The following is a 45,968-nucleotide window of genomic DNA, read 5'->3' on the forward strand; positions in this document are numbered from 1 at the left end:
CGATGGTGGGCAGCCGCATTGGGGGAGCGTCTCACCGGGCACCTGGACCAGAGCTTGGCCGAGCACCGGTCCTACCGCCAGTCTTAAGTAGCCGCTGGGCGGGCGTTAGCTGGAGGCCGCCAGGCGCTGTCGTTGTTCGTGAACACTGTCTTCTGCGGATTGGCGGTGCCGTCGAGATTCGTGAATAACTGCCGTCAGAGATGACGGACAAGCCAGCAAGTCCTTGCCGGCGATACGGCGCACCGAGGCACCAGGAAAAGCATTACCGATCGGGCGGCCGGTCGCTACATCCCATACGCGCACAGTTTGTTCCGTGAACGGTATTAGGCCTTTGATCCCACCCGAGGTTGTTTCGCCAGCGTCCACTATCGCGTTCGCCTATCGACGGGGTGGGCCCTGAGGCCGTTTGCTCCTGGCGAGTGGATGCGGTTCGCCGGTGATCGTCATAAGTGCTTCGATGACATCGCCGCGGAGATGGGTAAGTACAGCTGTGTCTTCGTGGTACTGCCCGACGTAGACCCGCTCGACCGTCTCGCCGAACAGCTGCCGGATGTGGGCACGCACGGTCTCGGTGATCGAGTAGGTAGTGACCTCCAATTCCCTTGCCCAAGGCAGGTTCTCCCGGACGCGGTCCCACAGCCCGTCGTAGCGCCTGCGGGTGATCGGCCGCCCGTTGCGCTTGCGCAGCACGCGATATGTGATGTTCCCACCTCCCCGACGTACGGCATGCCTTCCCAGCCGGCCATGAGACGGGGAGAAACCGGATGCCAGTGAAACCCGCCGCCCCGCGTGCGTAGCCGCACCAGGCAGTTGTCCTGGTCGAGATCGTGGAGCGCGAGATCAATGACAGCTTGCCGGCCGCAAGCTGTTTGGATGTGCAGCATGACGATCAGTTCGTCCAACTCGGGGTCATCACCGGCGGTGGACGCAACGCGATGAACTTCCAGCAGCTGCTCGATGGTCAGAACGTCACCTTTGCCAGCACGCCGGGATGGAAGCTTCGCCGCCGACGCTGGATTACTGGAGGGATCGATGAGCTTGTCACGCTCGGCGTGCTTGTAGAGGCGCCGCAACGCCGACAGCAGATTCTCCGCAGCTGCATGTCCGCCACGCGAATTGGCGCGACCATGAGAACGAATCTGATGCGCATCCATCAGTTCTTCTATCTCCCTGGTGGTCGACTCGCGCAACTCCCGGTCACCCCACTCCTCACTAATCGCACGCGATGACGACTCATAGGTCGCCAACGTGGTCGGCGCGACCCTCGTGCGCAGCTGGTCGATGTACTCACGAAATCGAGGAGAACCAGCCGGTGAGCGGCCGAAATCGCCGGCGCGGCTGTCGAGCATCGGCGGTTGCCGATGAGCCGAAGGTTGTGTCGTCGGGACTTCGTCTAAACTCACAGCGCTCCTAACACGACGCGACGAACGGCGCCTGCAGAACGGCACTGCTCATCGGCTCGGCGACGATCGGGAAACCGACAGCGCCAGCGCCGAATACGCTGGACCGATTGATCGACCGCCCCAGCTCGAACCGGAAATACTTCACGGCTCGCAGCGACCATCACCACTGTCAGGTACACATCATCCGACGCTCGCCTGGCCACGGTCAAGATCTTGAAGAAACCCACCTTGATGACTCGTGCCCAGGTCATCGAGTGGTACTTGGCCCGGTTCGGACGCGTAGTCGAATCGAGCCGACGCAGGCCCGCGCCCGACCGCGACGACGGTCCCTCCGTGCTAGCCGACGCTGGCATCGTGAAGGTGTCCGGGCCTCTCAATGACACCACCGCGCGGCATTTTTGCCCCCGCTAACGTGTCCGGACCCCTGCCAAAGACCAAAAAATACACGGTTCCGTGGCAGATTTGCCACGGAACCGTGTCATTGAGTGTCCGGAGGGGGAACTGACCCACGTCCCCAACGTGGTGTACGCCGCCGACCTGCAACTTTGTTGATGCGGCGGGTTGTTGTCGGCGCGAAACTGTCGGTCGGAAGTCTTGGGCTGACCGGCATGGCTGCGTGGGGGTCAGGGGTTCGAGTCCCCTTAGCTCCACAGAAATAGCAGGTCAGGCCCAGTCAATGACTGGGCCTGACCTGTTTTTCCGGTCCTGTCCCCCCGAAAACCCCCCGTTTTGGTTGTGTGTTTGATGGATGCGGCGTGCGGACCGCCGTGGTTCCGATCCGCCGCGATGGGCGATGCGGCCCGCAGTCGACAGTGAGAGCCTGTCCGGGGGATCTTTTTTCGCCGTCCAGTGATTGTTTTCGGTCGCGGGATGGAATTTCTTGGGCGGGTCAAGTTCGCCGCACAGGCTTGCGGCGTCGCCCGCTGGTGACCATAGGTTACGCACCCCGACAGGTCGAACGCGCGAACAGTCCCGGCGTTGGTCCGTTGGCACGGGTGGTTGTGGCCTGGCAGCGCGATGGTCCAGTTCATACTGGTCTGCGGGGGTCTGTAAATCTGTCGAACAGCGCCGTGAAGAACTCGGTGAGTAACGGTTTCGCGGTTTCGGGGTCGGTCAGCTCGGCGCCACCGAAGCGGAAAACCTCGTAGCCGCGCATCCGCAGGTTCCTGTCGATTCGGGTGTTGCGTGCATAGACCTGCGGTGAGGCGTTGCCATCTTGGTCGGTGTAGTGGGTTTTACCGTCGACTTCGAGAACGACACGGTGCCCGCCAGGGTGCAGGAGCAGGAAGTCCATTCGTTGGTTGAGCAGCGCTTGCGCGCCGCGTTGGCGCACGGTCTGGTGGTCCCAGTGCAGCCATACTTCGGGTAGCAGCGCTGGGAGGTCCCATACACGCTGCCCGTGAATCTCGTGGTAGAGCCGGTACAGCAGGCGCTGTGGTGGTGAGGATTCGGGCAAGTATTGGCCTAGTCGCTGGTAGAGCTGGTTCTTTGCAGTGTCGCTGTCCATGGTTGGGTGTCGGTCGCACCACCAGCGGTGTAGATCACGCCAGCGCAAGCCGTCCGAGCCGATCGGTCGGTCGTAGATCAGGGCATCCGCGCCGTTGTCGACGATCTCGAGGCGGTTGTCGGGCACGCTGCTGAGTCGGATATCGGGCTTGAATTTGCCGCTGAAGACCAGCGTTTTCGGCGGCGTCGCCGCGACTCCCGTTGCTGATATGCGGAAGACTGGGTAGCCGGCATGAGTGCCGTCCTCGCGCAGTGCGAGGTGGTCTCTGCGTAGGTGGTTGTTAATCGTGTCGACCAGCCTGCGTTGCTTGGGTTCGTCGAGCACTATCTTTGGGGAGACTAGGTCTTCCAGGAAGGCCGCGAACCGTGGATTCGGGGCCTCGAACGCTTCGAGTTGGGTGAACAGGTCCGACACCGACCAGTCACCCGGGTTACGGAAGACATGGCGAATCACCTTCTCGCGCAGGGTTTGTCCGTCGATGAAAAGGCCATCGAATCGGTCGAGGTCCCACCACCGGCCGATCATGTCGAGGAACCGCTGGGTGTCAAGGCCGACTATTTCCTCGATATCGAGCGCCTCAGCCAACTCGCGGCGCGTGCGTTCGACGATCGTCGGACCGGATCCGGCCCAGAGCGTGTCCTGGATAGTGATGCCGTCGCTGTGCGTCACCATCGACTCGGCCATCATCTGTTCTGCGATCCGCGGAAGCTCGCTCGCTGGAATGGCTTTCATGACGGCGGTAACCCGTTCTCGTTTGGTGCCTTCGACGTCGTACCGGGTCAGCCCCAGTCGTTCGAATCGAGCGCTCAGCTCTTTATGAGTGTCGTGCGCGAAGGGTGCGTGCAGCAGGGTCCGCAGCTTCTCGAGTTCTTGATCGTCCATCGATCGAGATTGTCTCTGATGAGGCTGACACAGGCGCAGTAATTCCCGACGGTCCACCGCCACTGGATCGAAGGTCGCAGCTGCCTCGGCCTCGACGTGCTGGCACGACTCGAAGCCTCGCTGAACCCGCCGATGGACGGAAGGGCCCCTGCAGCACCGACCACCTGTCCGTCAGCGGTAACGCGGAGGTCACCTCGATACGCCGCACATATGAACTGACCGGAGCCCGGAAACCTTGCTGACATGCAGAAACCGCTGTCGCAGGTCGGTGCCTTCGGCAGGACACACAAAACATGGGCAACCGGAAAACGGCTGGTCATCGTGGATCAGTATCCAATCTGAAGGGATTGCGACAGCCCAGGCGGCTTGGTCTGTCCGTCCCATCCTTCGCAGCGTTCGGGCAGGCCAGACCGTGGTCGGCAGAGGGCCATCTTCAGCCCCCGTGACTTGAGGTAGCCTGCTGCAGGGGCTGTGTCGGGGCGGCTCATCGATATTGGTGCGAGTTCGCATTGCGAGGGGGCGTCGTGCATCTGCGGAAGGTCCGCGTGGAGGGTTTCCGGGCGGCCGCGACGTCGCCCGTGTTCGTAGAGTTCCCTGGTCGGTTCAGTCTGTTGGTGGGGTCGAACGGGGTCGGGAAGACCACGATCAACGACGCGATCTATTGGGCGCACGTCGAGCGGTTCCCGCAGCTTCAGCAGCCGGACGCGTCGATGCTTGGCCCAGCGCCTCGGAGAATCGATGTCGAGTATGCGATGGAGACCGACCCGGCTCAAGAGGGCGCGCTGGGTGAGGCGCGGCAGGCGATGGGGTTAGGTGCGCCAATGTGGCGGCGGACGCTGGAGCGGTCGTTGGGCCGGGTGCGGGCGGTTGGTATCGACTCCACTGTCGACGGTCACGAGCAGGTTCGGCTTGTGTACCTGCCCGCGTTGAGGAACCCGGTCGACCAGCTGTCGCGACGTGAGACCAGGGTGTTGCTGGAGCTGATGCGCGCCGAGCAGAAGCGCAACCCTGCTGGCGGGTCGCTCGCTCAGGTCCGTGCGCAGGCGGAGCGCCTGTTGAAGCAACTGACGACCCAGCAGTTGCTCATGGATGTGCAGGGGCGCATCGCGGAGAGCTTGAAGGACGTGACGACCGGCGTCCAGGAGCATTTTGCGTTCCTCGGTACTCAGCGTGCCGACGATTCGTATCTGGCTCGGGTTCTTGAATTGCTGCTGGCGACGACGGCGAGTGCGGACGGAGCTCGCCGTCTGGAGGCGGCGAGTCTGGGGTACGTGAATCTGCTTCATATCGCGGTCACGCTCGCCGGCATTCCGGATCCGTCGAAGGTGCTGGTCGGTCCGCCGTCGCCTGCTCCTGGCGCCCCGACCCGCGGACGAAATGTCAAAGCTGACGAGGAACAGTCAGCGCAGCAAGGCGCGCAGGAGCGGGAGCTGACCGAGGAGGAGGCAGCCGCTGCGGCACGGAAGCGCATCGCGGAGACCGATGAGTTGGCCGAGGAACAGCAGGACTCGTTTTGGCCGGATTTGTTCCACGCAACCGTCCTTATCGAGGAGCCTGAGGCGCACCTGCATCCACAGCTACAGCATGGGCTCATCAGATATCTGCGGGCGAGCACGGTAGAGCGTCCGGACCTTCAGGTCATCGTCTCGACGCATGCTGGCGAAATGGTTTCGGCATGCAAACCAAACGATCTGGTCATCGTGCGCCGTGACGCAGGCGGCGAGGTCGTCTCGCGGATGATTGCAAACATCCCCTGGGATCCCGCGATGGGTCGCAAGGTTCGCCGGATGACGGAGCTGCATCTGGACGCGAGCCGGTCGGGCGCGCTGTTCGCTGAGCGTGTGGTGCTGGTCGAGGGCGTCACGGAGGCAGCATTGTTGCGGTCGTTCGGGCGGGCGTGGGCTGCGGGCGACAACGGTAAGCGCGCGTTCATCGACGCGCTGGCGGTTGTGTACGTCGGCCACAGAGTCGGCGAGTGGCCGGTTCGCCTGTTGGCGGAGCCTGGGCACGAGTTGACCCGGCAGGTCGCTCTGCTGTGTGACACCGACGAGCGTGGTGACCCGCTGCCCGGTCCGAAGCCGCCGCCGTGGCACGCTCCGTTCGCAGGCTCTGCTCATGTGCGCGTGTTCTGGTCTGCGCCGACGCTCGAGCCGACGCTCGTTACGGGCAACGAGGCCCTTATCGAGGAAGCACTGAAGTTGTGCAACAAGGACCTCGGGGAGGCGCCGACGGCCAAAAACGTCGATGACTTCTTCCGCGTGGAGAACAACAAGCGTGCCAAAGGGGAATTCGCGTTCGAGCTGGCAGGCCAGGTCGAGGACAATCTGGACACGGCGGTCGTACCGGCGCAATTGGTCGAGCTGTTTGACTGGCTCTGGAACGACCACGCCCCAACCGCGACCGTATCCGCTACGGCGGTAGGCGGCACTGGCCCTGTTTCGGATGCGGTCGCACCTGGCGGCGGCGGGCAGCCCGAGTTCGCCGCCGTGGGTGCCGAGCGGGTCGACAACGACCTGCTGTTCTGATGGGTATACGGCTTGAGAACCCACAGGTACTCGCGGCTGCCGCGGACGATCCGCTCGTCAACATCTTGTCTGCACCGGGGTCGGGCAAGACGACCGTGGCCGCGGAGCGGTTCGGCTATCTGCACCACAAGGACCCGGGCGGCCGGCGCGGAGTAATTGGGCTGAGCTTCAACAGGACGGCGGTCGGGGAACTCCGAAGCCGGATTGCTGCCCGATGGGGACGCCCGGCGCTCGTCTTCCCGAACCTGGTGACCACCTTCGACGACTTCCACGTCCGGACGATGAAGCACCTGCTCCGCCTAGGGCTCCTGAAGTGGCCGAACGGTCATCACGAGGTGGACGTCATAGACGACTACTCCAGCAAATCCGGATACCAGTGGATCGCTGTCAAGGGCTGGCTTCGGATCGCGAGTTGCAAACTCGACGGGACTGTTTGGAGCGACAGCGTCCGCGCGAAAAGGTCGACCTACGGATTCGGACGGGCGGGGGATCATCGGACAGTCCTGGAGGCCGGCTGCATCAGTCACGACGACGTGAGACACATTCTGAATACAGTGCTGGGCTTGAACGGGGCCCAGGACGCTATCGATGACTGGATGGTAAAGAACTACCGCCACATTATTGTCGACGAGATCTACGACGCTGACGAGCTTGACCTCCACGTAGCCTCCCGAGCAGCCACGCTGGGCATCGGGGTAACCGTCGTTGGCGACCCATGGCAGGCACTGTACGACTGGCGCGGCGCCACCCCCGCGAAGGTCAAAAGCAATCTCCAGGACAAACACGAGTTCACGAATTTCCACCAGCCGAAGTCGTTCCGCTTCAAGTCCGAGCAGATGCGCGAGCTCACCGACCGACTCCGGCATGGCAAGCCAGTTGACCTACTGCCGATTGCCAGCGACGCGGTCGACATCGCACTTGCACGCCGCTGGGCTGAGTTGTGGAAAGTCGGCGACAACATCTTGCCGCTGGCATTCCGATCAGGATTCACCAGTGAAATCGACGCGGTCCTTTGCCTTCTGCTCGATATCGCGACCGGATCAGGGATCGGGTTGCCCGCATTCGGTAGGCAGAACGCCGTGATCCGCCTAGGCATGACCGACGAAGTCTTAGAGGATTTCCGCGATGTGATTCTCCGCCCGGCTTTGGAGGAGCTTGTCGGAGACGTCCCGGCAGACGCGGTCCTCGAAAGACTCCGGCTCCGGATGGAGGGGGCCGGACGGAGGCGGCCTCGCAGGGCAGCCGATGAGAGCGTCCGACACGGCGAACTCGATCTTCTCCGTGCGCGGCTGAAGCGCCGCGACCTTATCCCCGGACTGACAGTCCACCAGGCGAAGGGGCGCGAGTGGGACCGTGTCGGGGTTGCGCTGAACTCCGAGCAGGAGCGCATGCTCAATGAGGGTCTGCGTGAACTTGAGCCAGAACACTGTGTGCTCTACGTGGCTTTGACCAGAGCGAAATACACCTGCGGATCGTTGCGGAGTCCGCACGAGCTCGACCTGACCGGGGCGACTAGCTAGCCGGGCGTGCCGTTCTGGACAGCCGAGGCCGGTGCGTCCTCCCATGTGTGGAGTCAGACGCCGCGGGGATGGTTCATCGCCTTCCGGTGAACGACCGCATCGGATATTCCGGGCGAATGCCAGTGTGTGAGAGGGATGTTGACACGCGACATAAGGCTCCGACGGGTACGGCTGCACACCTGGGTGATGGCACTCACCGAACTTCAGTCTGCGCTATCAGGGTGAGCGCCGTCGCCCCGGGCAAAGCGGGCGCCCGAACCCGGAGGCATCTCGCGCAAGCGGAACGTGGAAACCCCGTCGGGGTCCAGCCGCCTCGGGCGGCGGGTCGGCCGACCGTGAGGCACGCTCAATTCTCCAACGCCCGAACAGGATGACACAGCAAGCAAGCATGAGCCACAATCCCCACAGGAAATGGGAGCAGTGGGTCGGTCATCAGGAAGGCGGTGGACCGCCAGTTCATTACCCAGCGTGGCAATTTGGGCCAGCTCCAAGTCCGCGTGTGGTGAAGGCTGCCATTGTCGGCACGCAGGCATCGATCGATGGGTCTCGAGCGTGGTTGGACAGTGCAGCCTCAGTATCGGGGCCATGCCCAACACTCACCTGACGCATCTGTATATCCCGTTCCCGGGATTCGACACCACGCTCGGATTCCGCTCGACCGTCAACTTCACGCCACGCCTGACCCGTGTCATCCCCAAAACGCCGACTCGACGGACTCGAAGGGCTGCATCCGAAACGGGCCGTGGCGCACGCGGTCGAGATCTACGACGCCGAACTACAGATGCTGCCGGTCGACGTGCCCGATGTTCTTTATGTCGCGAAGTTTGCGAGGTGCTTCCGGACTAGGGACCCTTCGCCCCGGTCCATTCGCACCACCAGTGGCCGGCGGCCTGGAGGATGCCGAGCGCGAGCTGCGGGTATCGCAGCGGTGCCGATCATCTCATATCAACGGCTGACCAGCCACGCCGAGCTGACGTCATGACTCACTCTCACGCCAACCAAACGAACTGCCCGGCTCCACGTGTCAGCGGAGTTTGCGCAACTTGTCGGTACCCGCTGGAATCATTCAAAGACTCCCGGTCGGGACGAATGTCTTGGCCTACCAATGTCATTCATGGAGAACGTTATGCAACGTAACCAATACCCGGGACTCTGCTCCGAATGCCGGGGCGGTGTGGCGCCCGGCGCCGGTGCCCTTTACGGTGCCGGTGCGAGCAACACGATCGTCTGCGACTCCTGCCTGTTCGACTACTACGGCGAGAGCAAGGGGTACCTGGCTCCGCTGGTGGGGCAGCGGAGTCGATTCGCAGACCTCGCCGCACGGGCTGAGCAGGGTCGGCGCGGCTCTGACCCGGATCAACCTCGATAGCAATCGCACCGGGAATACGGCCATCGTCAGTCGGCACGTCTAGCGGTACCCCTCCAAGATCCACTTCGGCTCGAAGTCGACCCGACGAAGGAGTGGTGTGCGGAATGGTCTGCGTGATTGCCTGCTGATGGTCGGCATAACCGCCCACGGGCGGTGCTGTGGTTGCCGGTCCCGGGAATGCTTCCGCCTTTGCTGGTGGTGGATGAGCATCGGGTGCCCGGTGGAGCCGGTGGTGCGGTATCTGCGGGATCTGGCGTTGAGCGATGTGAGTCCGGCACGAGCCGCCCGCCGCGAACTAGATCCGGCTGACCTGGCGGTCGCGCTGTTGGTGGTCGCAGAAGGCGTTCTCGAACTCCGTTGGAGATATCCGCAATTACCGACACATCACCACGTTTCCTACCCGCGAGTCGCCCTCTCCGCCGTGCGGCCGGCGGTGAACGCGAGAGTGTAACCCGAAAGAATTCCGAATGCGCTCGCGCGCAGTACGATTGGTGCCTGACGGGGCATTGTGGAAGCGAGTTGCCAACGCGGCCAGGTGTGGTGAAGGGGTCGGATGGATCAGGCGTGGGATGTCGGTCGGCAGGTCATCGTGGACGCGATCGAACTGAGCTACCGCATCGAGGCAACAAGCGGCCCCTATGAATGTGTCGGCTGTGGCTGCCCAGTCACTCCGGCGGCGCTGACATCCGAGCACGTCACACCATATTTCCGGGCAGGAAGACAGCAGCCGCATCTACCTGACTGTCAGATCGCAGGGGACCTGGTTCTGGTAGGAAGTTCCGGTCCGCTCGAACCCGCGCCCACCGAACGTCTGGGCGGTGGGGTGAGCGTGCCCTACCAGCTGGTCCGCGCCGAACGCCGCGAACAAGTCGACCTCCACGCGCCTGAAGATCCCGAGCGACAATCCAGCCAGAGCCGAACAAGCTCGACCACCACCAGCGAAGGCAAACGCGGCTTACGGGAGGCCACCGCCTCCACCATCCGCCCCTTCTGCCGCACGTTCATCCGCTACCCGAACAGCCGCGCAGTCCTGCGTATCAACCTCCCCGGCATGGACGTCCAGCACTACCAGTACGCATTCAAACGGCTCGGTCTCTACGCCATCACCGACTATCCCCACCAGCGGATCTTCTACGCCGAGGTGGCGTGGAGTAGTCCGCCGGAATTCACAACCAACACCGCGGTGATATCGCTGTACGCCGGAGACCGAGAACTGGACAATCGGGCGCGAGTAACCCGCCCGTACCGTGTGTCCATCGACTGGTCGGCATGGGGGACGAAACTGCGTGCGGCACTGCGCCGCGAGATCACCGCAGCGCGACGCGAAGCCCGCGAGTCCACCGGGTCCGAAGCCCGCAGCTGGTTGTTTTTCCTCGCACAACAGGATCCCTTCGAGCCCGAACGATTCTGGGTTGACCACCACGCCGACTACGCATTCATCACTGCCCGCCTCACCTATCCGAACACCAACACCCGCCCTGGAAAGCAGCGGCGAGCTTGAACGATCCTGCGAGCGATGGACCCCACAATCGATCGCGCCGACGTCACTAAGGGATCGCGTGAGCCTGCCGCAGACCGTCGCCCAAGGTAATCCACCACCAGAAACAGCACGAAGAACTACACACGCGCTCTCGAAACTCACACCAATTTTGCCACCGAATGTTTATGAGACGGCACGGGGGTCGATGACCGAGCGGCGGTCGCCGCTGGTCAGAGTGGAGGTCCGGGTGACGAGATCGCCGATGCCTCGGCCGAGCGGCTACGCCACCGATTCGCCGATGCTGTATTCCTTCGCGGACAGCGGGATTCGGAAGTTCCTAGCTGTGCGCCCTTTGAAGAGCTTTGTTACACCGTCGTAGTCGACAAGGTCTTCGCCCGGATGGTGGCTGGTGTCGCATGACGTTGCTGGAACGGCGGAGGTGGTAACTGGATGTGCCAACTCTGATCCCAATGGGCTTGTCGGTCGGTAGGCTGCATCCGTTGGTGCTTCGCGCACGTGGGGGTATGGATGGGGAAAATGCTTCTCCGGCTGAGTGTTTCAGCTGCGCGAGGTTTGGATCGCGACTGCAATCGGTCTCGGTCGGTCTCGTTGAGACCAGGTTCGGTCACATCTCGGACTACGGCGGGGCGTGGGCGTTTCGATCGGTTCGTTCTCCGCGCGGTGATGGATGCGCTGGACATGATCGAGTTCGGGAATGCGGACATCGAGCAGGCCGTCACCAGTCTGACGAAGCGCCGGACAGTGTTGCATCCTGCGGCCCAACGGTATGCCGAACACGCTGTTCGTTCGTATGCGGAGCACCCTTCATCGATGTCAGAGCGGATGAGTCCGGCTCGATGGTGGTGGGTGGCGCAGCGGGACAGCCCGAATGCGTTGTGGGAGATGTGGGCTTGGGGGCGCCGATACGAATCGGTTGCCACCGGTGGTCGGGAACTGCGTCTATTGCGCATGGGGTCGGTTGCCGGGCGCTCCGATGACGATGATCTTGCGGCGACGGCGATGGCGGCGTACGTCGTAGCGTTCGGCGCGGCTGGGAAGTGGCCGCGCCCGTGGTCTGAGCCTTTCGAACTTGGACTTTGTGACGGGGTAGAGCATGTACGTGTGGTGGAGGTGGGGTTGTTCGATGGATCGGTTCGGATCCTGTTCGACGGGACACCGGAACAGGCGCAACGCCTCTACGTTCAGCATGGCCGGGATGTTGTGGCCGAACTGGCTCGCCGCGACGATCCGCAGCCGGGGTGGGCCTGCGGCAAGTGCAAGGTGATGGACCGATGCGATGCACTCGCGCGGATTCCAGGCTTGTTGGGAGTCGACGCGCGGTCCACACCGATTCGGACGACCTCGATCAGCGACTTGCGGTACTACCGCACCTGTCCGGCTCAGAGCTACATGTATAGCGTTCACTTGCCCCGAATCTCCGAGTACAGCACGGAGGCCGCACTCGGTCAGGGCGTACACCGGTGGCTTGAAGACATCCATGCTTCCGATCACCCAGCGTGCACACCGGAGCGGATGCCTTCAGGCCGTGAGCCGTGGACTGCGGGCGAGTGGGAGATTGCCGGCGAGGAAGCCGCTATCGGTGCGTCGATGCTGAGCAACCACATCGATGTGTGTCCATTCTCGGTGGATGCACCTATCACAGAGATCCGCACTGAACCCACGCTAAGTTTCTTCGATCCCGCGGCACAGGCTGTGGTGATCGCCAAACCCGACCTGTTGTACCGCGAGAACGGCGGATGGGTGTGGCACGAGACCAAGACCACCCAGCGGACGCCGCGGGGTGTGGGTGATGAGCTGCTGGACAAGTACCCACAGCTCGCGTTGGCGGTGGTTGTCCTGGGCGCTGGTGCGCTCGGTGGCCGGGATGACACTTCGCGGGTGGAGCTTGAACTGCTACATCCTGGTGGCGCCGAGTTGCATCTGATTGATCCGACGGACCCGGCCAGGGTTGCCTACGCGCGTCAGGTTCTGCGAGAACTGGCCACTCCATGGCGCCTCGATGACGCTTTCGAGCCGCGCCCGGGCAAGGCTTGTCAGTGGTGTCCTGTATCTAAGTGGTGTCCGAGTTCTGCTGCCCCTCAAAGCGAATGAAGCGGAGGCTGTACCGCGATGACGCACACCGTTGGGAATATGGCGCCAGTGATTGACAGTGAGTCCGTCGTGCGGCTTGTCGCCACCGCGATGGTGCAGCTGTCGCAGCAGCGCGGTCCGAGCAAGACAATCTATCCGGACGCGGTTCAAAAGGCGCTCAACCAGGTTGTTCTTCTCGCGCTTGAACGCGGAGCCCCACCACCACACAGTGTTGCCGATCTCGTTCGCTGGGCACAGCGACCACTCGGTGAGTGGCCATTGGACCTGCCGACCGACCTTGCCGCCGAGGATACGGTCTTGGTCGACCCGGACACTATGGTTCCGACGCAACGGTGTTTGGAGTGGCTCGTCGATGCTGGGGACACCCTCGCCGAGCTGGTCGAGAACAAGGTGATGCTCGGGGTGCTGGCGAAAACTCGCTCGGCCCACGCCCCGGACTCGTACAGCGAATTCCGCAAGCTGCTGATCACGCAGCCAGTGCTCAGCCGGTCTGAGTTCCTGTCGGTCTCCACGAGCAACATCGAGCTGGAGTTGTTGGACGAACAGATCAAGTATTCATACCGACCTGCACCATCGTCGTTGCGCCGCGACGGAACCTACCGTCTGTGCGGACGGTGTAAGGGGCTGCTCGTCCCGGTGGGCAAAGATGGTTTCCGATGTGAACTCGATCGGTGCCGTCGCGAGGGCGTTGCTCTGGGAGACACGATCGACCCAGGTCGTCATCAACTCGTGTACCAGCTGTTGAGGCCGCTTCGCGTGTTCGTCACTGGTCCTGGTTTGGCCGAAACCGACCTGCAGACGGACCTGGAATCGCTCGGCTTGGCTGTTGAGATGTGGCCCGAGTTCGACGCCTATGACCTGCGCATCACGTTCGCCAACGGGAGTGTGTGGGCCATCGATGTGAAGGACTACGCCAATCCGGCGTTGTTAGCCCGTCGAGCCAGTCCACTGCCGAAACGTCCGCCCTATCATCGCGCCTTCCTGGTGATTCCGCAGTACAGGTTCGATGAACGTCGCGACTACCGAACCGTTTTCCACCACCATGTGGACCCCGAGGTTGGCGAACATCTCGAACTGGCGACTGACACCGAGATCGTGACTGCGGCCAAGAAGCAACTCCGTGCCAGCGCGGTCCGTCGGTCTGAGCGGAAGGATCGATAATGCGGGCACGAAGCGGATGGCACGAGAAACTCGCCGCACAGTTGAGGTCTGTCTGGCCCACCATGCCTGCAGGATTCCGGCCTGGCGACCTTCTCGATGTCGAACTCGGCCTCTACGTGCAACATTGCCTCAACCCACACCGAAACGCCAGCGATGCCTGGACGTTGCTGACCGGCTACCCGTTCGGCGAGGTCTTCGGTGACGTCACCACTGAGGAGCATCGACGACGAATCGGACGGGCCCGGCACTACCTGTGGGATTTGCGGCGACGCCACGAATGGCGCCAACACCTCACCCACTACCTGACCGTGCCGGTCGACCTTCGAGGCTTCGACTTTCCCGACGTCGATAGTCCACCGGTCCCGCTCGTTGTCAGCCACGCCGCCAAACGGTTCGAGATGTTCGAGGAACTGCTCGATTCGGCGCCGCCGTTCGCAACACACAACGTCACCGCCGCAGAGCCAGGCGACTACGACTTCATGGTCCGTGACAGCTGGCAGTCCGTCGCATTCCCCAAGGAGCTGATCCGCGGCTGCCCAACAACACCCACACACCAGCTGGATCGGTCGGCGGTCGGCGGGGACGGACCCATTGAAGTCACGTGGGAGCAGCTTCGGCAAGCCGCTCAGGAGATGGATGCCGCCGAACCACGTGAGCAGGACCGAAACTGGCTGTCCCGACTCGATCGCGTACGGTTGCTCACCCGCAACACCGAACTTGGGAAGTTCGCTCGCTCAGAGACTTTGCGGATTGACCGGCTACTCAACCTTGTTGGGATGGTCGGGGCAGGAAAGTCGACACTGCGGGACATCCTCGCCTTCTGGGTCACCAAGAAGCGGGGCCGCCGGGTCACCATCGTGGTTGGCGATGTTGCCGAAGTGTTGGCAGTCACACAACGTTTCACCGGGCTCGGGGTCACAGCGGCACCCGTACTGGGTCACTCGACCCGTGATCGCAATATCGAGCGGTTGCATCGTCGACTCGCAAGTGGTGGTGCGGACAGCATGCTCGCGCACGATCATCCCGGATTCGCCTATCTCAGCAGTGCGTGCCCCACTGATGCGTTGCGCGGTGTGCAAGCGCGTAAGGCGCTGCGGATCGGCGAAGCGCCCTGTTACAACCTGTATGCCAGTGACTCCGACACGGACCTTGAGGAGTCTGAATCCGAATCGCGTCGACCCCGCAAGGGTCGGCACTCGTGCCCCCTGTGGTCCAGTTGTCCGCGACATCATGCGCCACGCGCGTTGGTCGACGCACAGCTCTGGGTGGCTACCCCGGCCGGATTGGTACACAGCGCGGTGCCAGCACCACAGAACCGCGAGCAGATCCGATACCTCGAACTCGCCTGCCGCACCAGCGGACTGATCGTCATCGACGAAGCCGACCGAGTGCAGATGCAGTTGGACAGCATCTTCGCCCCTGCGACCACATTGGCCGGGCGTTCGCCCAATTCCTGGCTGGACGAAGTCGCCAGTCACAAGATCAGCGAGCTCGCCCGCGACGGTCGTCTGCAACTGTCACGACACGACGTCGATGACTGGACCAACGCGGTGAACACCGTGAATTCGGCGGTGGACAGGTTCTATGGTTTGGTCATCAACCACCCCGAACTGTTGGGCTGGATCGGCGAAGACTATTTCAGTGCGCTGACCTTGCACCGCCAGCTCATCGCTGACTGGTTCCCGGAACAACGCGGCACCGATGGGAGCGGTGAACCGCTCCCGGCCGAGGTCGCCGAACGTGTCGAACGACTGAACGCGGTGCTGGACCTGTTCCGCGACGACCCGGTGCGCGAGCGAGACGATATCGAAGGCAACACTGATGTTGTTGCGCAGGTCAACGCGCTTGTCCGGATGACTCTCGGACTGCTGCACGCACACCGAGAATCCTCGACCCGGCAACGGGTCAGGAACGTACTGCTCGATTTCGTCGGCACCGACGTCATCGCCGAGGACGAACTCGACCAGTACACGCTGCGATTCGAGTTCACCCTGATCCTGGCGGCGTTGCACAACCGACTCGACTTCATGACAGTTGTGTGGCCCCGGGTCGAGGCAGCCCTGAACTTGGAGACCACGTCGAACGTTCTCTCACGCCGTCCCCCCAAGGACTACGAACCGATCATCCCCGAATCGCCGATGGGCAACATCCTGGGCTTTCAGTTCCGTCCGGGCGACCGCGACAGCGATGGACACCGAAGCGGGGAACTGCGATTCTTCCGGTGCAGCGGAGTCGGTCGTGAACTGCTGTTGTCCCTTCACGATCTCCCGTTGGTCGATTCTCGCCCGGGGACGAACGTCCTGCTCATGTCTGGCACCAGCTGGGCCGGGACATCGAGCCGTTTCCACATCCACGCTGAGGTCGGCGCGATCTTGCAACCGCATGACGACGAGGTCAGCGCGGTTCGCCGAACCAGCTTCCGACCCGGATACCTCTATTGGCCTGGAGCAGAGGACGCACAGGAACCGATCAGGCTCTCTGGTGCACAAGCCGAGCGCCGCAGAACAGCGTTGCATCAGATGCTTACCCAGCTGGCCACCCCGGACCGCAGCCTCATCGACGCGGTTAGTCCACTACAGACCGAGCTGGACGAGATCCGGTACGAGGATGTTGATCGGGCACGGGTGTTGCTCTTGGTGGGGAGCTACGACGACGCGAAGTTCGCTGCGGAGACGCTGAACGACATCCCGGAATGGACGGGCAGGATCACCCAGCTCATCGCCGACGATGCCGATTTCGACGATTCCTGGTCGGCGGTGGCCGGGACGGGGAACACACACCGTCTACGCAGGGGAGATGTTGCGAAGTTCACCGGTGAGGTGCTGGTCGCGCCCCTGCTCGCCGTGGAACGCGGGCACAACATTGTGTTGGCTGGCGGGAAGGCAGCGATCGGCACGGTGTACTTCCTGGCACGCCCGCACCCGCGTCCCGACGACATCAGTATGGCTATCCAGGCGATTAACGACTGGGCGGTCCGCGAAGTCCGTGGTAACGCCTTCGCGCGAAAAGCGTTGAGCTTGGGCACACTCGACCGAGCGGGCGTCCGATTCCGGGCACGGGCGACCGCAGAATGGCACCGGTTGCTAACTCGCCGGATCGCATGGTCCAGCTTGGACGACGACGACAAGGCCCACTTCACCTGGGATCAGCTGGTCGTCATGTGGCAGGTCATCGGCAGGCTCGTACGTGGGGGTGTGCCGGCTCGGGTCGTGTTCGTCGATGCGGCGTTCGCGCCCCGAGAGGCGGCCTTTCGCGGCACAGATACCGCGGCAACCAGCTTGCTCGCCAGCATGCGCGAAGTCCTCGCCCCGTACTTCGACGAACAGTCCGACACCGACCCGATGGATCGCTCACTCGTGCAGGCGCTGTACGAACCGCTTTTCCTGGCTCTGTGCTCGCTCGACGCCGCACTCGTCTGAAACTCCGAAGGAACTCTGATGGCCCCACGCTATGACCACCTCAAGACCGCTGCCTTCGTCCCCCGACTCGATATCGACGTTCTGCCTCAGCTTTTCCACACGCTCACTTTCCCCGACGCTTGGGAAGAACCGATTCTGGACCTTTACCGGTCCAGCAAACCGGAGGGGCGGCGCGAGAAGGTGCGGCGAGTTCCGATCCGGTCGCTCAACGCGGTGCTGCGGACAGTGGCGCCCGATGTGATAGCCGTCGGCAAGGACGCTGAGTTCGAGCAAGCTCGGCCCTGGTTGTACTCGCGGGAACCGGTGCAGTCCTTGCCATTTCGTCGGATCCTGCAAGCCTGGCTTCGTGCGATGAATCCGACCGACGAGGGATTCGCGCAGTTCAAGCACGCCATGAACACTGTCAAGATCGACAAGCTGGACTGGAAGCAACACGAGATCAATCTGCTCGAACATGCCGTGTCAGAAGGGGGCACCTGCGTGCCCAACCCACACCTGTACACCCTGCTTCCCGCGATGGTTGCCGAACGCATTCAGGCCCTTGCCCCATACGAGTACGCGGGCAAGACCGTCCGATTCAAACAGGTAACCACCAGCGGGTATGGTGGCGCCGAACTTATGTCCTGGCCTCCGCACGAATATTCAGGCTCCGGCAAGAAGTCCGGTGAAGCATCGTCGGCATGGCGCTACTCGGGGATTATCCGCATCTTTTTGCGAACAGTTCCCTTCTCTCCAACTCCTCGTATTCACGTGAGTTTCGGAATCCGTCGCTGGGTCACCAAACCTCAGCCGTTCACTCGGGGGCGGGGAATCAGCGCGTACCTGCTTGCGACCGACCCCCTGATGGATGATGCGCCCCAACCGGGCAGATTCGCCATCGCCACGGTTGAGCGGATCCCCAAAACCGATTCGATGCGGTGGCGGTACGGCGGCCCAGAGGGGTTGCTCACCAGCCTGTCGGCCATCGAGAACCTGCCGGACCCTACAGTTTTCGTGAAAGAACCGGGGAGCTGGATCGAGGGTCGAGATGGTGTGAATGCCGCGCTCGTGCATCAAGCCATGATGGGCACCCACGGCATCGGAACCGGTCTAATGCCTGCGGAACAGCACCGTCTTCTTGCTTGGGTGAGTGAGGCGCTGGCACCCGAATTCATCCACGCCGAACCATTGAACCGCAGCAAGATCTCACGTCAGCAGTCGCGGCAGTTGACGAAGAACGTGTCGGTGCCGACCGATGAGGCTGCCGCGGAACAGGCACATCAAGTCCGTCTACGAAACCTTGAGATCAACAAGGCCAATGCGCAAATCCGGCGGGAATCGGTCGCCGACGCTACTGGCGGCATGCTGTCGGTACTGGTGTTTCACCAGAACGACAGCCGCGTCCGTTCCGCGATCAAAGCCGTGATCGAATCCAGCCTCGGACTGGAAGAATTCTTGACCGAGGAGACACCGTCGAAGTGGATATGGGACGCGCCGCGCCTCACCGTCGACGTGCAGTTCGAGCCGCTGGGCGATCTCGGTGGTCCCTTGGAGTTGGATGGTAAGGCGCCCTCCAGGGGGAAGAAGCATCAGCAGGCAACTGACGAGCGCCGACGAGCCACCGCGCGCCGGATCCACGATATAATCGGAAACTCGACGATCGTACCGAAACTAGGACTCGTTGTTCTGCGTGGAAAAGATGACTTCCCTCATCGCACCACGGATCCCAAATTCTCCATCAGGATGGGATTCGCCGAGCATGGAATCGTGACGCAATTCCTGCGCCCTGTTGCTAACGACGACGATCTCAAAGACCTCGACCATCGAGTTCGCGGCGCGTGGGATGACAGCCTTCGCCAGGTAGGCGCGCGTTTCATTCCGGGATCGAACTCGACTGTCGACATTCCAGATGACCTCAACCAAGTCGCGCTGTGGCTGGTGAAGCGACAAGTGGACGACACCAACAACCTGCCCCAGTTCACGCCGATCGCGGTGCTGGTTCGCCCGGGACAAGCCTCGATCATGGCCTGCAGCCCACTGCAACGCGGATGGGTACCCTACCCAGAACTGCTCACCAGCCTTGCTGGACAGATCCGGAGCGCAGAGTTCAAAAGTGTTGATGCGCAACGCCAACTCACAGCACGGTTCGTCCAGCAGGTCCTGACAGGGCTGCGGGGTAAACCAACCCTGCTGTTGACCCATGCCCAAAACACGCGCGGCCGATGGCCTTGGCTGCAGAATCCCGGGCTGGTCGATGGACGGGTGAGTCTGGGCGACGGACCGCTACAGCGGCTCTCCTTGCAGGGACCGCACTTGCGGATCGTTCGTGTCGCCACTCATGATCGCGACGAAACCCCGCCATGCTGGGGTCTCAGCGAAGCCGGCACCGTCGGTATCAGCAAGGGGTTGTGGGTTCCGGCCGATCAGGACGCCAACACACGTGTCTTCTACAGCACCAGCGAAAAGTCGAGCACCCAAACCTCGGTCCGGATCGAAGACACCAAGCTCACCCCTCACCTCGGGTCCTCGGCTGTCACCGACCCGCGGCCCAACAAGAACGCTTGGAATCCGAACCTGCTCGAGCTCGCGATGATCGGGTTTGCATACCGTGACGAAGCTGAACGATGGGCGTTCTACCTCCATCAACAGCGATCGGCCGAGGACTACCGCGACGAGCTGAAGCTGCCGCTGGCCTTGCACATTGCCCAGTTGGCAAACGCCTACGCGCTGCCATATGACGATGAAGACGGCGATGAGGATGAGGGCGATGCCCCGCGTGGCGGCGCGGACGACGAACTCGATGAGGGGCAGCTGGCGTTCGATTTTGATGGGAACTGAGGCTGGTTGCCCGAAGACCAGGTCAACAGGATCGGATGATCAAACGCCAGTTGTTCCCGAGCAAACCTCGACCTGCTCCGCAAACGAATCCTGCGGAGCAACTGAGCAATCCGGCACCAGGATCATCAAATCTGCGACATGTCAATGACATTCACCACGATCGCGTCGACGAAGATCGCCACATAGATCTCGTCGAAGGGGACGGTACAACCATTCCTGCATCTCCGCGATCACCTTGGCGGTGATGCGGGAGACGGTCTCCTTCGAGAACGACGCACCATAGATCTCGGCGAAATGCGTCGAGATCTCCCTGGTGGTTAGGCCTTTCGCGTACAAGGACGGCACGATCTTATCGACCCCGCTCAGTCGGCGCTGACGCTTTTCTTGCGCGGCTGCGGCCATACCGAGGTCAGGCCTCGCTGTCACCGCTGGCCTGACCATTCGCTGGAACTCCGGTCCCGTCGAGGGGCGCGTCAATTACATCAAATGATCAAGAGGCAGACGTTCGGCAGGGCCGGCCTTCCACGGCTACGCAAACGCGTGCTTCTCACGGCCGCACAACGATGACGTCAAAGACCTGCAGCGCAACAACCTTCGTAACGGAAAGTGGGTCAGATCCCAGAAAATGGCGGACAAAATCAATGATTGGGACGACGGCGAGTAAAGGCTGCTGAGCTGAACAACGGAGTATGCGCGGATTGCAGGAAGTTCCGGGCTCTGTGAGTGCGGCAATCCGCGCGGGAACGCCACCAATCGCGACCTGCCTGACGAGGTCGTTCTAGCCGGTCGGGCGTATATGTGGGAAGCGGATGATGTGTCTCGTCGCACTCGCTGGCCCGCGTGCAGGTGGCGGATGGCTGGAGCGCAGCCGCGCGCGGCCTCACGATGGTGGGATGAGCGATATCGCGGGCACCGCGGACCGAATCACGTGGGGCGAGCTGCCGCAGCCGGTACGCACCGAGATCGAACGACACCTCGGTGCGCGGGTTCGTTCGGCCGCCTCCCAGTTGGGTGGGTTCAGCCACGGTATGGCCGCGCGGCTGCTATTGGAGGACGGCCGTAGGGTGTTCGCCAAAGCGATCAACTGTGAGGACGACCTGTCGGGCATGTACAAGACCGAGGCGCGGACCGCAGCACGGTTACCGCGCTCGGTACCGACTCCTTCAGTCCAGTTCACGGTCGATATTGCGGGATGGTTCGCCGTGGTGTTCGACGACCTCGAAGGACGCCACCCCCGACTCGGTCAGCCGACCGAACTGCGCGCGGTCCTTGCCACGGTCGAGCAGCTGGCCGCCGCGCTGACACCCAGCCCTCTGCCCGATCCGCCCACGATCGCCGATGACTACGGACCACGCCTGAACTGCTGGCAGCGATTTGCCGAGCTTGGCCCTCCTCGTGACCTCGACAGCTGGTCGCTGAGCAACCTCGACCGGTTGGCCGAGTTGGAATCGACCTGGTCTGAACCCGCCGCCGGTGACACCTTGTTACACACTGACTTACGGCCGGACAATATGCTGCTGCATCCCGACGGGGCTGTGTGGGTGATCGACTGGGCGTGGCCATGCCGCGGCGCGGCATGGATCGAACTCGTCTCACTGGCACCATCAGTCGCGGCCAGCGGCGTCGACCCGGACCCAATCCTTGCCGCGCATTCGTCGACTCGTAATGTGGATCCGGCGGCGATAAACGCCTTCGTCTGTGCGCTGGTCGGCTACTGGGAGAACAACAGCCGATTACCCGCCCCACCAGGATCACCGAATCTTCGCCGCCACCAATCACATTCGGCGCAGGTGTCACGAGCATGGCTGAGGCGACGACTGACATGGCCGTAGAAGCGGCGCGACCTGATGCTGGCCAATCACGCGTATCGTTCTGCTGGGTCTCGGTCGGTACGACCAATACCACTTCCGGCGCCCAATGTTAGCCAGGAAAAACGGCTTTGGGCACTATCATGCTGCGACGCGGGTACGGTGGATCGGCGCCACGGCTGGCGCATCTTGGCAGCTGCGGTGAAGTTGCTGGGGCGGCGGCAGCGTCCTGTGGCGGCCCGGGGAGGAGATGGCGTGGACCGTGCGGATGAGCCTTCGTGGTTACGGCACGATGATGACCATGCCTCGGTCGACCGGGTGGGTGTGGTTGTGCGTGAGTACCGTTTGGCGAGTGGCCAGAATCAAGCTGCGATCGCGAGCGCCATGGGCGTCAGTCAGCAGTTCCTCAGCCAGGTGGAGAACAGCACGCGCAAAGTGACACTCGAGCAGCGGCAGAGTCTTGCGCGTGTGCTGGGGATTCCGCCGGAAGAGCTTGGCCTCGCGGGTCGTCCGCGACGACCCGTCGCATCGGACAACGTGACCGCAGCGATCGCAGCGAGTAGAGGTCGCTGGCGGGCGCAGCGCAACTGGCTGAATCGACACCGCACCGACCTCGCTCAACTGGCCGTGCAGTGGTATGCGCCCGAGTACAGGGTGCCGAGAACGTCTCTCATCGCGGGCGACGGTTGGTTGCCGGATGAACCTGTGGACTTGGACTCGGTCCAGCTGCGCCTGAACGAGGGGCCGCAGTCGATGCAGGTGACCGGCAAGGAATCCACGACGTTGCCGGTCCGTCCCTTACGAACGCCGGATACACCGTTCGAGAGCTACACCTCTGTGGTGAAGCATCTGGATCCTCCACAATTGTTCGAGTCGCGGCCCAGCTACCGGTATCTCGGCGGCTCGGTTTCCTCGGGCGTCATGGATTTCGGGTTGGCGGCCTATTTCGACAAGCTCGATGTGTCCGAGGCGTTGGCTCACGAGATGGCGGCCTCATGTATGGACCGAGCGCCGGTCCGGGTTTCCGACCTGGCTGGCCGCCTGCCATTCCGCGAGTTGATCGGTGATGACCCGTTCGACCCTGCCCGGCGCGCAATCATTCCCGCTATTACGACTCTGACCGTGCGGTTGCGGCGTTATCCGTCCCCGCCGTCGTTCCTGCTGCACTGGCGGGATCCGGAACGCGTCGCCACGGCCGCTGGCGTATACGACGTGATTCCTGCGGGTGAGTTCCAGCCATCGAGCGTTGCCCTGTGGGACCGACGCAATGACTTCTCTTTGTGGCGCAATATGGTCCGGGAGTATTCAGAGGAGCTGCTCGGGCGGCCCGAGCACGATGGCACCCGCACGGAGCCGATCGACTATGAGCAGTGGACGCTCTTTCAGAAGCTGTGCGTGGCACGGCAAGAGGGCAAGGTGACCGCTCACATCCTGGGGTTCGGGTTGGACGCCCTCACTCTCGCGGCGACGATCCTGACGGTGGTCGTGATCGACGACGAGGTGTTCGACGAGGTGTTCGGTTCCACGGTTCGGTTCAACGAGGAAGGCGAGATTGTCGCGATCGGTGATGGTCGCGCCGCGGACGGCGTGCCTTTCACCGAAGTGGCCGTGAACAGGCTTCTGACAAAGGAACCGATTGCCGCGCCTGGTGCGGCGTGTTTGGCGTTGGCGTGGCAGCATCGGGGAAGCTTGATCAGCTAGAGCCGACCTCGGGAGCAAGTAATGGGCGCGGACACGCACAAGTTGACGGCGAGCGAACGCACCTGGCTGGAGGTGCGCACGTACATGCGCGAACACCGGTCTTGGCTCGATACCGTTGCGGTAGAGAGCTACCCGAACATCGGCAGGGTCGCTGAGACGCCTCTGCTGACTCGACAGGAGTGGATCCCTCCGGTGCCGCTACGGCTGGAGGAGATCGATCTCGAACTGGTCTCAACCCGACTCGATGAAGCTGGCGCGCGGCTCGACGGAAGCAGCTGCTTACCAACCCGTGACAGTGGCGAACCGTACACAACCTACGCCGAAGCCGTCGCCGAGATCGCCGCCCCGACGGTGTTCGAGAATCGACCGACCTACCGTCTTCTCGGCGCCGACCTGACCACCAGCCCGCCGATACTGCGGTTCGGCCTCGGTACCTATTTCGACAGCATCAACGTTGGCGAAGCAGCCGCCCACGAGTTCGCGCTGGCTCAGCGCGGCCACGCGGTCGCCGCCAGTGTTCGGGAGGCGATCAGCGATCCGTGCGATCCGGCCCAGCGACCGATCAACCTCGCTATCAGCACGCTGACGATCCGACGCGAACCGGAGACCGGTGCGAAGTCGTTTCTGCTGCATTGGCGCGATCCGCGCAAAGTCGGGCACGCCGGTGGCATGTATCAGGTTGTTCCCGTCGGGATCTTCCAGCCCTCCGGATACGCCAATTGGAACATCGGCAACGACTTCTCCCTGTGGCACAACATGGTTCGTGAGCTCGCCGAAGAACTCCGTGGCGATACCGAAGACCACGGCAGCGAAAACGCGCCCATCGACTATGCCGCCTGGCCATTCGCGTCGCGCCTGGATCAGGCCCGACGCGAGGGCACACTCGCGGTCTACTGCCTCGGTCTCGGTGTCGATCCGCTGACGTACGCCACTGATCTGCTCACTGCCGTCGTCATCGACGCACCTGTCTTCGACTCGTTGTTCGGTGCTGCGGTGACCAATAACGCCGAGGGGCGGCTGCTCGAGCTCCAACCGTTCAGTGCAGAACGAGTTCAAGAGATCCTCGACCATCACCCGGTTCAGGCCGCGGGTAACGCCGTGTTGCGCCTGGCGACCGCAGCGGTATTCGATTGATCCCTACAACTGGCTGTTGTACTACAGCCAGTTGTTAGCTCCTGCACCATGATTCACGCGACTCTTCCTGTGTGAACAGTACTGATATCAACCAAGCATCGACGACGCGGGTCGCAGTGACCGGAGCAGCCGGATTCATCGGATCCGGTCTGGTCGACGCACTGAACCGCGAAAATGCCCTGCGCGCAGCCCAATTTGCCGTCGTGTCCTCGGTGGCGCCTCGTCCAAGGCGCAGGGTGGTTGGCCCGTGCATCGGCATGGCTGGTGAGTTCCGATGACGCGGCGTGTCCTGATGATCGGGCACAGTACAGGTCTGATCGATGCGCTGGCGCGCATCGCCGTCGACGCCCCGCAGGTGTATCTGCTGGTGGAGCCGTCAGTGTTGGAGACCCACCCTGGCGAGTTCGAGCACCCCATCATCGCTGAGATCCGCACCGGCCGTTTCATTTTCAGCGATGAAGCGGTCGAGGTCGGCATCGACTGGCACGCCAGCGTCGGGTTCGACGTGGTGTGCTGGATCGAACTCGGGCACCCGGAGAAGGCGCTGACCATCCTGGAGCAGGGGCTCAGTGACTGGAGTGCCGACAGCCGCCGTGATCTCGGGATGGGGCTTGCCCGGCTGTCCACAGTGCACGCAGGAGTAGGTTCGTGGTCGGAGGCGGTGGAGGTCGCAGGTTATGCGGCTACCATCGTGGCCGACACCGGGTCTCACCGCACACTCGGTCAGCTACGCACGACGGCGACCGTGTTGCATGAGGCGGGCAAGACCGGTGCCGCGCGGGAGTTGACCCACCAGGTACGCAAAGCGCACCGCGCACGAGCCAGTCACGGTAGGAGCCTCGAGTGGAGTTGATGACCACCGCCAGTTCGACCGACGTCGCCGACAAAGGCGCCCGCATCGCGGTGCTGCCCGTCGGCAGTTTCGAGCAACACGGCGACCATCTACCGCTCATCACCGACACCGTCATCGCCTGCCTTATCGCGCGGCAGCTCGCCGAAAACTACCCGCTACTGCTCCTGCCGCCACTGACGATCTCCTGCTCGCATGAGCACGAGACATTCGCCGGAACCGTCAGCCTCAGCCCGGCAACCCTGATCGCCGTCATCAGCGATATCCGTCGCTCACTCGCCCGATCCGGAATCACCACCCTGGTGCTGGTCAACGCCCACGGCGGCAACTACGTCCTGAGCAACATTGCTCAACAGGCCAATACCACCGGCCGAAACGTCGTGATCTATCCCGGCCGGGATGATTGGAACCGAGCCAGACAGGTGGCCGGAATGGACACCGACTCCCACAACGACATGCACGGTGGCGAACTCGAGACTTCGATCCTGCTGCACGCCGAACCCGACCTGGTGCGGCCATCGTTCCGGAACGCCGATCACGAGGCGTCCGACCGTTCGCACCTACACCTGCTCGGCATGGCGGCATACACCTCCAGCGGAATCATCGGACGCCCCTCGGCAGCGACCGATGTCAAAGGGAAGGCGGCGCTGGATGCCCTGACGAAGTCGTTCGGTGAATACTTCGCGCTGATTACGATGCAGACGGAAAGGGGTAGTTCGGCTCGCGACTGCGGCGTCAGCTGAGAATATCAGTAGTGTGAGCTGGGGAAACCGCAGAGCGTTCAGCGGTGGCCGCATGAAAACGCCAGTGGATGCCGCACGAAAACGCCAGCGCCACCACAAAGAATCCGCAGGTCAGGGCCTGGCGGCGCGCGGATCCTCACACTGTGCGAGGCGACGCGAGAATGTCACAGGCTGGCGACAGCAGCCAGCCAACTGGCTTAAGCGTTTGCAGGTCAGGCTGAACTGGTCTGCCGTCAGATCCGCCAACGGGGCTGTGCGGCGTCGACGAGCGGGGGTCACAGATCGGGCAGCCCAGAAACCGACGATAATCCCGCGCCGAAAAGCGCTGAGCAAATCGCCTTTCCGGTCGTACCGTGGAACGGGTGAGCATCGTTTCGGACTACGAGCAGCTGATCGCAGACCAGACTCGCGTGCTGGGGGCCGATCATCGTGACACCCTGACCAGCCTGCGCCGACTGACCGAATTCCATTTCGACTGCCGCGATTTCGCCGCGGCGGCCGTCGGCTACGAGCAACTACATGCCGCCCGGGTACGCATCCGCGGTGCCGATCACGAAGAGACGCTGATCATGCTTTCCAACCTGGCCACCTCCCGCGCCCTGATGGGTGACTACACCGGAGCCGTCGCCGATTACCAGCAGGTGTACGACGGGCGAGCACGCATGCTTGGACCCGACCACCCGGACGCACTCCGAACACTGGACATGCTGGCCGACACCCGGGCATCCGCCGGCGACCACGAGGGCGCCGCCGCCGACTTCCAGCATCTGCTCGACACGCGCAACCGAGTGCTCGGCCCGGAGCACGAGGAAACCTTGCGGACGCGCGGTGACCTCATCCACCAACAGAGCCAGCTGATCACAGCTCAACAGCAGACGCCAGACCAGGAAATCGACAACTAGCCTGTCCCAAGAACCGTGAATTTCAATCCACCAGAAGGGAATTCGGCTCCGGCGCTTTCAGGTCGTCGTAGCACTCGGTTCTGCCCATGGTCGACCTTTCATCAGGATCGCTCTTGCCCATCCGGCATACATCTCCGCCACTCGATGATGATCAGGGAACTGCGCGCACCACGAAAGACAGCGCCTGCCGGAACAGGCAGCCGCGAGCTGCGGCCTGCGATCCAAATCGTTGAAGACGACGAACAATCGGTGGTTGATGCAGAGGACCGAGTGAACGGGAGCCTGATCGGTGGAACGCTTCGAGTTGATCTCCGTGGACGGCATCCGGTTGGATGCCGCTGTTCACCAGGCCGCGATCGAGCCGGCTCTCGGAGTGGTGCTGCTGGTACACGGCATCACGGTGGACCAGGACGAGGGTGGAGGGATGTTCTTCAGGTTGGCCGAGCGTTTGGCGGCTCAGGGGTTGAACGTTGTGCGGTTCACCTTCCGGGGGCACGGGGCGAGCGGAGGCACTCAGGAAGGAGTCACGATCGCGGGTGAGTGCCTGGATCTGGAAGCCGCGGTGGGCGCTGTTCGTGAGCGATTCGGCGGGCAACGGTTGTCGATCGTGGCGGCCAGCTTCGGCGCTGTTTCCACGATCCTGTCGTTGCCGTGGCTCGATGGCCTCAAACGGCTCGTGCTGTGGAATCCAGTCTTGGATCTACGACACACGTTCTTGGCGCCGGAGCTGGCGTGGGGAGAGGAGAACTTCGGCATTGATCAGCAGAAACAGTTGGAGGACAACGGTTTCCTTCTTGTCGACGGCGAGTTCCGGCTTGGCCGTGTCATGTTCATGGAGTTCGAGCACTACCAGCTATTGGACGGCTTCTTATCCGGAGGGCCGCCGACGCTGATTGTGCACGGCGACCGCGATACAGCCGTCTCCTACGACATCGCCGCCGATGCCGCGCGATCGCGACCGGACACTACGCTGCATACGGTCGTTGGTTCGGATCATGGGTTCGACTCTCGGGAGCGGGAAGGCCAGGCAATCAGGGTGACAGTCGACTGGCTGGTTGCCTAGTCTGCAGTGGGCCATGAGAGTAGTGGACCTATGCACCTGTCCGGCTAGGTGATTCGGTCGTGGTCGGGCAATGCCACCTGTACAGCGTCGATTTCGGAACCGGAAGTCGCTCGAACGACGCAAGCGGCGGTCTGGCAAGTGGTCAGGTCTTGTGCGTCAGCTAGCAGCCGGTTCTCGAGCTCCAAGTTGTGTCCGTACTCCCACTTCGGTTTGGTCGGGTAGAGAGAACTGTTCGCCGAAGGTCGTGTGAACGGACCTGGTCCGACAACGTCGTCACGGGACAGTCGGCCAAGGTAGCGAAGAGTTCGATGAGTTGTGCTGGCGTCGTACGTTGGTATTGCTGATCGAATCCGCATAGGAGTCAGAGGATTTCGCGAGTTCATCACCGGCGGTCGTCGAGGAACCGAAACTTGGCCGGTTTCTCGAGCGTTGGCGGTGTCTCAGGGCTTTGTTGGGATTCGATCAGGTATCGGCAGGGTCGAACGCTGCGCAGCCACAGGGAACCGGGCGGTCCTTCGTTGCGTCCTATAGTTCAGAGGCAATTCGTGGACAGCATTACGAGGGGAGAGGGCATGTCCGACGAGCTCCGGGTCGAGGTGGATCGACTCCGTGATGCTGCCCGATTCATCGCTGACAAAGCCCAGACCATCAGGGTTGGGGTCGTGCAGCTCGACAACACGGTCGGTAAGGAGCTTCTCTCGGACGGCTGGCAAGGCAAAGCCGCGTCCGCCTACGACGAGTCGTGGGTCGAGTGGAAACAGGGTGCCGACGAGATCGTCGCTGCGCTCGAGACCTCGGCGGCGAAGCTCCTCGAGTCGGCCCACAGGTATGAGATGCGCGACCTCGCTAACAGCGACGCGCTCACACAAGCGCAAGATCAGGTGTAGGCCGTGGCCGACGATTACAGCTACCGGGTGAATCTCGAGCAGCTCGACGACGCGATCACGACGATGGCGAAATTCGGTGCCGACGTTGAGGGGTGGCTGGCGGAGGTCGACCAGAAGATCGCCGAGCTGCACTTGGCGTGGTCGAGCGCGGCGGCTGAAGCTCAGCGCGGCGCGCATGACCGGTGGATGGCCGGTGCGGCGGAGATGCGGGAAAACCTCGATGAGTTGCGTGAGGTCGCGCGTCGGGCGCACACCAGCTACACCGGCGCGGCCCAGACGAATCTGGAGATGTGGCCGTGAGCCCTCCTGCGAGTTTCCCGATCATCGTGTGCCGGCAGGAGGATTACCGCTCCGCCAGTGAGGGTTTGGCGTTCATCCGCGACGACGCCGGCGAGGTCCACGCCGCCTTGGTGCGCACGCTGTCCGGATACGGCGGGATGGCTGGTAGCGACAGCGCGGGCACTCAGTGGGCGACGACCTACGACGAGGCCGCGGCCGCGGCACTGCAGAGTTCCTCGAAGCTGGTGTCGACGTGCGCGCGTATCAGCGACCTGATCGCGGCCGGAGCCCACAACCACGCCTCTGCCGAAGCTGCCGCGAACGGTATCGAGCCACCTCCGGCGCCGACACCGAGCATCGATCCGTGTTTTGCGATCTCGGCCCCGTCGGCTGGTGGTGGGAGCGGCGCGGATCCGTTCGGGTGGTCGCTGATCAAGTCGGTCTCGGGGTTGATGTGGCCCAACGGGCACCAGGATCAGTTGAGAGCCGCGAAAGACGTCTGGTACGCCGCGGCGGCGGCGTTGGACACCGCGACCCTCCCGTTTCCCAATGCGGTCGGGATGTTGGGGAACCAGCAGTCACCGGAAATCCCCGCTTCGGTCGCCACCTGCAGTGAAACCTCCGGTAACTTCCTGGAACTGCAGGCGGCGTATCGGGAAATCGGTGACGCGTGCGGCGAGTACGCCCAGCACCTCGACGACGCACACAGCGAGATCCTCGACGAGCTCGAGGATATGGCGATCGAGACCGCCGCGTGGGAAGTAGGGATGGCGGTCCTTGCGCCGTTCACCGCGGGGATTTCCGAACTCGGCGGCCATGGTGCTCTGGTGGCGCGTATCGGCATCTATGCCGCCCGCATCGGGCGCATCATCGACCGGCTCGTCGCCAAGGTGACCACTCTCGTTGCCCGCATCGGCTCAGCTGTCACCGGCAGGCTGAAGGCGATGCTGACCAGGCTCGGCGAGTGGCTGGAGAAGGCCAAGACCAAACTGTGGCGATCCGATCCTGGCGGTGGGCCGCCCGGAGTGGGACCCAAACCGCCTGGGGTCAAGCCGACCGTCAACGACACGAGATTGCAGAACATCCTCAACGACCTGTACAAGGGCGCGAATAATCCGGGCAGAGTTGGTGATGGGACAACCGCAGATGCGGTCCGCAACGAGCTCGAGACCTTGGAACCGACCGAGGGTCGATGGCACCTGCAAAAGGCGATGGAGTCACAGCGAGGACTCGCGAAATGGTTGATGGACAAGGCCAACACCGATCCCGCCGACCGGGCCGTTGCGATTCGAGAGCTGCAGAACCTCATGGATGCATTGGCCGGACGATAGGAAAGGGAGGCGAAATATGAACGATAGAACCGACAAAGAGATCCTGGAGTTGATCGATACTTGGTCGAGGACCTTGGTGCCCGAGCAGGCACAGTTCATCCGAGATCTCGCCAACCTGGAGCCCGAGATCCGCCCGCTCATAGCCGAGCATGTCAACGACTACGACGAGATACTCCCGACGATGCTCATGGGCGACGTCGCACGCTGGGTCGTTCGGATCGTGCAGGGAAGCGCTGATCCGGCATCGCGGTTGGCGCCCTTCTTCAGCCGGCTCGAACAGGCGTGGGGTGACGGGCAGAACCCGGTCTCCGATCTGATCGCTGTGTCGTTTGTCGAGAACATCTTCGATGAGCCCGGTGTGGTCGAATTGTTGGGCCCCGAGCTCACTCGCTACTACAGGATCTACACCGGCCAGGACAAGGTCCGTCGAGATGAGATGCGACCGATGCCGGGGGTTTTGAAGCAGGTGTTGAAGAAGTTGAGGCGCTCATGACCGACCTCCCAGAATGGGAGCGTCAGCTCCAGCGGAACCTTGCCGGGATCCGGCGCAGCGGAGAGAATCTCGCGAAATCCGCGGCCTCTATCACCGGCCACGCCGAGGTTCGTGGCGTCACGATCGAAGTCAGCGCGAGCGGCGACATCACCAGCCTGCAGATCGCTCCTGGTGCGATGCGCTGGACCAGCGCACAACTGACAAGTGCCCTGCTCGACTGCCACCGTCGAGCCCGGGCGGATGCTGCAGCAAGAACCGAACAGATCGTCCGAAAGGCCGACCCTCGCCTCCGTAACCCCATGCAGGAACTACTCGGCAAGGCCGAGGCCGCAGTGACCGAACCTCGACGGCCGATGACCGAAGAAGAGATCCAAGCGGCCGACGACGCCTACTTCGAACGCATGAACAGGCGCGGTTGGAACCGCTAGACAACGGCCTGCACATGACAGACGACGAAGACCTGATGGCGTAGACGCCGAGGTAGCCAGACGCAACCGCAGTATAGGGGCCTCGGAGCATGAAATGAGAGAATGACCCAGACGCTTCGCATGAACGCAGAAGGGATCAGTCGATGACCGCGCACAACCTGGCCGTAGGGTCTGCTGTGGATCACATTGTGTCACAACGTCTTCGTTGGCTCGATCTACCCGAGCGTGTACGTGCGACAGCTTGCGACCAATGGGGCAGCGACGTCACGTCCGAGGTCTCGATGGGCGGTGGCTACTCGCCGGGGGTCGCGTCGCGATTGCACCTGGCGGATGGACGGCGTGTGTTTGTGAAAGCGATCAGCGCGACCCGCAACTCGCGGGCACCAGGGTTGTATCGGCGTGAGATCGAGGTGATGGGGTCTCTACCCACTTCCGTACCCGCGCCGCAGCTGCAGTGGTCCTATGACGACGGTGACTGGGTGATGCTGGTCCTCGACGACGTCGACGGCCGCATGCTCGGCACGCCGTGGCAGCGCGAGGACCTGACGGCCGCGATCATCACGCTCGAGCAGATGGCCACAGCCCTGACGCCCGCCCCGATCACCGCGATGCCGATCACGGACGACCTCGCTGAGAACTTCCGCTCCTGGGCGGTGATCGCGGACAGCGCTGAGCTGGCCGCACGTGTGACGCCCTGGGCGCATTCACATTTGGATCGACTCCTCGACCTCGAAACAGGCTGGACCGAGGCCGCTCGCGGCGACAGTTTGCTGCATGCCGACCTGCGGGGCGACAACATGCTGCTCACCCAAGACGGCCGAGTGGTCGTGGTGGACTGGCCCTACGCCGTGCTCGGTGCGCCGTGGGTCGACGGGTTGCTGTTTCTGCCGTCGGTGCCTGTCGATGGCGGACCGAGCGACCTCGAATCCCTCTGGCGCGCATACGCCCCCAGCCGCAAGGCGGATCCGGACGCGGTGACCGCGGTCTTGGCGGCCGTGGCCGGCGACTTCACTCTGCAATCCTTACTGCCGCCGCCGGAGAACATTCCGACCCTTCGCGCTCACCAGGCCGCGAAGGCGAGCGCGGCGTTGTCGTGGCTGCGAGCCCGTCTCAGTTGAGCACGCTGTAGTCGCGTAACCCATTGAGCCCCAACTGGATCAGGAATTCTGTCTCGGTGTTGCGGTTTCCGTCGCGCCACTCGGCGAGGGCGCCGAGCATCTCCATCGCCGCGGCGGCGCGGGTGAACCCCGGCAATGCCGCCAGTTCTCGGTCATCGAGGGCGGGCACGGCGGTGCGGGAGTAGAGCTCGGCGATGCGGGCGGCGCGTTGTGGCAGCGGGTCGGGGTGGCCGTGGGTGAGGTTGGCGGCCACCACCGCCAGCTCCTGGATCCTGGGTGCGCGTGTGGCGACGGCGAAGTCGAGCACGATGACCTGGCCGTCTGGCTCGATGAGGATGTTGCCTTTGGTGAGGTCGCCATGGACCAGCCTGTGCGGGAGAGCTCGCCGGTCGACCGCGTCGAGGTGGACGAGGGCGGCGGTGACGTGCTGGTGCTGTTCGTCGTCGAGGATGTCGATCAGTTCGGCGGCGAGGTGGTGCAGGTTTGTGATTGCCCACGGGTCGGTGACCGGGTCGGGGTGCAGGTCCAGGGAGTGGATGCGGGCGGCAGCGTCAACAACGGAGGTGAGTTCTGTTGTCGAGGGTGCGCGGTTGCGGTCGTAGAGGGTCGCGCCGGCGACCAAGTCCATGACGAGTACCTGGTGGCCGAGCAGATAGTGTTCATGGCGGCCGGAGCGAGTGTGGTGCAGGCGCGGGTGCCGCACGCCCCGGCGGCGGGCCGCGGTGATCAGTATCGCGGTCCGCGCGGCCAACCCCGAAGGCCGAGTGGGACCGAAGATCTTGACCACCACGGACCCGCCGGTGCTGGTCTCACCGGCGATGTTGCAGTCCTCGTAGCCGGTGGTCAGCACTCGCCAGTGGGTGAGGGTGCCGAGTTGGTAGGCATGGGCAACCTCGGCCAGCAGAGCGGGCAGGTCGGCGGTGACGCGCGTGGTCGGGCTGTTCATGCGCGCGGCAGGGGGAAGGGGATCACGGAGGCGAGGTCGGTGCCGCCGGTCAAGGTGAGCAGCAGCCGCTCCAGGCCGATACACAGCCCACCCGCCGGGGGCATCGGGTGGTCGAACACTTCGAGCCAGTCGGCGTCGAGAGTGGCGGCCTCGCTGGGCAGGATCCTGTCGCCGTCGGGAGCGAGGCGTCGGCGCAGTTCGGTGGCGTCGTCGAGTTCGGTGTAGGCGGTGGCGATCTCGCGGCCGCCGATGACCAGATCCCACTTCTGAGCCAGCCTCGGGTTACCCGGGTGGGTGCGGGCCAGAGGAGACTGCCCAGCAGGGAAATCGACATGCACGGTCGGTGCGACAACCCGGGGCTCGACCAGGCGGTCGTAGAGCTCGAGGGCGATCTCATCGGCACCGGCGTCGGGCCGCACCGGCACCGCGCACCGGTCTGCGACCTCGCGTAATACCCCGACCGGGGTATCGGTGGAAATCGGCTGGCCGACTGCGGCACTGAGTGCGCTGTAGAACGGGTACACGGTCCATTCGGCCGCCAGGTCGATTTCAGTGCCGTCCGCGGTGCAAATGATGCTGGTGCCCAGGGCGGCGTGCGCGGCGGTGATGATGAGTTCGCGGGCCAGTGCACGCAGACTGTGGTAGTCCGCTCCGACCTGGTAGAGCTCGACGAGACTGTATTCCGGGGCGTGGGTGGCATCAGCGGGTTCGTCGCGGAAGCTTCGCCCGATCTCGAACACCCGCGGCCACACCGTCACCGCCGCACGCAAATGCAGCGGGGACGAGCGAAGGTACAGGTGCGGGCCGACCGCTTCGGTGAGCGTGCGGAACGACCTGCCCGGCGCGGGCCTGGCCCGCTGCAACAAGGGAGTGTCGAGCTCGACGTGCCCACAGTCATGCAACGCTGACCGCAGGGCGTGCACCACCCGCGAGCGCGTCTCGAGTCCATCGCGGGCGGCCGGGTCACTGCGCAAAAGGGCGTAACGGTCGGCCAGCGACGCTCCAGATGACGTGCCCACCACAACGGCGGCAGCTGGTTCAGGGTTGGCAGGTTGGGGTGTTGGTGTGCGGCGCAGATCGAGTGTGACGCAGTGGATTCCGCCCCCGAGAGCGCGAGAGTGTCGCAGGGTGTGGCCGATGACTTCGACGCCGCGTTGTTCCAGTGCGTTGATGAGGTTGTATTGGGTGGCGTCGACGATGGCGAGGTCGGGCCGCACCATCAGCAGGTTCATGCCGATCCACTCCGAGGACAACGGGTGCGCGGTGGTGGCCGGGGTATCGGCCATCGGTGGGCACCACAGGATTTCGCGTGCGCGCAGCGGTGCGGGCAACTGTGCGAGGTCGGTGATGCGGGCGGGGTTGACCAGTACCAGGTCCTCGCGGATGAGGCTGATCGTCGAGTCGAGGTGGGTGCCGGGGTATACGCCTCGGATCGGGTGTACCCGGTGTGTGCCGCCGAGAGCGTCCAGGGTGATTTGCAGCCAGCGTAATCCAAGTTCGTTGCCTGATCCCGACACCAGGTAGTACAGATCCTGTCCGTCGCGTAGAACGTTTGCCGCCTCGAACGCGGGCTCGGCCTCGCCGAGGGTGGGGCGGCCGTCGGCCCCGTGTGGATACAGTTCGTCGGCCAGCTGCGGGACTGGCGCGGACAACCATGCGGATCCGGCCAGCATCTTGGCCTGGAACAGCCCGCGCAGACCGTTCAGTTCTTGCGCGCGGGCGCGCATGGGGCTCGGAGTGGCCACGATGGTCGATCCGATGATGAGCGCCAGGTCGCGCGGGCAGTAAGAGTAGAAGCCCGTCGAACGCCAGTCCGGGGTGCCGAATTCGGCGGCGTGGTCGACCGGCGTCGGGCGGTGCACCCGGACACCGAGCCCGGCCAGCGTGTGCGCCAGCGCGTCGAGATCTTCGGCGGTCTCGGCCAGCATGCGTGGCGGGAACGCCCCGGACTGCACCGCGGCCACCTCGGCAGCCGTCAGGTCCGGGTAGAGGTTCAGCCAGGCCGACCGGTCCAGCGGATAGGGGATGCGCGCGCCAGCGGCGACACCGATGACCACCTCGGTCAGCGGGGAGAACTCATCATGCGAACACACGGGCAACTCCACCGACACCGCAGCGGATGCGGACGGTGCGGCGGTGGCCGGTGGGGCGGAAATCATAGTGGGCGACATCGGTTTCACGACTTCCTCTGTGATCGGGTTGGCAGGGTCAGGCGATGGTGCGCAACGCGCGACGGCGACGGTGCGCGCGGACAGACGCGCACGCCATCACCCGCAGTAGCCACCGGTCGGCGCCGTCGTAGCGCGGCCGGAATCGGGTTCGCCCGTGCACCACCCGGCGGTTGTCGGCCAGCAAGGCTTCGCCGGGGGCAAGCTCGTGGCCGACCGCGGCGACATCGATCGCCAGCGCCAGCGCCGCCAGCGCGTCGACGGCAGCGCGGTCCGCGAGGTCGGCAGGCCGCTGGTAGATCGCGTCGTAGCAGATCTCCGGATCGTCCGGGTCACCGGAAAGAACCGGAACAGCCTCCACCGCGCTGGGCTCAGGCAGCCCGTGCGCGAGGTCGGGCGCCACGACAAAACGGGGCTGGCGCAGCACCGCGACGACCCGGTGATCGAGAACGAGGTTGCGGGCGGGAGCCACCAGCGTCGACGCGCCGAGATGGCCACGCAGGCAGAGCAATCCGAAGTAGTCACAGCGATCCTCATGGAAGGCGTCCTCGACATGCCAGTCCAGGCTCTCGCTCCCCTCGCTGGTCTGAGCGGTCTCCCGGCCACGCACCGGCACAATGTGTTGCACCAGCCGACCTTGGTAGAGGTTGGCGAAGGTGAATGCCTCCCCGAGCACACTGGTGACCGCGAGCAGAGCCAGCGCCGCCGCCTCCACGACCCGCTCAGGTGCTGGGGTGGTCGTGGCCGGAGTCGGCGGCAACCCTGCCCACTCTGGCAGCAACCCGCGCACGAGCATCGTGTTGTTCGGCGAACCGGTGCTGCGGTAGCGGTGCAGTGCGACGACCACGGCCGCGGGTAGCAGGGTGACCAGCTCGGCGGCATGGTCGATCGGATCCCCTCCCTGCTCGACCAGATCCAGCGCGGCGCGATGAATACGCGCTGCATCCGGGGGAACGAGTTCTACGATTTCTGCGGGTGCAAGACGATGACCGCGCATTAGACCTCCTCGACAGCGCCGTCCTCGACCGATCTCACACGGTCGAGGACCATCGGATCGCTCCATTTCCCCACGGATGCAGGGTGTTTGGTCATAGTGAGGGCATACTCACGGTGTACTCACGCACACGCACACCCCGGACAGGAGCACACGTCAGTGACCCAGCCCGACACCTCGCCTCACACGGATTCACCGGCCCCGGTCAATGTCTTCGCCGTTGAGCTGCGTCACTGGCGCGACGTCCGGAGCCTGTCGCGGCGCGAGCTGGCTTCCAAACTCGGCTATAGCCGCCCGTATGTGTCCAAGGTCGAGTCTGGTTCCGAGAACCCCTCACCTGCGTTCGCTGCTGCCGCCGACGCAACGCTGCAGGCCGGGGGCGCGCTGCGGGCCGCCTATTCAGAGTTCGTCGCCAATCGCTCCGCGCCTGGGCGCGTTCCGGTCTCGTTCGAGGCGCCGGATCCGGCTGGGTCGTTGGTCGTCGACCACGACGACGCCTGCCTGTCCTTCGACGGGTACACCTACCGGCTGCGGCAGCGGCGGCGGCTGATCAACGGCGGAACCGCACCGATCACCCGCTATCTGATCAGGATCTCTGTCGACCGCTACCCCGGCGACCCTGAACGATCCAACCAGCTCTACCAAGAGAATCCGCTGACCTGGGACGAATTAGACCTGCATGCCTGGCACGGACAAGACCGCACGCAACCGATGAACTGGACCGCTCACCACGACCGGGACGCGTTCAAGGAGATCTGGCTTCAGTTCTCCGACCCTGACAGCGGTCGGCACTTCCCGCTGTATCCCGGCCAGTCCTGCTGGATCGAATACGAATACGCCGTGTCAGAAAGCCACTGGGGCAACTGGTTTCAGCGCGCCGTACGTCTACCCACCAACCGACTGTCCGTGCAACTGGTGTTCCCCACCGAACTCGAACCCTCGGTCTGGGGGCTACAGACCTCGATGACCGCCGACGGCCAGCCCTTCCCCACCCCGATCACCCACCAGGTCAACGACGGCAGGCACCAGTACTCCTGGTCTACCGACAATCCGCCCCTGCACGCCCGCTACCGCCTCGAATGGGACTTCCGCGGCCGCAACCACAACGAACGCACGCCACCCAGCAAGGTGATGGCCGGACTTGGCATCGTCCAGGAAGGCGACGAGATCCTGCGTCAGGTCGCGCGCCCGTTCGACCTGCCTGCCGAAGCCGAAGACGCACGGCGCGTCATCGCCGAACTGAACTCCGCGGCCGAACGTGTCGCCCAAGCCCACGTGTTCGGTAAGGGAATGGGCATCGCCGCACCCCAGATCGGCATCGGCCGCGCCGCCGCGATCGTGCGCACCCTCGACGGCGACACCATCACCCTGTTCAACCCTCGCATCATCGACACCAGCGCCACTGAAGACGAGCAATTCGAGGGTTGCCTATCGTATTTCGACCTGCGCGGACGCGTACCACGCCCGCTGGCGATCACCGTCGAACACACCGACATCGACGGCAACACCCACATCACCGAATTCGAACGCGGCGTCGCACGCCTGGTCTGTCACGAGGTCGACCACTTACACGGACACCTCTACCTCGACCGCATGCGACCCGGAGCCGAACCCATCCCCGTCGAGCAGTACCGTGCCACCGGCACGAACTGGACCTACTGAACCTCCGATGCCGCCTATCGGTCGACTCGCTTCGCCGTGCACTCTCACCGGAGCCAGAACAGCCCGGTCTGGCTCGGCGCCATCGAAGGTTCTGCAACCTCTCGCGGTCGCGCTATCGTGCCTTCACCGAACACGCCAACTTCCTTCCTGCCTGCGGCATGGGTAACCTCCTCGAGTCCCGGTTCCCATGCGCGGGACCGTTGTTCACGCGGAAGGCGAACCTGGAGCTGATCGCCGAGCACTACGATGACCTGCTGCGGTTGGCCGGATCGTTGAAGTTCAGGCACGCCGCTGCTCCCTGCTGGTCGGCAAGCTTTCCGCCTCCGGCCGAGAGCACTCCCTCGCCGTGGCGTTGAAGGAGTACGGGGTGATGCGCTGCACGCGCTGGAACCGCCGAGCAGGCCACCGTCATCGAAACCGTCTTCGAGCCATGGCTCACCCCGAAAGGCATCTCATGAACGACGACCACCGCACCGGCATCCCCGAGGTCGACGCGTTGATCGACGCCGCCGACCGCGAGTATTCCGAAGGCTGGAATCTCGATGCGGTAAGCACCACTGAAGGCACTGTCGCCGATGCCCGGCTTACCGATCTCACCGATCAGCAGAAGGCCGCCCGCCGCCGTTAGTCGGCAGCCCAGGGACTGGTCACCAAGGCGCAGAAGAACGGGGACGCGGCGAAGATCGCCGCCGCACGCCAGGGCGAGATCGCGGCCTATCAAGAATTCGACGCGATCTCGAAGGCGGTGATCAACGAAGGATTCGGGATCGTCGCGGCGAGCGACGACCGCCTCGGACAGCGGCTCGATCAGATGCAGCGGACCAATACCGCCGATGACGCTGTCCTTGCAGCACTGCGGAAGCTTCCATCCTGACCAGCTTCACCTGAACACAAAGCCACGACCTCGCACCACGAACGCGAAAACCAGCCTCTACCAGCGCACTACGGCATATCTACCCGAAGTTCGGTCTTTGCGACGGCGACCCCGACATCGACGCCGAACTCGCGCAGCTCGTCCCGGCAGCTAGGCGCAGGGCGGGTCGGCCTTGGCCGGTGAGTTTGGTGCGGCCGGTGAAGGCGCCCGAGAGTTTCTCTCGTGGTGCCAGGCCTGCGTGTTTGACCACGGCTCGGGCTGTGGAGAAGCCTGACGCCATCGGGCAGCCACGCCGTCGGGCCGAGGGATCATCGGAATCACCTGGGCCAGATCATCGCTGGTCATACCTACTTCGACGCCGGAGAGAGGCATCAGGTTCCCAATTGATGGCAAGGTGAGCGGACAATCCAGCTGCCTCCGAGACCACGTGAGCGCCGTAACGGCCGCACCCGCCAGCCGATACGGCTAGCTAAGAACGCAAAGTCGAGGCTGGGAGCGGTACGCGAATGGACCAAACTGTAATTCAAGGCACCTTCTGGTATCCAGAGTCCGGCGTCCAATCCGCCGGGGAACTGACCATCGGAAACGTAGGACAGAAATCAACGCTTTCTGTCCTACGGCACATTATGCCCGAATTGCACGTAAAGATCACAAGCCCCCATGAGCACGAAACACATATAGCCTATGGCGGCACAGCAGAGGAAATCGTCGAGGACTTTGCGCCGAGGACATTTCTAGGCCAAACCGAAGATGGCCAAAGAATTACACTCGTCGACGCCCAGGGCGGCTCTGAGCCTCTAAGCGCAGGCCAGCAGTTCGATTGTAAAATCATTCTGATCGGAGACAATCACGTTGACGCACACCAGAGGTTTACTCAGTGCCGTTATATGATAGCCGGAGATTTCTTGCAGCACCTCCACGAACAACAGGCCCTCATCGACATTCTGGGCGGCAGTGTCGTCGATTTCGAATACGCAGATAATTCGATAGTCATCACCGCGCGATGCGAAGATGGCGCTATCTTGCTGGAATTCGAGCAGTATATTCTTGGCCCCCTCAAGAACCTTATGAAAATCGTTACTGGCCGCCGGTTGCGCTTGCGGTCCACCCACGTACGCGTAGACGACAACTCGGCGTGGCTCGAGGTTCATATCACCCGCACAGAACGTGCAGAACCAAAGCCTAGCGTCCGGCCAGGCATGATGCATGACAGGTCGATCACGGAAGCGCGGGTAGCTAAGTGGATTGAGATCGGCTACAAGGCGGACAGCCTCGTGGATGCACTCGCAGGAGCCGACGAGTCCGGACCGATAGAGACGCAGGTGATCACCCTTTGCGCGGTAGCCGAAGGGTTACATCGGAAGCTCCTTGCCGAACGAGTGAGCTTTCCAAATCTGACCAAGCCACAGCTGAGAACCATCCGCAAAGCGGTGAGGGAGGCTGCACTACAGCGTTTTCATGAGCTGGAGGAATTCGACGATGGGAAGATCAAGGATCGAATGAACGCCGGACTTAATATGCTGAACGATATCAGCTACCGCGCGCGCATCAATGAACTATCCACGTATGCCAAGGAATTCGACGAGCACCTGATTATCACCTCAGCGTTTGCCGACTGGGCACAATCAGTCCAATTCGTTCGAAACAAGCTGGTTCATCAGCTTCCTTACGAGAGCGATGATGACGAGACCGAACTCACCGCCGATCAACTCAGGAAAGAGAAGGAGAATCTATTCAATCTCAACATAGCGGTCGCATACTCCCTGTCTTGGGTTCTGCGGCTCACCCTTCTCAAACTCGCAGGATTTAAAAACACAGACATCGTCGACGGCGATGGTCTACCGGGTTTCCAGCCATATGAATTCTCTTGCGCAAACGTAAAGTTCGCGATCAAGGACCATCCAAATAGACGTGCGTGAGTTCAATTGGCCCCGTTCTTCGGCCCGCCCGACTCCAGTGGGCGGGCATTGGCTGGCCAGGCAGTCCTCACGGCAACTGCGACCGCCGACGCCTCGCGTGACAGCGTCAGGTGTCCCGACGACGTGAGCCGGCGTATCCGCTCCCCGGCGGGATCACGTATCGTTTCGGACCGAACCCGCCTGATGCGGTCCAATTCGAATGTCTACCAGCACTTTTCCCAGGATCATCAGCCGTTGTCGGTAGTCCCACGATTGGCGACGCGGCAGTCGACGGCGAGTCCACTTGCATGGTGCAGAGAAGCGGCAACATCCGGTATCAGGCATCGGGTGACCTGACTTTCCCGCACCTTTGTTCGTGTCCCCACTGCCAGAAATTGTCTGGTAACCCAGTGATGTCGTGGGTCGCCTTCCCTCGAGATGGGTTCGAGTGGACCGGCCCAGGCGGAGAGCCGGTCTGGTACAACACGTTCCCCGACTCCCAGCGTGGCTTCTGCGGTGCCTGCGGGAGTTCTATCGCGGGCCAGGACGACGGTGAGGCAGAACTGGTCGGCGTCACCATGATGAGCCTCGACGACCACTCAGATTTGACGCCCGAGCGACAGAGTTTTCGTCCCAATGCAGTCGCGTGGCTTCCGATTTTCGGAGCACAAGACTGATCGTCCCCGCAGATTGACGAGACCGGCCGCCCGCCTAGAGCGCTCGACGATCGGCCGGGTTTCGATCAGAGTGCCTGCGCGACTTCCTCAGCGATGGCTTGTGCGGCTGCGGCAGGATCCGTCGCGGCGGTGATTGCTCAGCCGAGGACGAGAATGCTTGCGCCACTGCGAATGACCTCGGCCGGTGTCGCCACCCGCTGTTGGTCGTGCACCGCACTGCCGGCGGAGACGAATGCCGGGAACGACGGTCATGATGTCGGGAGCAGCCTCGCGGATGACCCGCACAGACAACGCCACCACAATCGGCGGCGACAGCCGAAGCCAGTCGCTCGTTGAGAAGTTCCGGTGATGCGTCCGGTGCGCTGGTCAACACGTTGACCGCGAGTACGGTCGGCGCCAATTCGATCGTCCCGACCTTGTTCCCTGATTTCAGGAACCGCCCGCACGGGAAGGGCCGGGATCGTTGGGCAAGCCCATGCATCGGAAGTTTTATCGGATCGCGAGAGTAAGGAATGATGACGCCATGACCGAGACCTCGTCGTCTGCGTCAACTCCGCCGAGCTGGCCTGTGCAGCCTGGTTACCGCGAGGATCTATTTCGCGGGACGGCGGAGTACTACAGCCTGCATCGCCCGGCCTACCCTCAGCCCCTGTTCGAGGACCTACTGAGGCGGTCGGGCGAGGGTGGTCTTCTAGTCGACCTCGCCTGCGGCACGGGAGAGATCGCGATACCGCTGCATGAACGGTTCACACACGTCCAAGCTGTTGACCTCGAATCGGACATGATCGAGGTCGGGCGCACCAAGGCTGTCGAGGTCAGTGCGGACAACATCGCCTGGAGCGTCGGCAGGGCAGAGGACCTTGCGGTCACCGAACCGGCGCAACTGGTCACGATCGGCAACGCCTTCCATCGCCTGGACCGACCGCTAATCGCCGACCGCGCCCGCGAGTGGCTGGCACCTGGTAGGTGCCTCGCGATCCTTGGCAGCAGCACGCCCTGGAGTGGCACCGAGCCGTGGCAGACGATCGCCGTCGATGTCGTGGCCCGGTGGTCCGGCGAACCAGGACGCCCACCCAGTGCATCGGAACCGACCGCCGGCGGCGGCCCAGCGCGGCGAACCCATGAAGAGATCTTGTGCGAGGCAGGGTTCGCAGACGTCACCGAGTACCAGTTTCCGACACCACACGCCTGGACGGTGGACGAGTTCCTCGGTTTCTTGTGGTCGACCTCGTACACGGCCCGGATTCGCCAGGGTCCTGCTCTCGCTGAAGAATTCGAGAAGGACCTTCGAGCGCAGCTGCTCGAATGCGAGCCGTCTGGACAGCTACGGGAGTCGATCGCGCACTACTACATCCTTGCCCGCAAGCCTGACGCTGCGCGTTGATGTCAGTGGGCGGGGGCAACCGTATCGATGCCGCAGCGGCGGCCAGCGTCGCGGCGATGCATGGTGACGCGCGGCCGGTATGCCGGTCACCCACGAAGAAGCGACAAGCTAGCCGGGGGCGCGCGAGGAAGCTCGACCGGATCTCGGACAGTATCCGTAAGCTGTCCGGCTAGCGCGTCCTCGAACCCGGAATCCGTCGATGTGAGGGAAGCAGCGGTGCAGCCGTAGATGGTTTCTGCGCCATCGGTTCCAAGCATGTCGAAAAGTGAATGAAAATTGGAGGATTGAACAGAAAGTACGCTGGTCAGGAAGTGCGCTCCCCGCACGCGCGGGGATGAGCCCCCAATCGCCGACCCCGTCTGTGGCGGCTCATGGCGCTCCCCGCACGCGTGGGGATGAGCCTGGTTCCCGCAAGGTCGTTGGTGACGCGGCACCGTGCTCCCCGCACGGTGTCAGGGGTGTGGCCAATCGGTCTCGGGTCCGCCGGGCGGGCAGTACCAGCGTTCGTCGGGGAGGCAGGCTGCCCAGGCTTCGTAGCGTGCCTGTGGCGGGCAGAGGATGTGTGCGCCGGTGTCGAAGGTGAGGGTGAGTTCCCAGTCCCGGACCTGCGCGGTAGTGACTCGATGGTTCAGCAAGCCCAGGACCGGGCCGGCGGTGAGCGGATCGTCCTCGACCCGGACTTCGCATTTCTTGTTCGTCGCGTCGTCGAACTGAAAGTCGGTCAGGTCGAGGTAAACACCGGGCTGATCGGGTGCTCCGAGATCGAAGACCAGGCGCAGATACGATTTCCAGACCCAGATCTGTTCGATCTCGAGTCCGGTCAACGCGGTGAACTCACCCATGGCCACGACCAGAGCGTAACCAAGACCACCCGATGCAGGAGAGCGCCAAGTTTCGTTGAGACATGCTGGGGTCAACTCGATTCGCCGGGCCGGGCCGGTTTGCCGCGGCGTGGCTTCTGGTGTTGCCTGTAGGACTCGCCTCGACGACGAGTTCGTAGGCCGCGGATTGCAGCCGGTCCATCGCCGACTGGGGCCAGCGGGTCGGCCATCATGGTCAGGATCTCCGATGGTTCCCCGTTGCTGGTGATCACGGTGGAGGCTTTGCGGTCGCGTTCGACGCTCAGCTCGTAGAAATCGCTTGTCTCGGCGGCCTCGAGCCGGTGCAGGGCCAGGTCATCGAGGATGAGCAGGTCGACGCGGTGCAGTTTGCGCATCTCGCCTTCGTAGCTGCCATCCAGCCGCGCGCCCCGCAATCGTTTGAACAGTTTATCGGCGCGTTCGGTGTGAACGGTATGGTCGCGGCGGACCGCGATGTGTCCTAATGCGTTGGCCAGGAATGTTTTTCCGACCCCGACCGGCCCCATCACCAGGACGTTTGTAGGCGTCGGCGAGGAATCGTAGTGAGGTCAGCTCGGCCCAGAGTTCCTCGTCGAAGGTGACCGCGGTCGAATCGGCCCACGCCTGCAACTGCATCTGCGGGTCCAGGTGGGCGGCGGTGGCTCGGCGCACGGTTCGTGCACGACATCGATCCATCATGCGTCGGCACACAAACATCATCATGCGCATCGAGCACGACGTGCCGCAGCAGCTGAGACCTGCTGCAACTCAGTACATCCGGTAGCCGACTTCCGTGCGATCGAGCTGAGATACGACCGTATCGCTGAGTGTCTAGCTCCAGAGCGATCGCGGCGACATGGAGGTGGAATGGTGGCGCGGAGGCCGGACCTGGGTCGTGATCGGGCCAGAATGTTGACCCTGATCGGTCTGAAACTAGTTCCACCAGGGGCTAGGTCGAGCGACAGCGACAGCGCCGGAAGTTACACCTGTTATCCAGCGCCAATCCGCAATGCGCGCGGCGTGCACGCCAGTGGTCGGGACCGGTGTGCACTCAAGAGGTAAGGCAGGTGGCAGCCGTTCATTTCATAGAGGGCAGAAGGGGCGGTGTGCACGGCGTGCGTACCCAGGGTGCACAACGCGTGCACACTGCGCACCCAGTGCACCCGATGCGTGCACTGGGCCATCTATGTGCACGGTCGTCGTACCTGCTCTGTGCCGCGAAATCACGACCGCTGCTTACTCGATGCTCGGACCCGCGCCTGTCGACGGTCAGCGTCACGCAAATCAGTTTCCTGTGCGCCCGGATCGCTGATATGGCTCGGTGGCGGCTGGTGCTCGCCGCGCTCACACAATCCGAGATGTTGTGCACGGCCCCTGTCACCGACGACCATCCGTCGGCTCGCGCTTGCTTGACGAGTTCTGTCAACTCCGGCCCAACCGCGACCCTTTTCTTCCGGGTCAACCGTGACCCGGCCCCCTCAGTCAACGTGCGGTAATGCCGGTGCTCTCAATAGGTCAGCGCAACACTGGATTCTCACGATGAATCGGGGATGTGGTGTGTGATGACCAGGACGGCACTGTCGGAGGCCGAGGT

General features: G+C 63.2%; 34 protein-coding genes and 2 pseudogenes. 27 read left to right on the forward strand and 9 right to left on the reverse strand.

Translation table 11 applies throughout. From position 1 onward, the window contains the following. Nucleotides 1-378: 378 nt before the first annotated feature. Nucleotides 379-690: a hypothetical protein gene (locus ACFU4Z_RS35555; protein WP_379072560.1), complete on the reverse strand. Its 312-nt coding sequence runs from the start codon at nt 688-690 to the stop codon at nt 379-381. A 137-nt stretch (nt 691-827) separates the two neighbouring features. Between ACFU4Z_RS35555 and ACFU4Z_RS35560 the strand changes: the two genes are divergently transcribed. Beyond that, nucleotides 828-1,229 (forward strand): hypothetical protein, encoded by a 402-nt coding sequence (locus ACFU4Z_RS35560; RefSeq protein ID WP_379072562.1) that lies wholly within the window; start codon nt 828-830, stop codon nt 1,227-1,229. A 1,201-nt stretch (nt 1,230-2,430) separates the two neighbouring features. Here the strand turns inward: ACFU4Z_RS35560 and ACFU4Z_RS35565 are convergent. Further along, nucleotides 2,431-3,792: a hypothetical protein gene (locus tag ACFU4Z_RS35565; RefSeq protein ID WP_379072564.1), complete on the reverse strand. Its 1,362-nt coding sequence runs from the start codon at nt 3,790-3,792 to the stop codon at nt 2,431-2,433. Between the two features lie 524 nt (nt 3,793-4,316). On the opposite strand from ACFU4Z_RS35565, the gene ACFU4Z_RS35570 reads away from it, so the two are divergent. The 7 genes from ACFU4Z_RS35570 (at nt 4,317) to ACFU4Z_RS35600 (ending at nt 20,195) form a co-directional block, all read left to right on the forward strand. Beyond that, complete coding sequence (locus ACFU4Z_RS35570) at nt 4,317-6,317, forward strand: ATP-dependent endonuclease (protein WP_379072566.1); 2,001 nt, start codon at nt 4,317-4,319, stop codon at nt 6,315-6,317. Further along, nucleotides 6,317-7,837 carry a UvrD-helicase domain-containing protein gene (locus ACFU4Z_RS35575; RefSeq protein WP_379072568.1) on the forward strand — a complete coding sequence of 507 codons (1,521 nt, stop codon included), beginning with the start codon at nt 6,317-6,319 and terminating at the stop codon, nt 7,835-7,837. Before ACFU4Z_RS35570 ends, ACFU4Z_RS35575 begins: the two co-directional genes overlap by 1 nt. Before the next feature lie 1,922 nt (nt 7,838-9,759). Further along, nucleotides 9,760-10,707, forward strand: a complete 948-nt coding sequence (locus tag ACFU4Z_RS35580; RefSeq protein ID WP_379072571.1) for a hypothetical protein — start codon at nt 9,760-9,762, stop codon at nt 10,705-10,707. A gap of 663 nt (nt 10,708-11,370) precedes the next feature. Next, the gene (locus tag ACFU4Z_RS35585) at nt 11,371-12,798 is read left to right on the forward strand and encodes a PD-(D/E)XK nuclease family protein (protein WP_379072624.1); all 1,428 of its coding nucleotides are present in this window, start codon (nt 11,371-11,373) and stop codon (nt 12,796-12,798) included. Nucleotides 12,799-12,837: 39 nt separating this feature from the next. Next, on the forward strand, nt 12,838-13,959 hold the full coding sequence (locus ACFU4Z_RS35590) for a hypothetical protein (RefSeq protein ID WP_379072573.1): 1,122 nt from the start codon (nt 12,838-12,840) through the stop codon (nt 13,957-13,959). Next, on the forward strand, nt 13,959-17,378 hold the full coding sequence (locus ACFU4Z_RS35595; protein ID WP_379072575.1) for a hypothetical protein: 3,420 nt from the start codon (nt 13,959-13,961) through the stop codon (nt 17,376-17,378). Before ACFU4Z_RS35590 ends, ACFU4Z_RS35595 begins: the two co-directional genes overlap by 1 nt. 18 nt (nt 17,379-17,396) lie before the next feature. After that, a complete protein-coding gene (locus tag ACFU4Z_RS35600; protein WP_379072577.1) occupies nt 17,397-20,195 on the forward strand; it encodes a pPIWI_RE module domain-containing protein in 2,799 nt (932 codons plus the stop codon). 140 nt (nt 20,196-20,335) lie between these two features. Here ACFU4Z_RS35600 and ACFU4Z_RS35605 read toward each other — a convergent pair. Further along, nucleotides 20,336-20,579 (reverse strand): annotated as a pseudogene (locus tag ACFU4Z_RS35605) (transposase); the annotation flags it as partial. A 509-nt stretch (nt 20,580-21,088) separates the two neighbouring features. Here ACFU4Z_RS35605 and ACFU4Z_RS35610 point away from each other — a divergent pair. The 13 genes from ACFU4Z_RS35610 to ACFU4Z_RS35670 all read left to right on the forward strand — a co-directional run bounded on the left by ACFU4Z_RS35610 (nt 21,089) and on the right by ACFU4Z_RS35670 (nt 32,932). Then, nucleotides 21,089-22,027 (forward strand): phosphotransferase, encoded by a 939-nt coding sequence (locus ACFU4Z_RS35610; protein WP_379072579.1) that lies wholly within the window; start codon nt 21,089-21,091, stop codon nt 22,025-22,027. 15 nt (nt 22,028-22,042) lie between these two features. Then, complete coding sequence (locus tag ACFU4Z_RS35615; RefSeq protein WP_379072581.1) at nt 22,043-23,704, forward strand: helix-turn-helix domain-containing protein; 1,662 nt, start codon at nt 22,043-22,045, stop codon at nt 23,702-23,704. Nucleotides 23,705-23,725: 21 nt separating this feature from the next. Further along, a complete protein-coding gene (locus tag ACFU4Z_RS35620; RefSeq protein ID WP_379072583.1) occupies nt 23,726-24,838 on the forward strand; it encodes a hypothetical protein in 1,113 nt (370 codons plus the stop codon). A 274-nt stretch (nt 24,839-25,112) separates the two neighbouring features. After that, complete coding sequence (locus ACFU4Z_RS35625; protein WP_379072586.1) at nt 25,113-25,691, forward strand: hypothetical protein; 579 nt, start codon at nt 25,113-25,115, stop codon at nt 25,689-25,691. Next, nucleotides 25,682-26,431, forward strand: coding sequence for a creatininase family protein (locus ACFU4Z_RS35630; RefSeq protein WP_379072588.1), 750 nt, complete (start codon nt 25,682-25,684; stop codon nt 26,429-26,431). Before ACFU4Z_RS35625 ends, ACFU4Z_RS35630 begins: the two co-directional genes overlap by 10 nt. A gap of 362 nt (nt 26,432-26,793) precedes the next feature. Continuing rightward, nucleotides 26,794-27,333, forward strand: a complete 540-nt coding sequence (locus tag ACFU4Z_RS35635) for a tetratricopeptide repeat protein (protein ID WP_379072590.1) — start codon at nt 26,794-26,796, stop codon at nt 27,331-27,333. A gap of 289 nt (nt 27,334-27,622) precedes the next feature. Beyond that, the gene (locus tag ACFU4Z_RS35640) at nt 27,623-28,396 is read left to right on the forward strand and encodes an alpha/beta hydrolase family protein (RefSeq protein WP_379072592.1); all 774 of its coding nucleotides are present in this window, start codon (nt 27,623-27,625) and stop codon (nt 28,394-28,396) included. 572 nt (nt 28,397-28,968) lie between these two features. Continuing rightward, nucleotides 28,969-29,283 carry a WXG100 family type VII secretion target gene (locus ACFU4Z_RS35645; RefSeq protein ID WP_379072594.1) on the forward strand — a complete coding sequence of 105 codons (315 nt, stop codon included), beginning with the start codon at nt 28,969-28,971 and terminating at the stop codon, nt 29,281-29,283. A gap of 3 nt (nt 29,284-29,286) precedes the next feature. Continuing rightward, the gene (locus tag ACFU4Z_RS35650; protein WP_379072596.1) at nt 29,287-29,583 is read left to right on the forward strand and encodes a WXG100 family type VII secretion target; all 297 of its coding nucleotides are present in this window, start codon (nt 29,287-29,289) and stop codon (nt 29,581-29,583) included. Further along, nucleotides 29,580-30,893, forward strand: a complete 1,314-nt coding sequence (locus ACFU4Z_RS35655; RefSeq protein WP_379072598.1) for a hypothetical protein — start codon at nt 29,580-29,582, stop codon at nt 30,891-30,893. The genes ACFU4Z_RS35650 and ACFU4Z_RS35655 overlap by 4 nt, the downstream gene beginning before the upstream one ends. Before the next feature lie 16 nt (nt 30,894-30,909). Further along, nucleotides 30,910-31,386: a hypothetical protein gene (locus tag ACFU4Z_RS35660; protein ID WP_379072600.1), complete on the forward strand. Its 477-nt coding sequence runs from the start codon at nt 30,910-30,912 to the stop codon at nt 31,384-31,386. Then, nucleotides 31,383-31,814 carry a YbaB/EbfC family nucleoid-associated protein gene (locus tag ACFU4Z_RS35665; protein WP_379072602.1) on the forward strand — a complete coding sequence of 144 codons (432 nt, stop codon included), beginning with the start codon at nt 31,383-31,385 and terminating at the stop codon, nt 31,812-31,814. Before ACFU4Z_RS35660 ends, ACFU4Z_RS35665 begins: the two co-directional genes overlap by 4 nt. A 341-nt stretch (nt 31,815-32,155) precedes the next feature. Continuing rightward, a complete protein-coding gene (locus ACFU4Z_RS35670) occupies nt 32,156-32,932 on the forward strand; it encodes a phosphotransferase family protein (protein ID WP_379072604.1) in 777 nt (258 codons plus the stop codon). Here the strand turns inward: ACFU4Z_RS35670 and ACFU4Z_RS35675 are convergent. The 3 genes from ACFU4Z_RS35675 to ACFU4Z_RS35685 all read right to left on the reverse strand — a co-directional run bounded on the left by ACFU4Z_RS35675 (nt 32,925) and on the right by ACFU4Z_RS35685 (nt 37,043). Further along, nucleotides 32,925-33,878: a phosphotransferase gene (locus tag ACFU4Z_RS35675; protein ID WP_379072606.1), complete on the reverse strand. Its 954-nt coding sequence runs from the start codon at nt 33,876-33,878 to the stop codon at nt 32,925-32,927. The genes ACFU4Z_RS35670 and ACFU4Z_RS35675 overlap by 8 nt on opposite strands. After that, complete coding sequence (locus ACFU4Z_RS35680; RefSeq protein ID WP_379072609.1) at nt 33,875-35,971, reverse strand: amino acid--tRNA ligase-related protein; 2,097 nt, start codon at nt 35,969-35,971, stop codon at nt 33,875-33,877. The genes ACFU4Z_RS35675 and ACFU4Z_RS35680 overlap by 4 nt, the downstream gene beginning before the upstream one ends. Before the next feature lie 115 nt (nt 35,972-36,086). Continuing rightward, nucleotides 36,087-37,043 carry a TauD/TfdA family dioxygenase gene (locus ACFU4Z_RS35685; RefSeq protein WP_379072611.1) on the reverse strand — a complete coding sequence of 319 codons (957 nt, stop codon included), beginning with the start codon at nt 37,041-37,043 and terminating at the stop codon, nt 36,087-36,089. A gap of 156 nt (nt 37,044-37,199) precedes the next feature. On the opposite strand from ACFU4Z_RS35685, the gene ACFU4Z_RS35690 reads away from it, so the two are divergent. From ACFU4Z_RS35690 to ACFU4Z_RS35700, 3 genes and pseudogenes are all read left to right on the forward strand, one after another. Beyond that, nucleotides 37,200-38,702 (forward strand): peptide deformylase, encoded by a 1,503-nt coding sequence (locus ACFU4Z_RS35690; protein WP_379072614.1) that lies wholly within the window; start codon nt 37,200-37,202, stop codon nt 38,700-38,702. Between the two features lie 173 nt (nt 38,703-38,875). After that, nucleotides 38,876-39,084: pseudogene (locus tag ACFU4Z_RS35695) on the forward strand (Tn3 family transposase); the annotation flags it as partial. Nucleotides 39,085-39,156: 72 nt separating this feature from the next. After that, a complete protein-coding gene (locus ACFU4Z_RS35700) occupies nt 39,157-39,330 on the forward strand; it encodes a hypothetical protein (RefSeq protein WP_379072630.1) in 174 nt (57 codons plus the stop codon). Between the two features lie 325 nt (nt 39,331-39,655). Here the strand turns inward: ACFU4Z_RS35700 and ACFU4Z_RS35705 are convergent, their stop codons facing one another. Continuing rightward, the gene (locus tag ACFU4Z_RS35705; RefSeq protein WP_379072616.1) at nt 39,656-39,856 is read right to left on the reverse strand and encodes a transposase; all 201 of its coding nucleotides are present in this window, start codon (nt 39,854-39,856) and stop codon (nt 39,656-39,658) included. 226 nt (nt 39,857-40,082) lie between these two features. On the opposite strand from ACFU4Z_RS35705, the gene ACFU4Z_RS35710 reads away from it, so the two are divergent. The 3 genes from ACFU4Z_RS35710 to ACFU4Z_RS35720 all read left to right on the forward strand — a co-directional run bounded on the left by ACFU4Z_RS35710 (nt 40,083) and on the right by ACFU4Z_RS35720 (nt 43,535). Next, nucleotides 40,083-41,495, forward strand: coding sequence for a hypothetical protein (locus ACFU4Z_RS35710; protein ID WP_379072618.1), 1,413 nt, complete (start codon nt 40,083-40,085; stop codon nt 41,493-41,495). 287 nt (nt 41,496-41,782) lie between these two features. Further along, entirely contained in the window at nt 41,783-42,151 is a 369-nt protein-coding gene (locus tag ACFU4Z_RS35715; RefSeq protein ID WP_379072620.1) for a GFA family protein, read from the forward strand. Between the two features lie 523 nt (nt 42,152-42,674). Beyond that, a complete protein-coding gene (locus tag ACFU4Z_RS35720; RefSeq protein WP_379072622.1) occupies nt 42,675-43,535 on the forward strand; it encodes a class I SAM-dependent methyltransferase in 861 nt (286 codons plus the stop codon). Nucleotides 43,536-43,987: 452 nt separating this feature from the next. Here ACFU4Z_RS35720 and ACFU4Z_RS35725 read toward each other — a convergent pair whose 3' ends face one another. After that, a complete protein-coding gene (locus ACFU4Z_RS35725; protein ID WP_379072626.1) occupies nt 43,988-44,377 on the reverse strand; it encodes a DUF6188 family protein in 390 nt (129 codons plus the stop codon). Between the two features lie 71 nt (nt 44,378-44,448). Further along, a complete protein-coding gene (locus ACFU4Z_RS35730; protein ID WP_379072628.1) occupies nt 44,449-44,901 on the reverse strand; it encodes an ATP-binding protein in 453 nt (150 codons plus the stop codon). Nucleotides 44,902-45,968: the final 1,067 nt, after the last annotated feature.

It is taken from the genome of Nocardia sp. NPDC057440, assembly GCF_042802915.1.
Lineage (GTDB): Bacteria > Actinomycetota > Actinomycetes > Mycobacteriales > Mycobacteriaceae > Nocardia.

Bases quoted from the DNA above. Each gene is read 5' to 3' on its own strand.
- ACFU4Z_RS35565 (WP_379072564.1), bottom strand. From the start codon at position 3,792: ATGGACGATCAAGAACTCGAGAAGCTGCGGACCCTGCTGCACGCACCC.
- ACFU4Z_RS35575 (WP_379072568.1), top strand. From the start codon at position 6,317: ATGGGTATACGGCTTGAGAACCCACAGGTACTCGCGGCTGCCGCGGAC.
- ACFU4Z_RS35580 (WP_379072571.1), top strand. From the start codon at position 9,760: ATGGATCAGGCGTGGGATGTCGGTCGGCAGGTCATCGTGGACGCGATC.
- ACFU4Z_RS35585 (WP_379072624.1), top strand. From the start codon at position 11,371: ATGGATGCGCTGGACATGATCGAGTTCGGGAATGCGGACATCGAGCAG.
- ACFU4Z_RS35590 (WP_379072573.1), top strand. From the start codon at position 12,838: ATGGCGCCAGTGATTGACAGTGAGTCCGTCGTGCGGCTTGTCGCCACC.
- ACFU4Z_RS35595 (WP_379072575.1), top strand. From the start codon at position 13,959: ATGCGGGCACGAAGCGGATGGCACGAGAAACTCGCCGCACAGTTGAGG.
- ACFU4Z_RS35600 (WP_379072577.1), top strand. From the start codon at position 17,397: ATGGCCCCACGCTATGACCACCTCAAGACCGCTGCCTTCGTCCCCCGA.
- ACFU4Z_RS35610 (WP_379072579.1), top strand. From the start codon at position 21,089: ATGAGCGATATCGCGGGCACCGCGGACCGAATCACGTGGGGCGAGCTG.
- ACFU4Z_RS35615 (WP_379072581.1), top strand. From the start codon at position 22,043: ATGCTGGCCAATCACGCGTATCGTTCTGCTGGGTCTCGGTCGGTACGA.
- ACFU4Z_RS35620 (WP_379072583.1), top strand. From the start codon at position 23,726: ATGGGCGCGGACACGCACAAGTTGACGGCGAGCGAACGCACCTGGCTG.
- ACFU4Z_RS35625 (WP_379072586.1), top strand. From the start codon at position 25,113: ATGACGCGGCGTGTCCTGATGATCGGGCACAGTACAGGTCTGATCGAT.
- ACFU4Z_RS35645 (WP_379072594.1), top strand. From the start codon at position 28,969: ATGTCCGACGAGCTCCGGGTCGAGGTGGATCGACTCCGTGATGCTGCC.
- ACFU4Z_RS35660 (WP_379072600.1), top strand. From the start codon at position 30,910: ATGAACGATAGAACCGACAAAGAGATCCTGGAGTTGATCGATACTTGG.
- ACFU4Z_RS35665 (WP_379072602.1), top strand. From the start codon at position 31,383: ATGACCGACCTCCCAGAATGGGAGCGTCAGCTCCAGCGGAACCTTGCC.
- ACFU4Z_RS35675 (WP_379072606.1), bottom strand. From the start codon at position 33,878: ATGAACAGCCCGACCACGCGCGTCACCGCCGACCTGCCCGCTCTGCTG.
- ACFU4Z_RS35685 (WP_379072611.1), bottom strand. From the start codon at position 37,043: ATGCGCGGTCATCGTCTTGCACCCGCAGAAATCGTAGAACTCGTTCCC.
- ACFU4Z_RS35700 (WP_379072630.1), top strand. From the start codon at position 39,157: ATGAACGACGACCACCGCACCGGCATCCCCGAGGTCGACGCGTTGATC.
- ACFU4Z_RS35705 (WP_379072616.1), bottom strand. From the start codon at position 39,856: ATGGCGTCAGGCTTCTCCACAGCCCGAGCCGTGGTCAAACACGCAGGC.
- ACFU4Z_RS35710 (WP_379072618.1), top strand. From the start codon at position 40,083: ATGGACCAAACTGTAATTCAAGGCACCTTCTGGTATCCAGAGTCCGGC.
- ACFU4Z_RS35715 (WP_379072620.1), top strand. From the start codon at position 41,783: ATGGTGCAGAGAAGCGGCAACATCCGGTATCAGGCATCGGGTGACCTG.
- ACFU4Z_RS35720 (WP_379072622.1), top strand. From the start codon at position 42,675: ATGACCGAGACCTCGTCGTCTGCGTCAACTCCGCCGAGCTGGCCTGTG.
- ACFU4Z_RS35725 (WP_379072626.1), bottom strand. From the start codon at position 44,377: ATGGGTGAGTTCACCGCGTTGACCGGACTCGAGATCGAACAGATCTGG.
- ACFU4Z_RS35730 (WP_379072628.1), bottom strand. From the start codon at position 44,901: ATGGGGCCGGTCGGGGTCGGAAAAACATTCCTGGCCAACGCATTAGGA.